The organism is Flavobacterium sp. PL11, from assembly GCF_035985025.1.
Classification (GTDB): domain Bacteria; phylum Bacteroidota; class Bacteroidia; order Flavobacteriales; family Flavobacteriaceae; genus Flavobacterium.
In genome coordinates this window covers 1-57,671 of record NZ_JAXCIA010000015.1, presented here as the reverse complement: position 1 = coordinate 57,671, position 57,671 = coordinate 1, and the positions used below count along the sequence as shown (strand labels likewise).

The window sequence follows — 57,671 nt, the reverse complement described above, 5'->3', positions numbered from 1 at the left end:
GATCTAAATACACATGGCTTCCTGGAGTCATAATTACTTGGTGATTTTCTTTAGCAGCAGCAATACCTCCTGCTTCACCTCTCCAACTCATTACTACAGCATTTGGCGCAAGCCCACCTTCAAGGATTTCATCCCACCCTATTAATGTTCTACCGTTTTTATTGATGTATTTTTCCATACGCTGAATAAAATAGCTTTGTAGTTCATGCTCATCTTTTAACCCTTTTTCTTTGATCAATTGCTGACAAAATGCACTTCTCTTCCAAGCATCCTTAGGAGATTCATCGCCACCTACGTGAATATATTTTGAAGGAAATAAAGCCATTACCTCATCCAGAACATCTTCTAAAAAATTAAAAGTGTACTCTGTTGGTGCATATACATCCGTAAAAACACCCCAAGTTTCTTGTACTAATTTAACTTTTCCACTTGCTAAATCTTTCTTGCTTTGTTCAGAAATCATATTGGCAGGAATTTCTGTTGGTTCGTCAGGGAAACAACTAAGCATTGGATAAGCTGCAATGGCAGCGCTACTATGACCTGGCATTTCGATTTCAGGTATTACGGTGATAAAACGATCAGAAGCATATTTTACAATTTCTTTCACATCTTCTTGTGTGTAAAAACCACCTTCTGGCGTATTATCACTTCCAGTCCCAGGATATCTGCCTACAATAGATCCATTTCTTTTAGATCCTATTTCAGTAAGTCTTGGATATTTTTTAATTTCAATTCTCCATCCTTGATCTTCAGTTAAATGCCAATGAAAATAATTCAACTTGTGTAAAGCCAAATAATCGATATATTTTTTTACAAATTCTACTGAAAAAAAGTGACGTGCTACATCAAGCATCGCTCCTCTATATACAAATCTTGGCTCATCTTTAACCGTAACTGCAGCAATTTTCAGTGATTTGCTTTTCTCAACTGGTAGTAATTGTATTAAAGTTTGCATCCCGTAAAAAGTACCAATATCAGAATTCCCCTCAATCATCACTCCATTAGCATCACTTTTAAGACTATATCCTTCAGCTTTTAAACCTGTAATATTTTTTAAGCTGTTGAATTTGATATAATTTTTTGAAGCTTTTTTTACAATCGGCAGTTTAAATCCATAATAGCTCATTAAATACTCATTTAAAAAAGAAGCGCTAGCGTTATCCATTTTATTTGAAACCACTAAACTTGTTTGTGCACTTATTACAAAATTTCCTGTATTGGTAATTACCTCCACGGGCTGAGGAATAATTTTCACCTCTTGCGCAACAGTCAACACACTACATAGTAGCAGTGAAAACACAAATGATTTTATCATATTTTTATTTTTTAATTATTATTAATTCTGTTTTTTTTTTAAGATTTAATTTAAACAGTGCTAACTGTTATTTCTACTTGCAGTAATGTATAAATTACGATAAAAATTAAGTTCGAATATATGGTTAATTGCTCTTACTTCGCGACAGTACCTACCAGTTTATAAATGAGAGTTTCAAAATTTAAATTTTAATAGTATTTATAATTGAAAGCTGGTCTATTTATCTGGTTTCGAGAGATATTATTATCAAGTTAGTTGTTTTGTTTTTGTATAAAAAAACGCATTTCCTAAATAAAGAGAAAATCTAAATTACAAGAAATGCGTTTTAAAAACTTTAGTGAAATATTACTTCGCTGAAACTATAACTTTTCCTGTTTCCAGTCCATTACTTTTAGCAACTACTGTAAACTTGCCAGTTTGTCCTTTTTTAGCTTTTACAATTACTAGTGCCATTCCGTTGAAAGCATTTCTTTGATGACTTTGAAATGGCGTAAAACTGGTAGCATCACCGTTATCTGTAGCTACAATTTCACCAGCTCCTTCAATTGAAAACTCAATCAATGGATGCGTGCGAGGAACAGTTAAACCTTCATTATCAACCACTTTTACAGTTATAAAAGCAAAATCAACATCATCTGCAGCAATAGTATTTCTATCTACTGAAAGATCTAATTTAGATGCTTCTGCAGTTGTTTTTACGCTGTCAGTAGCCCATTTTTTTCCGTTTTTATAACTAATCACTTTAAGTTCACCGGGAACATATTTTACATCATCCCAAATCAAACGGAAATCTACGCCTTCTTTTTTGGTTTTTTTACCTAAACTTTTTCCATTCAAAAACAATTCTGCCGTATCACCAGAAGTGTACACATGAACTGGCGTGATAGAATCTAATCTTTCTTTCCAGTTCCAATGTGGCAGAATATGCGCCATAGGTAAATCTGGTTTCCATCGTGATTGATAGCTATAAAAACGATCTTTTGGGAAACCCGCTAGATCAATAATTCCAAAATAACTACTTCTTGATGGTGGATTTTTCTTTCTGATTTCTTCTAACTTTTTCTCTAATTCAGCTACTTTTGAAGGGTCTGATCTAAAGTTTAACAAGTTTGTATCATCCGAGTTATAGGGAGTAGGTTCACCTAAATAATCAAAACCAGTCCATACATATTCCCCTAACATTTTTGGGAATTTTGCCATGGTTCTAAATTGTTCATCTGGAGTACAGCCCCAACCGGGATGCGCGGTATCATAAGAGGAAATTTGCCAGTTTTGGTAATCATTTCTAAAGAAATATTCCCCACGTGAACTCACCGTTGACGCGGTTTCACTTGCTATTGTTGGCATATTTGCATATCGAGGATCAGCTTCCCATTTAGCTTGTTGACTATAAAAATAATTTACTCCCATTAAATCTAATGAAACTGGCGCGCCAACTTCGCGACTTGCGTCTGGATCATTATACCCATTAGAAACTGGTCGTGTAGGATCTAATCTTTTTACAATATCAGCTAAATGTTTTGTCAATTCAACATTACGTTGCTCTGGCACTTCATTACCTATCGACCAAATAAAAACAGAGGGATGATTGCGATCACGATGAATTAGCGCTTTCAAATCTTTTTCATGCCATTCGTCAAAAATTTTATTGTAATCATTTTTCTTTTTACCTACTTTCCAGTTGTCAAAAGCTTCATCCCACACTAAAAATCCCATTTGATCAGCTAATTCCAGTAATTCTGGAGCAGGCGGATTGTGTGAAGTTCGCAAAGAGTTCACTCCCATTTCCTTTTGGATTTTTAACTGTCTACGTAAGGCGCTCGTATTTATAGCTGCTCCTAAAGCTCCTAAATCATGGTGATTACATGTTCCATTAATTACTACCTTTTTACCATTCAAAAGAAAGCCCTTATCTACTGAAAATTCTATGGTTCGAATTCCGAACGGAGTATTATAACGATCTACTATTTTACCATCGATAGTGATAGTTGTTTGTGCTAAATAGCGATTTGGAGCCTCAATATCCCAAAGTTTAGGATTTACAACAGCCGTTTGAGTTTCAGTAATTGCACTAGAATTTGCGTTTACATCCACTGTCACCGCTTTTGTGGCAGTCACTTTCTTTGCTGGCTTATTATTTTTATCCAATTCAAAAAAACTAGTTTGCACTACAGCACTAACTTTTTTATCCGATTGGTTATCAACGGTCACCGCTAGTTTAACCGTAGCTTTTTTAGTAGTCACTGCAGGAGTAGTAACATACGTTCCCCAATGACCTACGTGAACAGGATTTGTTTTCACTAACCATACATGACGGTAAATTCCGGCTCCAGGATACCAACGGGAATCCCAATTCTCTGTATCAAGACGCACTGCAATTACATTATCCTGTCCCGGTTTGAGATAAGGCGTAATATCCATTCTAAACGAACTATAACCATAAGGCCATGTTCCCACGTACTGTCCGTTTAACCATATTTTGGCATTAGCCATCGCTCCATCAAAATCGACAAAAACTTGTTTCCCTTTATCGGAAGCAGGTACGGTAAAATGCTTGCGATACCATCCTATTCCTCTCCAGGGAAGTTTTCCTGTTTCACCCGTAATATCACTACGAAAAGGTCCAGCAATTGCCCAGTCATGTGGCAAATTCAATTTTTGCCATGAGGCATCTTTTTGATCTACGCTTTCTAAGTTTTTAGGTTCATCAACTCTTGTTCCATCAGGTTGTAACCCGTATCGAGAATAAAGCCATCCTTGATCAAAAGATTGCGTATCCACCGCTCCCATTCTTTGAATAGTGGCACTAGTCTGCGCTACTGAAACTTGAGCAGTGATTAAAAATATTCCTATAATCAGTCGCAGTAGTACTTTAAATCGTTGTTTGTTTTTCATAGTTAGAATTATAATTAATTGATAATATTGTTATTGTAAACCACCTTGACCGGTGTATAATTTAATAGGCTTGTCTAATTTAACTTTTAAAACGGTAACATATTTATCTAATGCTGCTTCTGGTAAATCGATATAAACCAATCCCGGAACTGGACTCCATGAAATTTTTCCCACTACTTTATGTGATATATTTACAGCAGTTCCTAAAGTCGTTATGCTTTCGATTTTATTATCTAAACCTTTGAGCAGTAATGGCCCTGTTGCTTTACCAAAAACAAATAAGTAAAGTGTTGTATTATCTTTTGATAAAGTGGTAGGTCCATAGAAATGACCTTGCTCTACTCCTGCAACTGTATTAAAAATCCCTTCTCCATTTCTTTTATTCCAAGCCCCAAGTTCTTTTAGTACTGCGACTTGCTGTTCAGGAATAGTTCCATCTTCTTTAGGTCCAATGTCTAAAAGTAGATTACCACCATTAGAAACGGCATCTACAAAAATGGTGATGACCTCATACGGTGTTTTCCAGTTTTGATCCTTAGGTTGGTAACCCCAATTATCGTTAATAGTCATACACAATTCCCACCATTTAAAAGTGGGTCTTTTAACTGGAAAGTTTTGCTCTGGTGTGTCATAATCTCCATATCCTTGCAATCTTCCATTTATAATGGTGTTCGGATTCTTTGCTAACATGATTTGGCGCACTTTCTGTGATTCCCATTCTTCAGCAGAGTGTTCCCAGTCTCCATCAAACCACCATAAATCAGGATTAAATTTCTCGCTGATTTCTTTTATTTGCCCTTGGAAAAAATTTCTAAACTTGTTCCATCTTCCATAATCATTAGCAATTTTGTAGCGTGCACTATCTTTTAAAAACCCTGGATAATCTTGATTAGTCCAGTCAATCAAGGAAAAATAAGCACCTGTTTTTATATTGCGTTTGCGCAGTTCTTCAAAAAAAGGTTTTATCATATCTCTCTTAGCTAGAGTAGCCTTAACGATACTTAGATTATTCATTTTAGTATCATACATCGCTACACCATCGTGATGTTTAGTAGTAATTACTGAATACCTTGCGCCACTTTCTTGGATTAAATCAGCCCAAGTGGAAGGATCATAATTCTTTAAAGTAAATCCTTTTACTTGCTTCATATAATCAGCATGAGCGATTTCCTTATTATGAAAACTCCATGATTCTCCTATTCCATTAACCGCATAAATACCAGTATGAATAAAAATTCCTAGTTTAGCATCAGCAAACCATTGCATTTTCTCCTTTATGGTATTAGGATCAATTTTTGACTGTGCACTGGCACACCATAATGCTCCACTAAAAAGAGCCGTTACTAGTATTTTTTTCATATTTCCTTCAATATTTATGATTAACGAATTTACTAAAACGATTTTGCAATACAAATAAAAACAATTAAATCGAGTAATAAAATCGTAATCAAGCTTTTATTACTTCCATTTCGCTATGCCTAAAAATATTGCGCTGATTTTATTAAACGGCACTATATCAATAATCTCGGAAAGCATACTAAACTATATACCTTCCAAGATTTATCTAATCTTTTTTTCACTAAAGCAAAAATGATTATAATTTATTATAAACTTCTGTCTAAATGCGTATATCCTCCATCCACATAAATTAGTTGTCCAGTAGTATGACTTGATTTTTCAGAAAGTAGAAACACCACCATATTAGCAATTTCTTCAGCTGTGGTCATTCTATTTCCTAATGGAATTTTATCTGTGATTTGTTTTAATTTTTCTTCTGGACTATCAAATGTTTTTATCCATGTTTCATACAAAGGTGTATAACACTCTGCTACAATTACTGCATTGACACGAATATTGTACTTTAATAATTCAAGTGCCCATTCTCTGGTCAAAGCATTACGAGCACCATTAGACGCTGCGTAAGCTGAAGTACCTCCTTGACCGGTATCAGCTGTTTTCGAACCTATGTTTACAATACTGCCTTTTGATTTTTTTAATTCAGGCAAAGCATGATGCGCCATTAAATAATAATGTACTACGTTTTTATGCAAAGATTCTATAAAAGCTTGATAGTTTCCGCTCTCTAAACCCACGCCGTCATTGACACCTGCATTATTAATCAGTCCATCAATTCGTCCAAACTCAGCAACTATTCGCTTTATAGCCTTTTCGCAATCTTCAGGCTTTGTTAATTCAGCCACCACGGATTTTGCTTTCCCCCCCGCGGCTTCAATTTCTTTGATCGCTATTTGATTATCACTATCTTTTCGTCCAATGATTACTGGAATCGCCCCTTCCAAAGCTAAGACCTTGCAAATTCCAAGTCCAATTCCTTTGGCTCCACCCGTTACAATTATAATTTTATTTTCTAAATTTAAATTCATTTTTTTTACTTTATAAGTGATAGCATTTCACTGCATTGCCTCCCCAAATTTTATTTTGATCCTCTTTTGAAAAAGTTGAAAAATAATTTTCAACAATGCTACAACATTGCTTATACGACGCTGCTAATAAACAAACTGGCCAATCACTTCCAAACATTAGTCGGTCTATTCCAACATTATCTACGAGCACATCTAAGCAATACTTAAAATCTTCTGCTTTCCAATTGCTCCAATGGGCTTCAGTCACCATGCCAGAAACCTTGCAATATACATTTTTAAATGTCGCTAATTCCTTAATTCCCTTTTCCCATTCTGATACATTAGCACTTTGAAAATTTGGCTTTGCCAAATGATCAATTACAAAAGATTGTTGAGGAAAACGTGCTACAAACTTAGCTGCGTAAGACAAATGCTTTGGTAAAATCAATAAATCATAAGTGAAATTATATTTTTCTAATAGAGCAATTCCTTGACAAAAATCGTCTCCAAGCAAGAAATCATCCTCCGCTTCGCCCTGAACGATATGGCGAAAACCTTTTAGTTTATCAAATTTAGAAAAATAGTGTAACCGCTCTTCAATATTTACAGCTTTAAAATCGACCCAACCCACTACTGCTTTTATAAAATCATTATTAGCAGCAAGTTGAATTAAAAAATGAGTTTCCTCCTCACTTTGATCCGCCTGCACGGCAATACATCCATCAATATTATTTTCTTGTAATATAGGAAATAAGTCAGCAGGCATAAAATCCTGCTGAATTACTTTCATATCCTCACTAATCCACGCCTCTTTTATGGGATGATATTTCCAAAAATGCTGATGGCTGTCTATTTTCATTTCAGTTCAAATATTTTTTCCATAAGTATCCACTTTTCTCCTGGTTTTGCAAAAGGCAAGGCTTTTTGAAATTTCCACATTAGTTGTTCCCACTCTTGAACTTTAGGATTAGTAGCGTCCATTTTTGATTTTTGATCAAATGAAAATGTTTCGTCGGCCTCTATAATCATACACATTCTATTGCCCACACAGTAAATATCCAAGACTTCAATTCCTGAATCCTTAATGCTTTTTGTAATCTCTAGCCAAATATTTTGATGATACTCTTTATATTCAGCTATCAACTGCTCATTTTCTACTAAATCTAGTGCCAAACAATATTTTTGTGCTGCCATAATTTATTTGCTATAAGCGATTGCCACTTGTTTACTTGATCCTAAACCGTCCATTCCTAACTCAATTATATCACCTGCTTTGATATAAATTGGATTGGGCTTAATTCCTAATCCTACGCCTGGAGGTGTTCCTGTACTTACAATATCGCCCGGAAGCAAAGTCATAAATTGACTTAAATAATGCAATAAGAATGGAATTTTAAAAACTAAATTCGAGGTATTACTATTTTGGAATTTCTTACCATTAACCGTTAACCACATTGGAATATTATTTACATCAGCAATTTCATCTTGAGTGGCCAAGAAGGGTCCAAGTGGTGCAAAGGTGTCACAACCTTTTCCTTTGGCCCATTGACCACCCATTTCAATTTGGTATGCTCGTTCACTATAATCGTTTAACAAAGCATAACCGGCTACATAATCTAAAGCATCAGCTTCATCAACGTAACTTGCTTTTTTCCCCACTACAAAAGCTAGTTCTACTTCCCAATCTGTTTTTTCGCTATTTTTTGGAATAATTAAATCGTCATTTGGACCACATAATGAAGTAGTGGATTTAAAAAACAAAATAGGTTCCGTAGGAATTGGCGCATTCGTTTCTCTGCAGTGATCTACATAATTTAAACCAATACATATTATTTTAGAGGGTCTCGCTACCGGTGAGCCTAACCTAACGTCTAGAGCGACCTCTGGTAAATGCGGATCAGAAGCTAAAGTATTTTTCAGTTTTTCTAACCCGTCACTTTCGAAGAAAGATTCATCATAATCAGACACAATGGAGGACACATCATATCGCGTATTATCTATTATAATTCCTGGTTTTTCTTTTCCTGCTGCTCCAAATCGTATAAGTTTCATAATTTTTATTTAATTGTTATTTCAATAATTGTATCTATTGGATCTAAAATAATTCCTTGTAGATAGACATAAGTTCCTTCTGCCTTAATTTTATATTTTAATGCTGTTTTAGTATTGAGCAAATTGCATTTTACTATTTTAGTTTTCATCTCAGGAATCAAGATATAAGAACTGTCTTTTGGCTTTTTTATAATATGTGCATATACTGTTTTTTGCTTCGCCGTAACGGTTCCCCATTCCTGCGGTTTTATAATTCCGCCTCTAGTGCCATAAATACTTTCACCATTTATTTTCATCCAATCCCCTATTTCTTTTAAGGTTGCCACAAATTCTGGTTGAATCGTTCCATCAGGCATTGGTCCTACATTCAGCAAGAAATTAGCATTGAGACCAGCGGCATTCACCATATAATGAATTAAATCTTTGGTCAATTTGTATTTCGTATCTGTAATTTTAAAACCCCATGATTCATTCATAGTTTCACAAGTTTCCAAGGGCAATTGAGAAATAGACTGCCCTCCAAAACCAGTAGAATTTCCTCCCGGTAAATCTTTTTCGAAGGCTTGAAAATCTTCTCCCGGAATAGGCAACAAATGATGATTATTCGAAATCAAACAATGGGGCTGCAACGAATGAATTAAGGTATAAATCTCATCATAATGCCAATCTACTTTTGATTTTAAAGTTTTATCGGTGTCGTTATCCAATTGATCCCAATGACCGTCAAACCAAATTCCGTCAATTTTGCCATACTGGGTCAACAACTCTGTTAACTGTGCTTTCATAAAACGGATGTAACTTTCCCAATCGCTTTTTTCAGTTCTCCCTGTTCCTTTCCCAGTTTTTCCGGTTTCATATTGGTAATCGCTACGATACCAATCTAACAGCGAATAATATAAAAACAGTTTGATCCCTTCCTTGTGACATTCATCAGCTAACTGCTTTAAAACATCTTTGCCATAAGGCGTATTGGTAATTTTCCAATCAGATTGTTTGGTGTCCCAATTGCTAAAACTATCGTGGTGCCGAGTGATGAAAGTGATATATTTCATTCCTCCAGCTTTGGCCGTAGCCACCCATTTTTTAGCATCAAAGTTTTGCGGGTTGAATATATTAATCAGTCTTCCGTATTCCTTTACTCCAATATTTTTATTATTCATTACCCATTCGCCGTCACCCAGAACGCTAGAAGCACCCCAATGAATAAACATTCCCAGTTTCATATCCTGAAACTCCGTTCTTGCCGCTAAATTTTCAGCTGTAGGCGTATAGGTTTGAGCTTGCACAGCTACTATTGAGATACATGTAAATAATAGATATTGGATTACTTTTTTCATATTTTATTTTTTATCAGTAGTATCTAAATACAACCCTATTTCTGCCAGCGCTGGTTGTAATCGAGCAGCAACTATTCGCAATCTTACTTTAGAGGCTGTAATTGTAGGAAACTCTAACAAGCGTTTGAAACCGATCGTGGTTCCTTCTGTTGCTTTTTTCCACTGTCCATTTTCCCAATATTCTAGAATAAACTGTTCTACTCTTTGTCCCTTTCGAATATTTTCCTGAAGCAATAATACATTAAATGTTTTTGCTCCTTTTAAGTCCAATTCAACAGCATCATCATTTCCTTTCATTGAAAATGTATGATCTGTAGCGTCGTTTCCGTCTAATAAATATTTAATTTTTTTTACTTTTCCAGTGGCCTTTGCATTTTTCATCAAGTTTACTTTGAAAATTTCATCTAGCTTTCCTCTCCATTCCTTTAGAGCATTTACATCGTAATCAGTAAACAAACCTCTTTTGTCTGGTGGTATATTTAATAAAAGCACTCCGTTTCTTCCCACTGAATGAAAATAAATCTCTTTCAAGTAGGCAGGAGTTTTTACTTTTTTATCTTCTGCTTCATGGTAAAACCATCCTGGACGAATCGACACATCCGTTTCTGCGGGATACCATTTTAGAGCATCTCCATCTTTCAACTGACTGCGACTTCCTAAAACACTCCCTCGCATGTCCCCTGCTGGCGGTGAATCAGCCGTTGTTTGAGAACCATTATCTGTTTTATTCTTTTTTCCTACCGGCACTACACTCCATTCTTGCTCACGTCCGTGTCCCGTTTCTGTACCTACCCAGCGCACATCAGGACCTGAGACTGCGATTACCGCTTGAGGTTGTAATTTTCGAATTAATGCGTACCATCTTTCAAAATCATATACTTGCTTTTTACCGTTAGGACCTTCGCCATTGGCTCCGTCAAACCAAACCTCATCTACTTGTCCATATTGCGTCAATAATTCAGTTAGTTGAGCGACCATAACGTCATTATACGCATCAGTACCATAACTCGGGTGATTTCTGTCCCAAGGCGAAACATAAACGCCAAAACCTACGCCCAATTCTTTACAAGCATCAGCAACTTCTTTTACTACATCGCCTTTCCCATCTTTCCAAGGGCTTTTTTTCAAAGAGTATTCCGTTGTTTTTGTTGGCCATAAGCAAAAACCATCATGGTGTTTAGCGGTAATGATCACTTGCTTAATACCTGCATCTTTACACGATTTTACCCATTGTCTAGCATCTAAAGCGGTTGGGTTAAATAACTTTGGGTCGTCCTTACCTTCTCCCCATTCTCTACCTGTAAAAGTGTTCATTCCAAAATGGATAAACCCTGTTAATTCTAACTGTTGCCAGCGCAATTGCTCGGGAGTTGGGACAATGTTGGCCGCAATTTCAACCAATTCATTTTCTGACATGGATGGATTGATTACCACAAAGTTTTTTTGTTGGCCATAACTCGCGAATGCAATTGACGAAAAAGCTAAGCCTAGTGCTATATGTTTTAAGCGCGTTTTATTATTACTATTACTCATATTTTATATTTTTAAATTTATAATTTATTTTTATTGTTGCAATTTACTTTTCCTTATTTACTCTACAATATAAACCATTGTGCTTCTCGCTCCATGTGCTCCAATTACTAATGATTGCTCAATATCTGCCGTTTTTGATGGTCCTGCGATAAAAGCACCGAAACCCTCACTGTCCATAGCAATTTTGTCATAAGCATTGTGCATTGTTGCCACTATATCTTTTTTATCGATTACTAAAACTAAATGCTGACAGATAAAAGGTAAGACTCTGTTTTTCATTTGGCTTTCATATACCCATATTGCGCCATTTTCAGCAACGGCAACTGTTCCTCTAATATAAGCTCTTTCTACTTTTTCTAATTCGAATGCTGATCCGGAAATAGCAGGTTCATTTTCAGGAGATGCGCCAGTAATGGTATCAATAATAAAAGTGTTAGTATCTTTATCGGCTCTAATTTTTTCCTTTAAAAGATCTAAATTCGGAATCAATTCAATTTTTCCTCCTATACTTTCTAATACCGTTTTAAACTGTAAAAAATAATCTTTATATTCAATAACAGCAGAACGTTCAATAACAGGCAGTGGAACCAAAGTAGGCTGATTAGCAGCTATTGCATTCAATATATTTTCTCTTGAACTCATCCTATTCTTTTATTTTTATTTTTCCGTTTTTCATATACCATTCTCTAAAGGATTCCTTTGGTGGTTCGGGCATTTCTCTTTGCTTGTACCAAGGATTTAATTTGTTGTTAGTCACAGCTGGAAACACTTTCATCATTCGTCTTCCCATTTTTCCTGCAAAACGATACACACTTGGTTTAGAAAACAGATAAGCCATCGTTTTCATACCAATCGTTTTGGTGGTATCAGCATAACCTTCGGCTACAATAACTTGTCTCCATTTGTACAATTGCTCGTGGATATTGATTTTTACTGGACAAACATTAGTGCAACTGCCACATAAGGTAGATGCAAAAGGCAAATCAGCATTAGCTTTCATGTCTAAATTTGGACTTAAAATAGAACCAATAGGCCCTGCAATAGCGGTGTGATAACTATGCCCACCACTTCTACGATATACAGGACAGGTGTTAAAACAAGCCGCACAACGAATGCATTTTAGCGAATCTCTAAAGTCAGGACGCCCTAATTGCTTACTTCGACCATTATCGACAATTACAATGTGCATTTCCTTTCCCGCTCTTGGTTTGTGAAAATGACTCGAATACGTAGTTACGGGTTGACCCGTAGCACTTCTTGCTAATAATCGTAAAAAAACGGCTAGATGTTCTGCTTTTGGAATAATTTTCTCAAATCCCATACACGCAATATGTACATCAGCAGTATGCGCTCCCATATCTGCATTTCCTTCATTGGTGCAAACCACAAAACCTCCTGTTTCTGCTAAAGCAAAATTGACTCCTGTAATGGCAAGTTCTGATTGAACAAACTTATCACGTAAATGCAGTCTAGCAGCTTCAGTTAAATATTGTGGGTCGTTATTTCCCTTTTCTGTTTGTAAATGCTCATGGAAAGTTTCACTTACATCTTCTCTTTTTAAGTGAATGGCTGGCAATACAATATGACTTGGCGCCTCTTTTCTAAACTGAACAATACGTTCACCTAGATCCGTATCCACCACTTCTACTCCTTGTTCTTGTAGGTATTCATTCAAATGACATTCCTCAGTAAGCATACTTTTACTCTTCACAATCTTTTTAATCTTGTGTTTTTGAATAATACTATGAATAATTTTATTGTGCTCTAATGCATCAGCAGCCCAATGAACAATGATGCCATTTGCTTTAGCTTTCTCTTCAAATTCAGTTAAGTAATTAGAAAGATTAGAAAGTGTATGATTTTTTATTTGCGAAGCCCATTCTCTCAAATCTTCCCATTCAGGCAAGCCATGAGCTGCTTTATCCCTTTTCTCACGAACAAACCACAAAGTTTCGTCATGCCAATCAGTTCTAGGCTCGTCAGCATTAAATTTTTCCGCTAATTCAGCATGTGTTGTTTTCATCTTTTTATAATGAGCTATTCAATATCTCAGCAATATGAATGGTTTTTACAGTACTTCCTTGTCTTTTTAAAATCCCTTCTAAGTGCATTAAGCAGCTAGTATCCCCTGCGGTAATATATTCTACATCATTTTGATCATGTTCTGCAATTCTATCTTTCCCCATTTTGACACTAACAGCTTCTTCAAACACACAAAAAGTACCGCCAAAACCACAACATTCATCACTGCGTTTAGGTTTGCTTAATTGAATGTCAGCAACCATATTCAATAATTGTTCAGGTTTAGAAAATGAAGGCAACATTCTTTCTGACATAGACGAAAGATGTAAACCTCTCTGTCCGTGACAGCTATTGTGTATTCCTACTTTATAAGGAAAACGAGCCTGTAGCTTTTCTATTTTTAAAATATCAGTTAGGAATTCTGTAAGTTCATAAACAGTATTTCTAATATGCGCTGCTTTTTCGGGATGTACCGCATCTTGCAAGTGCTCTTTTATATGTAAAATGCAACTTCCTGAGGGAGCGACTATATAATCGAAACCATCAAAATTTTTAACAAAATTAATATCGCAACCTTTGCTTGATGAAGCAAAACCGCTATTAGCCATCGGCTGACCACAGCAGGTTTGTTCTAATGGGAAACTCACCTCACAACCTAATTTTTCTAATAGTTGCAAAGTAGCAATACCCACTTGCGGATAAAACTGATCGATATAACACGGTATGAATAAGGCAACTCTCATTAATTATTTAATTTTATAAATCCTCCATCAATAGGGTAATCACAACCTGATATAAATCCGGCTTCATCGCTGCATAAAAACAGTGCTAAAGCGGCAACCTCATCTGGTTTACCCATACGGCCAATGGGCTGAGACTTAGATAATTTTTCAAAAATGGCTGCTTCTTGTCCAGGATAAGTTTTTGAAATAAAACCGTCTACAAATGGTGTATGTACTCTTGCTGGAGAAATAGAATTACAACGTATATTTTCACTAAGATAATCCTTAGCAACTGACAAAGTCATAGCCATAACCGCTCCTTTTGCAGTCGAATAAGCAAATCGATCTGGTATCCCAACCCAAGCCGCAATAGACGCCATATTTACAATCACACCACCATTACTTTTACGGAATTGCGGAATTGCAGCGAATAAGCAGTTGTACACTCCTTTTACGTTGACATTCATAATGCGATCAAAATCAGCTTCGGGTGTTGTATCTACTTTTCCAATATGAGCAATTCCGGCATTGTTGACTAGGATATTGATAGCTCCAATTTTTTCGAATGTAGCTACTGCTGCTTCATGACTGGCAACGTTGCAAGCGTGCGCAAAAACTTGCCCGCCTTCGGCAGTAATTTCTTCCACTGCTATTTTAGAACTTTCCTCTGTTAATTCTAGAATATGAACTGTTGCCCCTTGCTTCGCAAATAAAGCCGAAATCGCTTTCCCTATTCCGCTACCGCCTCCGGTTACAACCGCTATTTTATTTTGTAATGAAAACATAATATGTGTTTTTTAATTTTTAATTAGAACAATGATATAATTTTAAACCATATAAGAAATTTAAGAACATTTAAGTTTTAGAATGAACTTAATTAGGCAAATAGCATTTAGCTTTAATTTTGCCATTACTGAATTTAAATTACTAATTCTTTAGTATAAAAAACTATAAAGAAACTCCTCTCTTCCAAGGAATAAAATCATCTTGATTTAGTTGTACTGCTTTTGGAATAATTTCTCCACTAGCTGCTTTAATACAATATTCCAGAATATCTTCTCCCATCTCCTCAATAGATTTTTCTCCGCTGATCACTGGACCACAATCTATATCAATAATATCGCTCATTTTTTTAGCTAATACTGAATTTGTAGCCACCTTAATTACGGGACAAACAGGATTTCCTGTTGGTGTTCCTAAACCTGTGGTAAACAGTATTAATGTCGCTCCCGCCGCTGCTTTACCCGTTGTGGCTTCGACATCGTTTCCAGGCGTACACACTAAGCTTAATCCAGGTTTTGTAACGGGTTCTGTATAATCTAAAACATCTACAACTGGTGCAGTACCGCCTTTTTTAGCCGCACCTGCGCTTTTGATGGCATCGGTAATTAAACCATCTTTTATGTTTCCTGGTGAAGGATTCATGTGAAAACCAGACCCCACTTTATGGGCTAATGCATCGTAAGACTGCATTAAATAAATAAATTTATCAGCTGATTCTTTGGTGGTACAACGATCTATTAAATTCTGCTCTACGCCACATAATTCTGGAAATTCTGCTAATAGGACCTTACCTCCTAATGCAATCAGTAAATCAGAGGTATAACCTACGGCTGGATTAGCAGAAACTCCGCTAAAACCATCACTTCCGCCACATTTTACTCCTAAAACTAAATCGCTTAATGGTGCTGGAGATCTTTCTAATTTATTTATTTCTATCAATCCAGCAAAAGTTTGCTTGATTGCATCTGCTATTAGTTGCTCCTCACTAACGGTTTGTTGCTGTTCAAAAACCAGTAGTGGTTTGTCAAATAAAGGATTTTGCGCTTTAACATCGTTTACAAAATCTTGTACTTGTAAATGCTGACAACCCAAGCTCAAAAGTGTAATTCCAGCTACGTTAGGATGATTAGCATAAGCCGCTAATAAGGCACTCAAAGTAGCTGAATCTTGTCGCGTGCCACCGCATCCACCTTGATGATTTAGGAATTTTATACCATCTACATTTTTAAAAACGCGATCAACATGGTTTGTTGGTGACAACTCTAAATCAATCGATTCAATGGCTTCACCATCTTGATACGCTTTTAGTAATTGATGTGTATATTGCGTGTACTTATCACTGACAGAATAACCCAATTCATTTTGTAAGGCTTCTTTTATTACATCTAAATTTCTATTTTCACAGAAAACCGTTGGAACAAAAAGCCAATAATTAGCGGTTCCTACTCGACCATCTTTTCTTTTAAAGCCGTTAAAAGTTCTGTTTTTGTATTTGGAAACATCCGGTGCATTCCACGAATAATCTATATCGCGATAGCCATAAGGTTCAGCAGCATGTTTTAAATTTTCGATAGTCATTAAGCTTCCTTTAGCAATATCACACTGCACTTTCCCAACTAAAACACCATACATAGTTACTTCATCACCTAACTTTAAATCAGTCGTGTAAAATTTATGTTTAGCCTTAGTCGTATTTTGAAGTATGTACGTTTCTCCTTCAAAAAAAACCAATTCATTTTGAGGTAAATCAGTTAAAGCCACCAGAACATTATCTTTTGGGTGCATTTTAATTACCAATCGTTTCGTTTCGTTATTTAACATAGTATATAAATAAATTTAAGCTTTATTAGCTTTATGTCCGTTGAATGCAAATAATAATATTACTGAAAAGCATACTAATGGAACTAGATAACCCATTTGAATACTTCCTGTAGCATCAGAAATAACTCCTAATACTGGTGGAAGTAAAGCACCACCTACAATAGACATTACAATTAATGAAGATCCTATTTTAGTATTATTTCCCAATCCGTCAATTCCCATAGAAAAGATCGTAGGAAACATAATACTCATAAAAAAAGCAATGGCAATTAAGGTATAAACTACTATTATTCCCGTTCCTGTTATGGCTAAAATGGTCAACAAAATATTAATTATGGTATAGATTATTAATAATTTTCGAGGATGAATGTACTGCATTAAGAATGTGCCAGCAAAACGGCCTAACATAAAAGCAAGTCCAAAAAATCCTAAATATTTAGCAGCAGTTCCTTCCTCTAAACTTGCAGTTGTAGTTGCCATTTTAATAAAAAAACTTCCCACACAAACCTGAGCACCCACGTAGAAAAATTGAGCTACAATTCCCCATCTCAATTTCATAGATTGCAACGCACCTGAAAAACTTGATTCATTAGCACCATCATTATCTTCCTCTTTAATATCAGGCATTCTTGTAAAATAAACCAAAATAGCAACTATAAAAATAATTATTCCTAAAATTAAATACGGCATTTTGACACTTGCTGCTTCTGAAGCTAAATAAGTATTTAGTTCAATTGCTGGCATACTTGCCATTTCAGCTTCCGTATAATTTTTACCTGATAAGATCATAGGACCCACAAATGTAGGAGCTATAAAAGCAGCTAAGCCATTAAAAGATTGTGCAAAATTTAATCTTTTTGTAGCTGTTTCTGGCGGTCCTAATACGGTAACATAAGGATTAGCAGCAGTTTCTAGGAATGTTAATCCACAGGCAATTACAAATAATGCTCCAAGAAAATATACATATTGCAAAGAATTAGCAGCGGGTACGAAAAGGATAGATCCAATTCCAAATAAAACTAATCCAATCAAGATTCCTGATTTATAACCGTATTTTCGAGCTATATATCCTGCTGGCAATGCCATAGCAAAATAAGCAATAAAAACTGCTGAGTCTACTAACGAAGATTCGAAGTCTGTTAAGTTAAAGGCTTTTCTTAAATGCGGAATCAGTATAGGATCTAAATTGTGTACAAATCCCCAAAAGAAAAATAAACTAGTCACTAAAATAAATGGAAATAACCACTTTTTCGAATCATCACCGTCTCCTTTATTATTTAGACCATTAGCGCCTCCTTTTTCTTTTTTATCAAAAGAAAATTCACTTTCTTGCAACTCATCAGAAATAGCTTTGTTATATTGCCCCGAATCCGAATTTAATGCCATTTACATTTTTTATTAAATTTATACTTATTTACAAGTGGAAAGTTATATATACTGCCACATATTTAATACTCAAATATTATCTTTGTTTAATTACTAATTATCATTAATTGAGAAATGAAAATCGAAAAAACTAAAATAACATCTTATCTAAACAGTTCTATTTCTGTTATTTCCAGAGAAGAGTCTTTTTTTCAATCTCCTTTTCATTCCCATCCAGAATTAGAACTAGTTTACATTAAGGAAAGTTATGGCAAACGAATTATTGGTAATTCGGTGGCCTCTTTTGAATCGGGAGATATGGTGTTTTTAGGTTCTGATATCCCGCATGTATGGTTAAACGATGAAATATATTATCAACAAACCAATAATCTAAAAGCAAAAGCAATTGTTATTTACTTTAATAAAGAACTCTTTGGCCCAGCTTTTTACGAATTAAAAGAAGCTCATAAAATCAATGCTCTTTTTAATAATGGTATTAGAGGTTTATCTATTGATGGCAAAACAAATAAAAAAATAGCCAAAAAATTAGAGAAACTAGTTGATAAGAAAAATTTCGAAATTATTATAGGCCTTTTTGAGATACTGTCCATTCTATCTGAAAGCACTGATCTTACATTTGTTAATAATGAAGCATATTCACCCATAAAAGACCAGAATACAAACGATCGTTTATCAGCTGTTTTTATCTATTTAAAAGAAAATTATAAACAAGATATTTCCCTTATTGAAATAGCTAAAATTGCCAATCTTACTCCAACTTCTTTTTGCAGAGTGTTTAAATTAAAAGCTAAAAAAAGTTTTGTAGAATATCTGAATGAAGTCCGTATTGCCAACGCTTGCAAATTCCTTATGGAAACTGATATGGGCATCTCTGAAATCGCCTACGAATGCGGATTTAAAACCGCTTCCAATTTTAATAGAATTTTTAAAAAATCAACGGCAACAACTCCTAAAGAGTATAAGAAAAATGCTGAAAATTAAAACTCTATTCCATTACTAGTGTTTATTAAAATATAAGTCATAATTAAATGGCTAAATAAAGCAGGGTGTATTTAAAAAATCCTCATCTGATAAATTCTTTAGCTCATTCAATTGCTATTTACTAACATAAGTGATTAGAAGAAAATAATGTCGCTATTTTTTACCATATAAGCCATATAAGTTTTCAATGTAATCTCTTAAAAGTTTTGAATTTTATAAGATTAAAGGATGGTTGATTGTTGTTAAATCAAGAACATATAAGTAAATAAACTACAATAGCTAACTACGACAATAATTTATTCTCATAACTGAATAGTAAATGAGCTATGGAAATATTGTGGAAATGAACTAATCTAAAAATCAGGTTTTTAATTTTTTCTTTTTAGCGGCAGGAAATAGCACGTTGTTTAAGATTAAACGATAACCAGGTGAATTAGCATGTAAGTCTAAAACCGTAGGTGGATCGCCAACTTGATGCTGAAAATCTTCGGGATCATGACCACCATAAAAAGTAAACATCCCTTTACCCTTTTGACCGTGAATATAGCGCGCCTCACCATTTAACTCACAACTTCCTAAGGTTAAAACATTCGATTTTATAAGTGCAGCATCAAATGCTGTAGTTTGGCCCATAAATCCTTTTACAAGCTGGGTGTGATTTTGACAAAGCATGCTAGGCACAGGATCCCATTTAGCAGAAAATTCCATTAGTGTAAAATAATCTTTTTCAAATGGAATTCTTCTTTTGTTAGTCATATCAATATCAGAAAACTCATAAACCTCAGGTCTTCTCTCTAAAGTAAAATCTTTAAAAGCAAAGGAATTGCTGTAGTTTATCTTGGATTGGTAATTTGCATCACTAGCATCGCCATCAAACATAGCTTCGCAAATGTCTAAACCATCAGCTGACAATGCAATATCAAAACTATCTGTTGCAGAGCACATGGCAAACATAAAGCCGCCACCAATTACAAAATCTCTAATTTTTTTAGCCACCGCTCCTTTTTCTATAGACACTTTTTCAAATCCTAATTTTGCTGCTAATTTTTCAGATTCCTTTTTTTGATCAATATACCAAGGCACATTTTTATAAGTAGCATAGAACTTGCCATATTGACCTGTAAAATCCTCATGGTGCAAGTGCAACCAGTCATAAAGTAGCAATTGATCTGTTAACACTTCCTCGTCATAAATGGCAGTAAATGGAATCTCCGCATAAGTCAACACTAATGTCACTGCATCATCCCAGGGTTGTTTCCCTTTGGGAGTGTAAACAGCTATTTTAGGTGCTTTTTCTAAAAGAACCGATTCCATATTTTGAGAAGGACTTGCTATTTCATTTAGAATAGTGATTTGTTCACTTTCAGAAATCACTTCAAAACTAACGCCTCTAATTTGGCATTCTTTACGAATTTCCGGAGCATCAGGCAGTAAAAAAGAACCGCCACGATAATTGAGCAACCAGCTCGCTTTGTAATTTTTATCAATGCACCAATAGGTAATTCCGTACGCTTTTAAATGGTTTTGCTGTGTAGAATCATCCATTGGAATTAAAAGAAAAGAGGCTCTTATAGAAAATGAAAGAAGCAAGATAACAATCCAAAGTGATCTTTTAATCAGCATAACATATATTTTAACTTCAAAGATAAATGTTTTATCTGGGACTTATAGCATAAAAAAAGTCTACTAAAAAAGCAGACTTTAAACTTATTATTTAAAAAGGTACATCGCTGTCATCATCAGGATCATTAAAATTGCTGCCAAAAGCTTCATTCGCTGATGGTAAATTCTTTGTAACAAATGGATTGTCATCCTGATTCATACTTGATGGCAAATCATCATAACTGCCGCTATGGTCCTCTAAATTGTCAAACTTTCCTAGATGTCCTATAAATTTTAATCGCACGTTTTCAATGCTACCATTACGGTGCTTGGCTATCATAATTTCGGCCTGACCAGCTGTAGGTGATGCTTCATCATCATCCCACTCATCTATTTTGTAATATTCTGGTCTGTATAAAAAAGAGACAATATCAGCATCTTGCTCAATTGCCCCTGATTCCCGTAAATCAGAAAGTAGCGGTCTTTTACTAGATCCACGAGTTTCCACTGCACGCGATAATTGGGAAAGTGCTATTACTGGAACATTCAATTCTTTGGCTAATGCCTTTAAGTTTCGAGAAATACTAGAAATTTCTTGTTCTCTATTTCCACCGCCTTTTCCATTTCCTCCGGCGGTCATCAATTGCAAATAATCTACAATAATGATACGGATTCCGTGTTGTGAAACTAAACGTCTGGATTTTGCTCTTAAATCAAAAATTGATAATGACGGTGTGTCATCAATAAATAATGGTGCCTTTTCTAAATTTTTAACCTTTGTACTTAATTGTTCCCATTCGTGTTTTTCCAATTTTCCTGTACGCAGTTTCTCTGAAGACAAACCTGTTTCAGATGAAATTAAACGTGTGATTAATTGCACCGAAGCCATCTCCAGCGAAAACAATGCCACAGGCATTCCATAATCTATAGCCATATTTCGAGCCATAGAAAGTACAAAAGCTGTTTTTCCCATTGCTGGTCGCGCCGCAATAATAATTAAATCGCTAGGTTGCCATCCTGATGTAATCTTATCCAGTTTATCAAAACCTGTTGCCACTCCACTTAATCCTTCTTGCCCTGCAATTTCTTCTATCCTTTTCTTAGCTTGTAACACTAAACTTTGAGCGGTCTCTGAGCTTCGTTTTATATTTCCTTGCGTTACTTCATATAATTTAGATTCGGCTCTATCCAATAAATCAAAAACATCAGTGGTTTCATCATAAGAGTCTTCAATAATTTCAGTCGAAATCCGAATCAAACTGCGCTGAATAAATTTCTGTAGAATGATCCGAGAGTGAAACTCGATATGTGCTGATGATGATATCTTTTGCGTCAGCTGAATCAAATAGAAATCACCCCCAGCGAGTTCTAATTTGGCATTTTTCTTAAGCTGAGCTGAAACCGTTAATAAGTCAATAGGTTGAGTTTCTGTAAAAAGCTGAACGATGGCTTCAAATATATGTTTGTGCGCTTCTTTATAAAAAGCGTCTGGTTGCAAAATATCAATTACATCATCAACTCCCTTTTTGTCAATCATCATAGCGCCTAGCACAGCCTCCTCTAATTCAAGTACTTGTGGCTGTAGCTTTCCTTTTTCAAGGCTTATAATAGTAGTTTTATCAATCTTAAGCGGACTAATATTTCTAAAGTTTTCCATAGAGCGAAAGTAATAAAAATTAAAAAAATATAGCGAATGAGTTGTTACAAATAATTGTTTATAATTCGTTACTTTTTGTTTATAACACAAAAAAATCCGTCTTATTAATTAACAAGACGGATTACATTTAAGTTTAAAAGAACTACTCTCTATACTCACCCATTTCTAAGTATTTCTCCATTCTTTTTGCAATCAGTTTTTCTGTTGATAAGTCTTTTAATTCATTATAACCTTTCATGATATATTGCTCTACTGTTTTGAAAGCAGTTTGTCTATCGTAATGTGCTCCACCTAATGGTTCTGGGATAATATCATCAACTAATTTTTGTTTTTTCATATCAGCAGAAGTCAACTTCAAGGCCGCAGCAGCTTGTTCTTTGTATTCCCAACTTTTCCAAAGTATAGAAGAACAAGATTCAGGAGATATTACAGAGTACCAAGTGTTTTCCATCATATATACTTTATCACCTACACCTATTCCTAATGCTCCACCAGAGGCACCTTCACCTACGATAACGGTGATAATTGGCACTTTTAAACGAACCATCTCAAAAATATTTCTAGCAATAGCTTCACCCTGCCCGCGTTCTTCTGCTTCTAATCCTGGATAGGCTCCGGGAGTATCAATAAGCGTCAGTACAGGAATTCCAAATTTTTCGGCCATTTTCATCAAGCGCAATGCTTTTCTATACCCTTCAGGATTTGCCATTCCGAAATTACGAAATTGACGCGTTTTAGTATTAAATCCTTTTTGTTGACCTACAATCATAAACGACTGTCCGTCAATTTTACCTAAACCGCCTATCATCGCTTTGTCATCTTTAAATCCTCTGTCGCCAAAAAGCTCTAAAAATGTATCACCGCACAAAGCACGCACATGATCCATTGTATAGGGACGGCTAGGATGTCTTGATAATTGCACGCGTTGCCAAGCAGTCAAGTTTTTATATATAGTCCTTTTAGTCTCTTCCAGTTTTTTGTTGATTTGCTTACAAGTATTGGTGACATCAACATCTGATTCTTTTCCAATAATAAGACATTTATCTAACTGCTCTTCTAATTCTTTTATCGGAAGCTCAAAATCTAAATATTCCATAGGATTTTTGCGTTTTTGTTTAATTTCGAACGGCAAATATAAAATTTTATATCGTTCCTTATGGCTATTTTTCTATTTATCTGTAAAATGTTAGTGGATCAAAGTGGGATTTTCTTTGGCAAATTTTTTCTTTTGATACTGCTTTATAATACCATTTACTATCACAGTAATAACTATTATCAAAGCTCCAATATAAAATTCGAAACTCATTTTTTCTTTTCCACCTAGAATAAAATAAGCTAGAATAATTCCGTACACAGGTTCTAAATTAGTGGTTAACATAACAGTATATGGCGTCAGTTTTTGCATCACTTTTACCGAAGCTGTAAAGGCATAAGCAGTGCAAACAGAAGCCAAAATAAGAATTAACATCCAATTGTTAATTGATAAAACAAAGAAGTCTAAGGTGAATTTACCTTGGAACAAAAAATAGAGTGATATGAAAAATGCACCTGCTAAAAATTCGTAAAATGAAATAACCGAGGGATCATGATCTGCAATTAATTTACCATTCATCAATGTAAACAAAACCCCTAAAATTATTGCTGCTAAAGCATATAACATCCCATCTAGATAATTGATTTCTACTTTTAATATCAACGCTAAACCTGCAATAATAATCAATCCAAGAAACACTTCATACCACAACACTTTACGACCAAAAAAAAGCGGTTCTAAAATGGAGGCAAAAAAAGCACCCAACGAAAATATAGACAAGGTAATTGAAACATTAGATACATGTATGGCTTTAAAGAAAAAGATCCAGTGCAAGGCAATCAGTAATCCAACAAAAATAAGTTTTAGAAAGGATCTTAATGGAATCTTAAATGACTTTTTTTTATTAAAAACAAGAAAAAAACCAAGGAAAATAGCTGCAAATAACATTCTATACCACACTAGAGCGTCGGCTGAAATGGTGATCAAAGCACCAAGAATAGCTGTAAATCCCCAGATAAAAACTATTAAATGAAGGTTTAAGTAACTTTTTAAATTATCGTTTTGCATTTCGTAATAAATAAATGGCTAAAATTCCAAAGGCAATATTAGGCAACCACACGGCTACCATAGGAGGAATACTAGATTTCTCTGCTAATACTCCAAAGATTTTGTCAAAAAACACAAAGGCAAAAGCAAGTGCTATACCAATAGCTAGATTGGTTCCCATTCCGCCTCTGCGTTTCATTGATGAAACAGCGACAGCAATAATGGTTAATATAAATGCGGAAACAGGTACGCTATATTTTTTATATAAAACCACTAAATAAACATTAATATTAGATGAGCCTCGTTCTTGTTCTTTTTTAATAAAAGAGTTTAGTTTCCCTAAAGTCAGCGTCTCCGCAATATAGACCACTGGAGTTAAATCTTCTAGATCAAAACTAAACTTGGCTTTTTTTTCAGGAGCTTTTTCAATTTTATCATTCAGTGGCCCCACCGTCCTTTTCGAATAATCGTACAGCGTATAATCCTTTTCTTTTGGATTCCATTTTATTCTACTTGCCGTGATCTTATGAACTAATTTTTGATCTTTAAATTTTTCTAATGAAAAATTAAAAGCAGTTTTTGATTCTGTGTTGAAACTATTAACATAAATAAATTCACTGGCACTAATTTGTCGAAATACATCAGTATTATCTCCTCGCATGGCCTCTCTTCCACCGCCCTTTAAATAGGTATATCTAAAATTATTATAGCCTTCACTAGCCGCTGGAACAACAAAAAATCCCATTAAAAGCACAAACACAGAAACTATGGACGCTCCTATAAGATAAGGTCTTAAAAAACGTGTGAACGAAATACCCGAACTCAAAATTGCAATAATCTCAGTATCATTAGCTAGTTTAGAGGTAAACCAAATCACTGATAAAAATAAAAATATCGGAAAAAGAGAGCTGGCAAAATAGATTGTAAAATTATAATAGTAAAAAGCGATCTCTAAAAGAGGCACTTTATTCTCAAGTAATTTATTTATTTTTTCCGCTACGTCAACAACAATCCCAATAGGAATAAACAATAGCAACATCACTGCAAAAGTGGCTAAATATCTTTTTAGGATGTATTTATCAATTATTGTTAGCATAATAAAGTTTAATCGGTGATTTGTTTAAGCGATTAATCGATCAAGAAATTAAACATTTTTTTTATAATCTTTGATTCATGTTTTTAACCATCATTTCTTTCCAAGGCTTGAAATCGCCAGCTAAGATATGTTTTCTGGCTTCACGAACCAGCCACATATAAAAACCAAGATTATGTATTGTCGCTATTTGCTTACCTAAATATTCATTAGCAGCAAAAAGATGACGTAAATACGCTTTAGTATATTCAGTATCTACAAATGTGATTGCCATTTCATCTATGGGAGAGAAATCAGCTTCCCATTTTTTATTTTTGATATTGATAGTTCCGTTAGCTGTAAAAAGCATTCCGTTTCTCGCGTTACGAGTTGGCATCACACAATCAAACATATCTACACCTAAAGCAATATTTTCAAGAATATTAATAGGAGTTCCAACGCCCATTAAGTAACGTGGTTTGTCTTTTGGTAAGATTTCACAGACCACTTCTGTCATCGCATACATTTCCTCAGCTGGTTCACCTACTGAAAGTCCGCCAATAGCATTTCCCACTTGGTTGCTGTTTGCAATATATTCTGCTGATTGTCTCCGTAAATCTTTGTAAGTACTTCCTTGAACGATAGGAAAAAAAGCTTGATCGTAACCATATTTAACTGGTAAATTATCTAAATGACTGATACAACGATTAAGCCAGCGATGGGTCATGTGCATCGATCGTTGCGCATACCTATAATCACAAGGATAAGGAGTACACTCATCAAATGCCATAATAATATCAGCACCAATTGTACGTTGAATTTCCATTACATTTTCTGGAGTAAAAAAGTGGTACGATCCATCAATATGCGATTTGAATTTTACGCCTTCTTCTTTAATTTTTCTATTTGCCGAAAGCGAATACACTTGGTAACCGCCTGAATCAGTCAAAATATTGCGATCCCAGTTCATGAATTTATGTAATCCGCCTGCTTTTTCTAAAATTTCAGTTTGCGGACGTAAGTATAAATGATAGGTATTTCCCAATATAATATCAGGATTTATATCCTCTCTAAGTTCTCGTTGATGCACTCCTTTTACTGAGGCTACCGTTCCTACGGGCATAAAAATTGGAGTTTCAATAACGCCGTGATCGGTGGTAATAGTTCCCGCTCTAGCTTTAGACAACGGGTCTGTTTTCAATAAATCAAATTTCATCTGTCTCTCTTAATAATTCTTTATAGTATAATGTTGTCGCGCCATAAATACTTTTAGTCGCGACCATTCGGGTGCGCAAAGATAACTTAATTAGACAATTTGAAAATTAGATAAGAGAAAATTTAACTGGGAATTCAATGTTTGCAATTTATAGTCCATAAAGCATCCGTTTTTATCAGAAAACACATTATGAATTTGCTAAATTATACGTAAATCTGAAGGTATTTATTTTACGTTTAATAATTAGAATTTATGTAACCAGATAATTATTAATGGACCACCTTGACTAAAATAACTTTCCAAAACAATTAAAATTAAATAGAAAAACAATAAACTAAAAATCCCCTTTCCATTGAAATTAAATTATATTTGGTACTATTATTTTGATGAAAAACAGATGATAGAAATCTTTTCAACTAACATTTAAGCCTAGTATATTACTTTATATCCCTCAAATGAAATTATTTAGCACCATTATCTTAACACTTTTTACATTTTTAGCTACTAGCCAAAACTATAAATCCTTAGTAGAATTTAATAGAAATGATAGTATTGTTGCTGGTCAAGCGGTTATTTATGGTAGTTTCATACAAAGATTGGGATTTAGTAGTGGCGGATTTGCTCAAGATGTTAGAATCATCAATATGGAAACGAATGAGATTAGTGCGTTTAGAGTAAAACCAGCTTATAAATCGGCAAAAGAAAATACCTTTTGCTACAGCATTACACCAGGAACGTACGCTATTTACAATTATTGGTGGACTCAAAGCAAATGGTATGGCGCAAAATTTTTCACTGAACCGATTTTCAAAAACATTGATTCAAGAGAAAATTTAGATGTAAAAATCAAATCAGGTCAACTCAAACAAGAGGATTTGACTCCTTTTGTTTTTACAATTAATCCGAATTCATTAAATTATTTAGGAACTTGGCATTTTGATACTGGAGTAGTAAAATTTTCAAACGACAAATTGATATTAGATAATAAGTTGAAAGATAAATATAAGTTTATTGAATTCTCTAAGGCTACTACGCTTTTACCAAATTAAAGAAGTCATCTTAACACTTAGTTATAAAAATAAAAAAACTTTTTTTTTACAAAACATTAAAAGAATCTTCAGAAATTATCATTTTCTTTTTCTTTCAAAGCTTTCAAATCAATACATTATTTATAGCTGATTAGTTAAAAAATTTAATGGAATATCTATTACATCTTGCAAAATAATTCTATGTTTGTCATTATAAAGACTTTAAAAATAAACCAATGATTAAAAAACTCTTGTCATCTACTACCTTGTCTATAAATTCCACTGATCTTACAGCTTTAATTTTAAGACTTTCATTTGGCTTATTAATGTTGACTCATGGATTTCCAAAAATGCTTAAATTAATAAATGGAAATCTGGAATTTGCTGATCCTTTAGGTATTGGAATTGTAGCTTCATTGACATTGACCGTTTTTTCAGAGGTTGTTTGTTCGATCTTAATCATACTAGGATTATGGACAAGATTTGCACTTATACCACTAATTATTACAATGCTTGTTGCTGTATTTATTGTTCATGCCAATGACGATTTAGGAACTAAAGAAATGGGATTACTTTATTTATTTGCGTATCTCAGTTTGTTCTTTTTAGGTAGCGGTAAATATTCGCTAGATAGATTATTAGACAGAACCAAATAATCACCAAAAAAGAAGTATTATTCCTTTTTTGAATTTAGATTTATAAACGCTGTAATCTCTTTAAATCGGTCGCTCCACGGAAAAAAATATTGCAATACCATAGGAACATGTTTTTTATTTAGACGTATTGGCGTAACATTAGGCTGAAAAGGTTCAAGTGCTTTCACAAATCTAGTGTTGGCTACTTTTATTGAATTATACGTTTTATCGCCCACATAAATTAAAAATGGCGGTGTATCGTTATTAATAAAATAAATAGGTGAAGCTTCTTTCCACAGTTTTGGATCTTTCGTCCAAGTTGTTAAATAGTTACTACTAGAAGTTGGAGGATTTCCTTCCAAATAATTTTTCATATCCAGTCCTGCTGCATCGTTTAATATAATTCCAGCAATACTTTTTGTATCGATACCATATTTAGGATTCATGACCGCTAATGCACCAAGATGTCCTCCTGCAGAATGCCCTGTGATAAAAACTTGATTTGGATTTCCGTTGTACTGACTCGCGTTCATAATAGACCATTTAATTACAGCTGCGATTTGTTTTGTCATAGCGTCATAATTTGCATTAGGACTTAGCGTATAATCAGGGATGATTGTTAGAATACCTTTTTTTGCGAAATTTCTACCTAGTAAATCATACGTTCCTTTCCTACCACTATTCCAGTTGCCTCCATGGACAAAAATTAAAACTGGAAATGGTTTTGCCGAGACTTTGCGAGGAACAAAGACATTTAATTTTGGCTCAGTAAAGCTATTTTTATCGCTGGATTCAAGGTATGAAATGTTAGTGCTTTTTTTCGAACTGCAACTCACTAAAACAAAAATGCTCAAGGTAACTATTAAAAGTAGAGAAAAACGCATATTTTTTTTTACGAATATACCATTAAATAAAAAAATTGTCGAGCCGCGTATAATAAAAAATAATTTTCGCTATCGCAAACCTGACGCTAAAAGTTACCTATCAAATTTTGCTACAACTTTTTCTAAAACTTTAAAAAAAAAGCTTTCTTTTCAGAAAGCTCTTTTGGTTTGATCTTAAAAATTTAGTTAAAAATGAGCCGTGATATATTCAATCAAAGCTTCGTCACTCATTTTATCAGTGGTACTTTCCTTCATTTCAACATTTTTATATTGTGCGGTCTCCTGCAAATATTTCATAAATTGCTCTTGAGCCGTACCTGTTCCTGTAATGTGTAGCTGATCTACATTTTGCATGTGAGCCGTAATGTTCTTAAATAACTTTTGAAGTGAATCTCGTTCCGCATTGTTCGCTGCGTTTTCACTACTGTTTGATCCTTGACCATCCATTTTTTCGTGACCTATTATCACAAAATCACCTGATTGTAGATTTTCTCTTCCCACGATAGTTGCGTGGTGAGTGTCCATCCAAACTCCGAATTGCTTTTTACCTTTTTCTGACATGATTACTCTTTTAAATGATTAGATTTATGATGTTTAAAATTATACACGATTTACAATTAACTATTGAAAACAAAACAATGTCGCTTGATCAATTACTATTTAAAATTAGCAGCAAAAAATTATGATCTCACTTTTTCTTCGCTAAACTTTTACTACTTCTATCAAAAAACTAAAATATCAAATCAATAAGCACAACATTATGTAATTATGCCTATCTACCTCATTATTAAGTTATGGAAAGGTAATCTTTTATTACTAATAACTTTCTTCAAAATAAGTTAGTTTAGAGCTCCGGAATGAAAATGGGAATTAAAGAGTAAATTGGGAGACACTTTTTAAAAAGTAATTAAACTCAAAATTCTCTACACATTGAATTTAAAAATAACAATCCTTTAAAAATTTGCGCGGCATTGCGAACAGAAATGTACTCTTAAAATATAAATTCATAAACGGCTAGTAAAAAAATTACTTATGTAACAAAAGTTACTTAACTACCCTTTTTGATAGACTACTTTTGTACAGTTAAAATGAAATATTTACAAAGAACACCATTCGACACTAATTTTTAAAATATAAAAAGCATGAAAATAGAAGATATAATCAAAGAAAAAGAATGTACAATTGTAGATGTGCGTTCTTATGAAGAATTTATGGGCGGTCATGTTGCGAACTCCATTAATATTCCACTTGGCGAAATTCAAGAAAGAATGGAGGAGTTAGAGAATTTGAAACAACCATTGATTTTGTGTTGTGCATCTGGAAACAGAAGTGGACAAGCGCAACATGATCTCTCACAAAAAGGAATTGATTGCTACAATGGCGGATCTTGGTTAGATGTCAATTTTTATCAATCACAAAAAATTTAAATGCTATGTTCGATACAATTAAAAAATTATTAGGCTTTGGGCCAAGTGTCAATTATGCTGATCTAATAAAAGAAGGTGCCGTTATTGTAGACGTTCGCAGCAAAGGAGAATATTCAAGCGGACATATTAATGGTTCTATAAATATTCCAGTGGATACACTAAGTAGTAATTTAGGTAAACTAAAAGACAAAAATAAAACAATAATTACCTGCTGTGCCTCAGGAATGCGGAGCGCTTCAGCTAAAAGCATGTTAAAATCAAATGGATATACGTCAGTTTACAATGGCGGCGGTTGGAGCAGTTTAAAAAGCAAGATTCAGCAATAAGTAGGATTATTTAAAAGTTATAACACAACTACATTTTAGTAATTACTTTATTTATAAAAATTAAAAAGCCCACATGATGCGGGCTTTTTAATTAATTATATTGATGATAATTAAAATTATTATTTCATCATTGGATAATCAATATATCCTTCCTCCGTTGCTGTGTAAAATGTAGATGGATCAGGAGCATTAAGTTCAGCGTCATTTTCAAAACGAGCTACTAAATCTGGATTAGCAATAAATGGCACTCCGTAAGCAACAAGATCTGCATATCCTTCTTCAATAACTTTAATACCTGTTTCTTTTGTAAAACTTTTATTAATAATCAATGTACCATTATATAATGGTCTAAAATGTTTCGCAACTTCTGCTACCGCGTACGGTACGTCATCAACTGGAACATAAGGCTCTGTCAAATGAATATAAGCCAAGCCATAATCATTCAAGCGTTTTACAATATATTCATGTGTAGGGATGGTATCGATATCTAGCATCATACCTTGCGCATTATGCAAGCTAGGATTTAGGCGGACTCCTACTTTAGAATAGTCAATCACACCTTTGAACGCATCTAGTATATCAAACAATATTCTAGCCTTATTTTCCATAGAACCACCATATTCATCTGAGCGATGATTAGAATACCCATTAAAAAACTGTTGTAATAAATATCCATTTGCAGCATGCAGTTCTATACCATCAAAACCTGCGATCAAAGCATTTTTAGCTCCGTTAACAAAGTCTAATACAGTTTGTTTTATATCTTCAATTGTCATTTCTTTTGGCACAACCGTGTCTACAAAACCATCATTTGTATAGGCTTTTGCTAAGGGATTTAAGGCTGAAGGTGCGTGGGGCAGCTCTCCATTATGTAAATCTGGATGTGATAATCGGCCAGTGTGCCAGAGTTGAGCAAATATTTTCCCACCTTTATCATGAACCGCTTTTGTTACTAATTTCCATCCTTCAGTTTGTGCTTCACTATAAATTCCCGGTACATTTATAAAACCTACTGCTTTAGTACTTACAAATGTTCCCTCGCTTATGATTAAACCCGCAGTAACTCTTTGCTCGTAATATTTAGCTGTGAGTGCCGTAGCAACATTCCCCTCGTTATTAGAACGGCTGCGTGTCATAGGCGCCATAACAATTCTATTTTCAAGTTCTATTTTTCCTAAAGTATAGGGTTGCATTAATATTAATTTACTCATTGATTTTAAATTAAATTATTATAAATTATTGATTATTATTTGTCAAGTGAAATGGGGTGATAAAGCTACCCCATACTTGGTATCTTGATGATCGTGATCCTTTAATAAAATGTCCATATGCTCCATTTCCAACTCTGGTATAAATAGAACTTTCGAGAAAGGAAACAAAGCCAACTTCGCTTCAGGATCTATATCCTTTTGATAGTCATTTTTTTGATCCAGTAAAACAATGACCACTTTACCGGTAGCCACCATCTTAATTTGTCTTACTAAGTCCTTATTTCTCAAATACGCATTTGAAATAACGATAACATCAGCTTCCCAGCAAGCATTGATAGCGCAACTCATTACCTCTACTTTTTTATTATAGTTTTGCAAGTGATTTTTAAAAAAAACATGATCTAACATCTTTACATTATAGTCAAAAAGCAATACAACATCATTTTGATTAGTAATAGATAGTAGAGAAACAATTCCAGATTTTGAAAGTCCTATTGCTGCAAATGTTTTTATAAATGACATTACCTGGTATTTAAAGCACAAAGTTAAGGCTAGCGTAATATCATTTTCATTGATGTATAGCAAGAAATTCTATTGATTTAAGTCAATAGAAAATTAGATTCGGGTGCTAATTTGTTTTCGAACTCTACTTACCGTTTCTGGCTTTAAACCTAAGTACGAAGCAATCATGTGCTGAGGAACACGTTTTATAATTCCAGGATAAGCTAAACCTAATTTAATGTATTTTTCTTCGGCAGTTTCTGTTAAGGTTGAATTTATTCTTGCTTGATTAGCAATATAAGCGTTTTGCAATAGTAAGCGTTGGTATCTTTCAAACATTGGAATTTTATCCATCAAAGCTTCTCTCGCTTCCATAGTTAATAATAGGAGTTCGCAATCCTCAAGTGCTTCAATAGTATAAATAGAATTGCTATTCGTCAAGAAACTAAACAAATCAGTAATCCACCAGCCTTCAATGGCAAATTGAACAACATGCTCATTTCCTTTTTCATCAGTAAAAAAAGAGCGCAAAATGCCTTTTTCAACAAATGCATTATAAATACAAATAGCCCCTTCTTGCAATAAAGTTTGTTTTTTACGCAACTTTTTAGGAATAAAAAAGCTTTTATAAACCTCCTTATCGTCCTCATTTAGAGTTACTTTTTCCTGAATACTTTTGAATAATTGTTCAAACATATTCGCAAGATAGTAAATACTCTATGGTTGACGAAAAATAGTATGGTTGAAAAAAAATTAAAATCTTTGATAACTATTAATAAATCAAAAAATGGAAATATCCATAAATCAAAATATCTGATTATCTTTGCCAAGTCTAATTTTAACACACAAATGAAACCGAACACACAACAATTAAACGATTTAACTATCCAAGTACGAAGAGATATTCTTCGAATGGTACACGCAGTAAACTCCGGTCATCCTGGTGGTTCTCTAGGTTGCACAGAATTTCTTGTCGCATTATACCAAAACATAATGGATCGCAAAGAGGGTTTTGACATGGACGGAATGGGAGAAGATATTTTCTTTCTTTCAAACGGACATATTTCGCCTGTATTTTATAGCGTTTTAGCAAGAAGCGGCTATTTTCCAGTGGCAGAATTAGCGACTTTTCGTTTGATAAATTCAAGATTACAAGGACATCCTACTACTCACGATGGTTTGCCTGGAGTGCGAATTGCATCTGGTTCGCTAGGACAAGGTTTATCTGTAGCAATAGGTGCTGCACAAGCTAAAAAATTAAACGGTGATTCTCATCTTATTTATACGCTTCACGGTGATGGTGAATTACAAGAAGGTCAAAACTGGGAAGCAATTATGTACGCATCAGCAAAAAAAGTAGATAATCTAATTGCTACCATAGATTTAAACGGAAAACAAATTGATGGAACTACTGATGAAGTTTTAGCCATGGGAAGTATCAGGGCTAAATTTGAAGCTTTTGACTGGGACGTTTTAGATATTGAAAAAGGAAATGATCTTGAAGCTATTATTGCTGGTTTGAATGAGGCAAAATCAAGAACTGGAAAAGGAAAACCAGTTTGTATATTATTGCACACAGAGATGGGCAACGGAGTCGATTTTATGATGAACACGCATGCTTGGCACGGTAAAGCACCTAATGACACGCAACTAGAAATTGGTTTGGCTCAAAACTATAATGCTGGAGGCAATTCAGACTATTAGAAAGTGTTCAGTTGTCATCTCGAGCGCAGTCGAGAGACAGAAACTAGTGTTCAGTTGAATACTGCTAAAATTTAAATTAAAAAATGAAAAAATATACAAATACAGGAAGTAAAGATACGCGCTCAGGTTTTGGAGCGGGAATGACAGAATTAGGTCAAAAAAATGAAAATGTAGTAGCACTTTGTGCCGATTTGATAGGATCATTAAAATTTGATGATTTTAAGAAAAACCATCCAGAGCGTTTTTTCCAAATTGGAATCGCTGAGGCCAATATGATTGGAATCGCAGCTGGATTGACTATAGGCGGGAAAATTCCTTTTACAGGTACTTTCGCTAATTTTTCTACTGGAAGAGTTTACGATCAAATCAGACAATCAGTAGCCTATTCAGAGAAAAACGTAAAAATTTGTGCTTCACACGCAGGATTAACATTGGGAGAAGACGGTGCAACACACCAAATCCTTGAAGATATAGGACTCATGAAAATGCTACCTGGAATGACAGTAATCAATACCTGTGATTACAACCAAACTAAAGCAGCGACATTAGCTATTGCTGATCATCATGGTCCAGTTTATTTGCGTTTTGGTCGTCCAGTGGTGCCTAATTTTATGCCAGCTGATGAGCATTTTGAAATAGGTAAAGCTATTGTTTTAACTGAAGGTTCTGATGTTACTATTGTAGCTACAGGTCATTTGGTTTGGGAGGCTTTAATAGCTGCTGAAGCTTTAGAAGCGCAAGGAATTTCGGCTGAAGTCATTAATATTCACACTATAAAGCCATTAGACGAAGAAGCAATTTTAAATTCATTGGCTAAAACCAAATGTATTGTCACTGCTGAGGAGCACAACATTTTGGGTGGTCTTGGCGAAAGCATCTCTAGAGTTTTAGCGCTAAACAGTCCGCTACCTCAAGAGATTGTAGCGGTAAATGATAGTTTTGGAGAATCAGGTACACCAGAACAATTGATGGATAAATACAAGCTAAACAATCAAGCGATTGTTGCAGCAGTAGAAAGAGTGATGAAAAGAAAATAATCTTTTCGCTTTGAAGCAAAAAAAATTCCATTCACCGCGGCGAATGGAATTTTTTTTATTTACTAAGCATCTTAATTACATTTTACTAAATGTCTTTTTATTCTTGCTGGATTAGTAGTATCTCCATCGCATGAAGGAATAGAAGCAAACGGAATTATCTTTCCAGCAGCATCTGTAATTTCTTTCTTGGTACTTACGCCGTCTCCATCATCATCAGTGTCTAAGAAGTTAGGAATTCCATCACCATCGGTATCATCTGGATTAGCAACTCCCGCCGGCAATTCCTCTTTAGTCCAAACATACCCATCTCCATCTAAATCTTCTTGAAAAGACAATACGCCATCAGGTATTTGAGCAATAGATTGATTTACAAATTGAAATTCATGATCTAAACGTTGCATTGCGTACAATTTAAAACTAAATATCAACGGTGAATAAGCTGGTATATTACCATTCCCAGAGCTATAATAAGCTAAACCCGAAGGAATAAACATAACCCCTGCGCCAAAACCAGTATAAGAAATAGTACCATCAACGTTAGAAGTACTACTACCAGTTTTAAATTGTGGGAAAATTTCTTTCCATCCCCTAATATAACTAAATAAATTTGCTCTTTGTGGCTGATTTATCCATTCTTCAAATTTTGTCGTAGTCTGTGCTTTGACTGATTCTACTGTAGTAGTTGCCAGATATTCTCCTATGTAGGTAGTATATACTTCATCAACATTTGTTGGTGAATCCCCAACTCCCTCTCTTAATACTAAATAGTACAATTTATAGGTTATATCATGAAGTTTAACATCACGACTTAGTAATTTAGGAAATGATGTATTGTTTAGATAGGAATAAATAGCGGGTTGATTTCCTCCTACTGGTATCTTAGATATTTTTGTATCTGCATCTGCTGAAACATCTTCGATATAATAAGTTTTTAAGTATTGCTCAATATCAATTAAATCAGTTGCATATTGGGTTGCATATTCTCTAGGTGGGGTAATTGGTGCTGCGGGATCATCTTTTGAACAAGAAAATAAAGTAACAGTTGTAATTAATAGAATAAAATAATTCTTAAATTTGTTCATTATAGCTAAATTTTTTAAGGGCGCAAGATACAATATTGATTGATTTTTGTAAACTATTTAACTTTGATTTTTGAAAATATATGAGAATAGATAAATATTTATGGTGTGTCCGATATTACAAAACCAGAAACATGGTCACTGAGGCCTGCAAAAAAAACCACGTAACGGTAAATGGCCTTGTAGCTAAACCATCTAAGGAAGTTTTCCCTACGGACAAAATCACTTTCAGAAAAGACCAAATCACTCAAACTATTACCGTTTTAGACATCCCCGAGAATCGTGTTGGCGCAAAGCTTGTCGATATTTATAGACGAAATGATACTCCTGAAGAAGCCTACCAACACTTAGAACTTTTAAAATTATCAAAAGAACATTATCGAAAAAACGGAACGGGTCGACCTACAAAGAAAGATCGTAGAGACATTGACGAATTTGGAAATGAAATCATTACTGAGGAAGAAGATTAATTTAATTATCCTCTAATCCATTAAAAGCTGCTAGCTAAACCGATTAAAACCTTTTATAATTTTTACAACATAAAGAAAATGAGCAAAAATATCATACTAACGCATCAGGAAATAGAACATAAAATAAGAAGAATTGCCTACCAAATTTATGAAACTTTTGTCGATGAAGAGGAAATTGTAATCGCGGGAATTGCCACCAACGGCTATATATTTGCACAGAAGTTAGCAATAGCCTTAGAAGGAATTTCTCCAATAAAAGTATCGCTTTGCAAAGTTCAAATAAATAAACAAAATCCACAAGTGCCCATTCATACTTCCATAACTAAAGAAGAATACGCTAATAAAGGTTTGATTTTAGTTGATGACGTGTTGAATTCAGGAACAACCCTAATTTATGCGGTTAGACATTTTATTGATGTTCCTCTTAAAAAATTCAAAACAGCAGTATTAGTAGATAGAAATCATAAAAAATATCCTGTAAAAGCTGACTTTAAAGGAATCTCACTTTCAACATCACTACTAGAACATGTTCAAGTTGTTTTTGATGATACAAAAAATAGTTATGCTTATTTAAGCTAATATAGAAACAATATCTTTCACAACGGCGTCAATCGATTTGTCATCCACCACTACTTTATATTGTGCCTGATTGTAATAAAAGCTTCTTTCAAATAAATGGGTGGCAATAAATCCCTTCATTTCTAACTCGTTTTTATCAGCAATAAGCGGTCTTTTACTTTTATTGACAGATAATCTATTAAATAATGTTTGAATGGATGCTTTTAAATATATGGACACCACACCGTCGCCGTTGAGTAATTCATGATTGTTGGCATAACAAGGCGTTCCACCACCTAAACCTATTATTAATTTTTGAGGAGAATTTACTAATTCAACAAAAACCTGATGTTCTAGTTTTCTAAAATAGATTTCACCATGCGTATCAAAAATTGCATTTATAGATAAATTTGCCTTTTCTTCGATCTTTTCGTCAAGATCTACAAAAGGGATTTCAAGACTTTCAGCTAATTTTTTTGCAATTGTAGACTTGCCGCAACCCATATAACCTAATAAAATAATTTTTTTCATCTTAATAAAACCTTACAAATTAAGGTGTTGAGTATTTATATTTAAAAAAGGCAAATTTATAATAAAAATGCTTGCAAAAAACCAAAATAAGTTCTTATATTTGCACCCGCATTCAAGGAAAGAAAATGACTCGATAGCTCAGTTGGTAGAGCACATCACTTTTAATGATGGGGTCCTGGGTTCGAGCCCCAGTCGGGTCACAATTTTTCTAATTTAACTTCTGGGCGAGAAGTTTATCCCGATGCAGCGAAGCAATATCGGGAAGCCCCAGACGGGTCACAATTTTTCTAATTTAACTTCTGGGCGAGAAGTTTATCCCGATGCAGCGAAGCAATATCGGGAAGCCATAGTCGGGTCACAATTTAAGTGATCAACACATAATTTTCTTGAAAGCAATGACTCGATAGCTCAGTTGGTAGAGCACATCACTTTTAATGATGGGGTCCTGGGTTCGAGCCCCAGTCGGGTCACAAAAGGTCGAGTAATTTATTACTTGGCCTTTTATTTTTTTTAGGCCACGTGGAGAAACGGTAGACTTGCCAGCTTGAGGGGCTGGTGCTCGCAAGGGCGTGTGGGTTCAAATCCCACCGTGGTCACAACTAAATAAAATCCCGAAATTAAAAAGTAAAGCGTGCTTTGCCTTTTTAATTTCGGGATTTTATTTTTAATCCGGAGCTCCGTTGCGAAGGACGCAGTTAATAAGACCTAATTTAATTTTGAAAAAGTATTGACTAAACAAACTAATTTAAAAACTACTAAAATTAGACCATTTGATGCCAATAATATTTTTACTGTATAGGTTTAGAATACATCAATGAGTGGAATAACATGATTCTAAAGTTTTTAATAGATTGCTCATTAAACATTAAAATCACTTCATTAACTCCTGCAATGGCTTGAATTGTTGCATATCCATATTTGCTTTTCGCATTACACTAATCATATTAACAAGATTAGTGGGACTCATCTCTTTTCCTAAAATTCGGATGACTGCAAATCCATTTTCTTTTTTATTGGCATAGACTATAAACTCTTCAATATTTTCATCAGTGCCTACAAAACTTATCGAAGCACCCTGTGTGCCTGAACTAAATTTCATCAATTGCTGATATTGTTTATCTTCTAAAAGCAATTCTAATTTAGCACGTTCGGTTTCAAATTGAGCTTTATTAGTTTCCGTTGCTTTAAAAGTTAGTATATTGATTTTTTCAAATGATTCTATTGCAGCGGATTGTGCAACTGACAATTTGGTTTTATCAACCTTTAAAATCTCTGTGGATAAATCCAGAACAGTAAAGTTCTTGTTTTCTGTGTTTTCAACGAAATACTTTTGTAAACTGGGTTTAGAGTTGCAACTCACTATAAACAAACATAGAAACAAAGCACTTTTAAAAATTACTCTCATCTTATTTTCTTGCTTTTGTTGCTTTTTTTAACTCTTCTCCACCAGGAATTTTCATTTTATCTGTAAGAATCGAAATTTCATTTAAATCAAAATTACCAGTTAAAGACATTAAAACAGTTTCTGTGTTTGTCGCTCCCTCAATAAACATCAATAATTCTTTGATTTGCGACTCGGAAGATCCTGATTTTACAAGAATTTTCATGTTTCTGTCATTCTCATTTACCCGCATTAATTCTTCTAATGATGCTGATTTAATATACTTTTCTGCTGCTACTCTCATTTCTCCTTCAACGCGAGTACTTTTTGTAGTAAAGACTTTAAGATTATCTAATTTTTTAATTAAGTTTAAATACTGTTGCGTTTCTTTATCTGAAGCATCAACCTTGACCTTACTCATTAAGTCAAACATTTTTTTATTAACAATTATAGACGTTACGTCATCCTGACCATCAAATTTATCAAACGCAGACTGCGCAAATACAGGTATAGATAAAGCAAGGAGGTAAACAATAACAAGATATTTTTTCATCGGGATTTAGTTTAAAATTTTATTGGATAAATATATTCATAATAGTAGCTGTTTTCAAATATAATGCCACCTTATTTACATTGACAAAACTAAAAAGTACTATTTTTGTATTCGTATTTTATACTTATAACTTTAACATGAAAAAAACACTTTTGATTACCTTATTACTTTTTATTTTAATATTCACAGTACAAAGCTGTCAAGATAATGATGATATTGCACCACCTGCAAGTTTAGAAATTCAGGATTTTGTGTGGAAAGGTTTAAATCAGTATTACTTATGGCAGGCTGATGTTCCAAACCTTGCTGATAATCGTTTTGCAAATCAAACTGCGTTAAATACTTTTTTAGCAGGCTATCCAGATCCTGAAAGTCTTTTCGATGCCTTAAGAGTGGATGAATCTATTGATAGATTTAGCTGGATTGTAGATGATTATTTAGAACTTGAAGGACAATTACAAGGCACAACTAAAAATAATGGTGTCGAATTTGGATTTAGCCTCAAACCAAACAGCAAAACTGATGTAATTGGTTATGTGCGCTACATAATTGCAAATTCTGATGCTTCTACTAAAAACATTAAGCGAGGAGATTTCTTTACAGGTGTAAATGGCACGCCGTTAACGAAAAATAATTACCAATCATTACTGTTTGGTTCTAATGAAAGTTATACTTTAAATATGGCTGATGTAAATGGAAATATAATAACAAATAATGGTAAAACGGTTGCCTTGACAAAAACAGTGCTAACTGAAAATCCTATTTTGGTTAATAAAGTAATTACTTCTGGTTCACGAAATATTGGTTATTTAATGTATAATGCGTTTTATGCAGATTTTGATAGTAAATTAAATGAAGCTTTTGGAACACTAAAATCACAACAAATTACGGACTTAGTTTTAGATTTAAGATATAACCGTGGTGGTTCAGTACAAAGTGCTGCACGATTGGCCAGTATGATTACTGGGCAGTTTACTGGAAAAGTTTTTGCAAAACAGCAGTGGAATAAAAAAATCAATGATTATTTCGAAAAAGAAAATCCAGCTACTTTGTTTAATTATTTTACAGATAAAATTGATGCAGCCCCAATCAATAGTTTAAAACTAAATAAAGTTTATATTTTAACCAGTGACAATTCAGCTTCAGCAAGCGAATTACTGATTAATGGATTAAAGCCTCATATTACAGTTGTTCAAATTGGTGATGTCACCGTTGGAAAAAATGTAGGATCAGTCACGGTATATGACTCACCCGATTTTGGTGATGAAAAAAGAAATCCAAATCATAGATATGCGATGCAACCTATTGTATTAAAAATTGTTAATTCAGATGGTTTTGGAGATTATTTTAATGGCTTACAACCTAATTTTTTGATTAAAGAAACTGTCAGCAACCTTGGCGTTCTTGGTGATAGTTCTGAGCCATTATTAAGAGTGGCTTTATCAAAAATTACAGGAACAGGACGAGTTATGAAACAAGTTGCTACTGATGATTTTAAAACATTTAAAGATTCAAAATCATTTAGAAGATTTAAAAACGAAATGTATCTTGAGAAAGCTCCAGAAGGACTTTACAAAGCATTGGAGTAAAAATTTTAAATTTATATTTTCCTAATACAGAGATCATAATTCTTTATCAATCGCACATAAAAAAGCCTTATTTTTCACTTAGAAAAACAAGGCTTTTTTAATGTCTAAAATAGATACTTTAGCTTTTTAATGCTTTTATCTTGTCTAATTACTTATTAGAATAAAAACTATTTGGTCCCAACCCTACAGATACTGTTTTTAATTCAGTACCAGTAATGGTATATATCTTTACAATTCCCGCCGCAGTAAATGCATTAGCATCTGCTGAGTAAATCTTGCCGTCAATAACATTAAAGCCATAAAAAGTAGAAAAACTATTGTCCGCAACAGAAAATAGTGGTGTTTCACTGAAAGCAGTTGCATTCAAACCCACTGCATATACTCCAGTTCCCTTAGTAAAATATATTTTGTCGCCTTCAATATCCATATTTAGTGCTTTAGTCAAAGTAGTAGATTCTATTGAAGTTGCTGTATCTGTAGTGGTATTGATTTTGAATAATTTACTTTTAGCAGAATTTCCACACAATACATAAACAGCTCCATTTTTCTCTTCTATTGAATTTACTCCATTTTCAACAGTAATTACACTCATAGCATTATTACTTTTTGGGTTGACCACCGTCACCGCATTTCCACTACCAAAAGCACCATTCATCACATATAATTTTCCGTTTGCAGTAATTATTTTCTCTGTAGTTTTACCAATAGAAATTGTTTCTAAATAAGAAAAAGTCTTAGCGTCATATACAGTTAGTGATTTTGAACTAGAATTAGTAACATAAAGTTTACCATTTAAGACAACACTATAACGTGGTTTTTTAAGATTTTCAGTAATTGTAGCAATACTTTTAAAGGTGTATCTATTAACCACTTCAACCACATTAGAATTATTTATAACAATAAATGCTTTGTCTCCTACAAAGCTCATTGATTGCGCTACATCTCCTAATTTTTTATCCCCATTTTCTATCCCAAAAATATTATTCACTACCATGTAATCATTTGAAATATAGGAAACAGCTGCATTTGGTGTGCCAAAATTTCCTTCATTTAAAACAAGAACACCATTATCATAAGCGCCTAGAGCGATATTATTGTCAATAGAATCATCATTAGTGCAAGAAGTCAGTAGTATCGTACTTGCAAAAATTCCTAGAAAAACATTTTTTAATTTCATTTTTTAATAATTAAGGGTTAAGTAAAGAGTTAAATTCCTGCCCGGCATAAAGCGGCTGGGTAAGGATTCATATTTTTCATTATAAAGATTCGCTATTTTAGCGCCGACTTTAAAAATATTTTTTTTGCTAAAATTATAATCCAAACCTACGTTAGACAGGTTATAGTCACTCAAAATGTTTTTTGGATCATTGTCAGATGTAGTAAATACTTCACCAACAAACAGAAATTGATAGTAAGAAGTTATTCGCTTGTAGGAATAAGAACAAGATCCAGTTAATTTATGATAAGGAACATAAAAAAGCTGTTTATTATTTTTGTCGTCTAATGACACCGTGTAAGAATAAGTGCTGTTGATATGGAAATTATGAGCGCCAAAATTCTTTTTCCAGCTTAATAAACATTCCAGTCCATAAATAGAAACTTTATCCGTGTTTATAGGCGACCAATTACCATTATTAGTAGGCAACCAGCGAATCATATCGTCTATTTTTGAAGTAAAAACAGTTGCTGTTATACTAAAATCTGTATATACAAATTGATTCCCCATTTCTGCTTGATAGGAATTTTCAGGTTTTAGATCTAGATTTCCACTTTCTTGCCAGTATAAATCATTGAAAGTGGGTGTTCTATAATTGCGCGAAATATTAAATTTTAACTTATAAAAATCAGAAAAATCGATGAGTGAGCCTATTGAAAATAAAAGCGGACTTTTATAAACATTTGAAATCTCTTGTCGTGCACTAATATCATATTTCCAACTATCACTAATATTCTGTTTTAACAGAATACTTAATCCCGCTATTTCCCTATTTTCACTATCAATTCCTGAGCTTGCTCCCTTACTATTAGTATAATCAAGTATTGCATTTAAGCTACTATTAGACGCTAATTCATAAACAAAATCATATTTGGCGATTAAACTTCTTACGCCACCAGAACTTGTATTATCGTTTTCAATATCCTCGTAATAATTATAATGCTCTGTGATATAGGCCAGTTTTATATTAGAAACTGTTTTTTCTAATGTATTAGTCCATGCTAGTAAATTTCTTGAATTGAAATCTTGGTATTTTGTTCTTACCGCATAAGGCGAGGTTATAGAAAAATGCCGCTCACCATCATAGAATTCACTGTAGAACTTTAATGTGTTTCTTGAATCAATTTTAAATCCAGTGGCGGTACTAAAATTATAGTTATAATATTGACCATTCGTATTTTTGCCTTCTTCACCTATAAATCTAAAATCATTATCAGAGCTATTTCTGGTAAAACTAGCATTACTACTCCACCTATTTGATCCAAACTTCACCCCATAAACAGCGCTTAGCGTATTAAAATCGCCATAATAAACTTCAAAGTTATTATTGAAATCTTTTTTAAATTTCAAATCATTGTTTAGATGAATCGTCCCTCCTATTGCACCACTTCCATAAACAACGCTTCCGCCTCCTGCTTTTACATCAATGGAGTTATACCCTCTTGTAGAAATTGTGTTAAAATCAGTTTGACCTAATAATTGTGAATTAATGTTTATTCCGTTCCAAACAACTGCTGTTTGCTGGGCAGTGGTTCCTCTAAAAGAAGGTGAAGAAACCATTCCCAAACCATTTTCTTTGAAATAAATAGCCGTATTATAATTTAAAAGCGAAGACAAAGAAGATTGATTTTTACTGATAATTGAATCGGTTATTTTAAGCACAGATTGTGTGCTAGAAAAATTTTTAAGCTGATTATCAGATACAATAACTTCGTTTAGAGGTATTGCTGATTTGTTTTGTGCCAAAAGAAATTGACCAAATAATAAAATTGGAAGTAAAAGATGTTTTTTAGTTGTCATAATTTCTGAACTCTTTTCCCGAAAGTTCGATATTAGTTTCAAAAAAAGGCAGGTCTCCTGGCTTGCGTCTTGTTGTTTACCTTCCCATTCGCCATGGCAAACAGTGGTGTTGTAGATAACAACAAGCTTATTAGCTTACAGTTGCGGGAACAGCTTAGGTTTTTAACCTAATTCCCTTTTAATGTACTTTGTCAAAAAACAAAATACAACCTCAATTCGCCGGCAAATATATAACAATAGAACGATTATAATCAAATTCATTGCTATTATTAGAAAATTATAAAGATAATTAATTATAAATAATTGATTATCATGATTTTATATCACTCATTTTTTTTATCTTCTTTTTTAGTCAATTTGTAAACTAACCAACTAAATCCTACAATAAGATGCAATAAAATAATTCCAGCAACTATATAGAGAAAAGTATTTGAATTGTCTCTCATGATTTATTTTTAGATAAAATTACTCTTAATTTACCGAATACTGAGTGCTAAATATCACACAAGCACTTTTTATTAAAACAAAAACATACTTTTGTAAAAATTTAGCTTTATGAAATTTGTCAAAAATGCAATTCTCTTTTCTATACTTTTTATATTATTTATCCAATGTAAAAATGAAATTAAAACTGAAACTAAGTCAGAAATAAAAAATGAAATTTTATACGCAAAAGGTTTAGAAATATATAAACACCAAGGTTTTTCTATTGTAAAAGTAACTCAACCTTGGCCAAGTGCGACAACCGATTTTACATATATACTGAAAGAAAAAAATACAATTATTCCAGACAGTTTAAAGCAATTTACTATAATCCCAATCCCTTTACAATCAGTAGTAGTAACCTCAACTACGCATATTCCAGCACTTGAAATGTTAGGTGTTGAAAACACGCTTCTTGGCTTTCCTAACACCAATTATATTTCGTCTGAAAAGACAAGAAAATTGATCGATTCTGGGAAAATTAGAGAAGTAGGAACAAATGAAACCTTAAACACCGAAGTTCTTATTGATATGTCACCTGATTTAATTGTTAGTTTTGGTTTAACCAACAGTAATCCCACTATTGATAATCTACAAAAAAGTGGCTTGAAAGTGATTTATAACGGCGATTGGACAGAGCAATCTCCACTTGGAAAAGCCGAGTGGATCAAATTCTTTGGCGCATTATATGTCTTAGATACCAAAGCCAATTCTATTTTTAAAGAAATTGAAACGGAATATATTAACACTTTGGCTTTAGCCAAAAAAGCGAAATCAAAACCCACCGTTTTATGTGGCGCCATGTATCAAGAACAATGGTATATTCCGCAAGGTGATAGCTGGGCTGCCTTATTTTTAAAAGATGCACAATCTAATTATCTTTGGAAAAAAAGTAAAGGCAGCGGAAGTTTATCTTTACCTTTTGAAACTGTTTTTAATACCGCTCAAAATGCAGAGTATTGGATTGCACCAGGCGATTTTTCAAGCTTAAAAGAAATGAATGATAGTAACCCACATTATAAGGAATTTAATGCTTTCCAAAACAAAAAAATATATTCTTATAGCGTGAATAAAGGCGCAAAAGGAGGAATTGTTTATTTTGAACTATCACCCACTCGTCCCGATTTAGTGTTGAAAGATTTGATGAAAATTTTTCATCCAGAATTGATCCCAAATCACCAATTATTTTTCTTTAAGAAATTAGAATAAATTGAAATACTTAACTAGAAATACTGTTATTTTTCTATTCCTTGCCATTGGAGTGGTTTTGTTTTTCCTAATAAATATTAGTTTAGGGTCAGTTTCCATACCCTTTAAAGACGTTATCAATAGCTTAATTAATGGCACTGCAAGCAAAGAAACATGGCATTATATCATCATTAATTACCGTTTGCCAAAAGCTATTGCGGCAATTCTTGTGGGAATGGGTTTGTCTATAAGTGGTTTATTAATGCAAACTTTGTTTAGAAATCCATTAGCAGGACCTTATGTTTTAGGGCTGAGTTCAGGCGCCAGTTTAGGTGTTGCAATTGTTATTTTGGGTGCTGCCTTTTTACCTACAGTTCTTGCCTCTTTTTTAATTTCCTCTTATGGTATTGTACTGGCTTCGAGTATAGGTAGCTTTACCGTTTTACTAGCGGTTTTAGCCGTTTCGCATCGCTTGCGCGATACCATGGCGATTTTAATTGTGGGGCTTATGTTTGGCAGTTTAACGAGTGCTATCGTGGGAACATTAACTTATTTTAGCACCGCAGAGCAATTACAAAAATTCACTTTTTGGTCTTTAGGAAACCTTGGAAATTTATCATGGACTTCCATATTTATTTTATTTTGCTGCGTGTTTATTGGCTTATTATTTAGTCTTATCAGTATCAAACCTTTAAACTCCTTACTCTTAGGAGAAAATTATGCAAAAAGTTTGGGATTAAATTATAAAAAATCAAGAGTAATTATTATTTTCGCTACTAGCATTTTGGCGGGAAGCATCACCGCTTTTGCCGGACCAATAGCTTTTATAGGGCTTGCAGTTCCACATATAGCCAAATTAGTTTTTCAAACTAGTAATCACAGCATACTGTTTTGGAGTACGATTCTGTTTGGAGCATTAATTATGTTAATCTGTGACAGCATTTCGCAAATGCCAGCAAGTGATACCATGATTCCTATAAATGCTGTCACTTCGATATTTGGCGCACCAATCGTGATTTGGTTGTTGATTAGAAAACGTAAAATGATGAACTAATGGAAAACGAAATCATCTTGCAGGCTTCGAATATGAGTATTGGATACGCTCATAAAAAGGAAAATATACTTGTTGCTTCAAACATTGACGTGTCTCTAAAAAAAGGGAAGCTAATTGCTTTGATAGGTGCTAATGGAATAGGAAAATCTACGCTACTAAGAACAATTACCGGGATTCAAAAAACAATTTCAGGCGTTGTTTTACTCAATGGATCAGATATTCACCAAATAGATTCACTTACGCTGGCGCAAAACCTGAGCGTAGTTTTAACAGAAAAATTACCGCCCAGCAACTTGACTGTTTTCGAATTAATTGCATTAGGAAGACAACCTTACACCAACTGGATTGGAAAATTAACCGAAAATGATTTAAATAAGGTCAATGAAGCAATGGAGCTCACTCAAATAAGTCATTTAGCTGATAAAAAACATTATGAAATTAGTGATGGTCAGTTACAAAAAGTACTAATCGCAAGAGCTTTAGCGCAAGATACGCCATTAATAATTTTAGACGAGCCTACCACGCATCTCGATTTATTACATAAAGTGGCTTTGTTTAAACTTTTGAAAAAACTTACTCAAGAGACTGGAAAGTGCATTCTATTTTCTACCCATGACATTGATATGGCGATACAATTAAGTGATGAAATGATTATTATGACTCCTGAAACTGTCTTACAAGACGAACCTTGTAACTTTATTTCTAAAGGTATTTTTGCCACCTTATTCAACGATGAACACATTGTTTTTGATCAGGAAAAAGGTAAGTTTTTGATCGTCTAATAACTGTTTTTTAATGAGATTTGGCGTTTTGCTTCTCCAATAACAAACGCTACAGAATTAGCTATATTAAAACTTCTAATTAATTTTGACATCGGTATGGTAAGATGATTTTCAAATTGGGCTAAAACTTCTGGACTTAAACCTTTACTTTCTTTTCCAAAAACCAACCAGTCACCGTCCTTAAATTCAGTTTGGAGATAGGATTTATCAGCATGCGAACTCATCAAGAAAACGCGAGATAAATCAGGAATTTGCGCTTTCCATTCGGCTATATTTTGATATTCAGTTACATCGAGATGAGGCCAGTAATCGAGACCCGAGCGTTTTAAATTTTTGTCATTGATTACAAATCCAAAAGGATGTACAAGATGTAATTTGCTTTCGGTACCCACGCACAAACGCCCAATATTTCCAGTGTTGTTAGGTATTTCAGGTTCTATTAATACGATGTTTAACATTTAGATTTTTGATTTTTGATTAAGGATTTTTGATTGCAGATTTAATATTTAATTGAATTTTTTGATTTTTGAAATTGTTATTCCAATTGCTATTGCTATTGAAATTAACTTCTGTTATTCAAAACTCTCGACAGCCACAACTTCTCCTGCCTGTAAATCATTGAGATGTATGTTTCCTACTCGCACGCGTACTAAGCGCAAAGTGGGGAAACCAACGGCAGCGGTCATTTTGCGTATTTGTCTAAACTTTCCTTCACTGACCGTAATTGAAGCCCATGTAGTGGGACCGTGTCGTTCGTCTCTAATTTTTTTTCCTCTCGCTCCAAAAGCAGGAATTGCAGTAATTAATTTTGCCGTACAAGGTTTGGTCATGTATTTGGTGCCATTAAATCCTATTTCAACTCCTTTTTGCAATTGATCTATTGCGTCTTGAGTAATGATGCCATCAACTTGCACATAATATTCCTTCTCCACTTTTTTACTTCTGATAATTTCGCTGATCATTCCGTCAGTAGTGAGCAACAAAAGTCCTTCTGAATCTTCATCTAAACGACCAATTGCCATCGTGCCTTTTGGAAAATCATACAATTCGCCCAGCAGTTTCTTTTTCCTTTTTAGTTCATAAATAAACTGACTTAAATACCCGTAAGGTTTGTGAATGATGAAGTGCGAATGAGACATTTTATGCATTTATTTGTGCGCGTAAAGGTAGTTTTGTTTTTAATATTTTGGCAATAGATAGACATCACTTTTATAGTATAAATTTAAAAGTGATGTTAAATAATTTCAAAAGCTCGTATTAAATTCGTAATATTATAATCAGTTCGACTTGTATAAATTTAATTTAAAGGCTATGGAAAATGATGATTTAGGTTCTAAAAAAATGAATAATAAACAAAACACAAATGAAGGATTCAGCGGTGAAAATATACCAAATGATTATAATACAGCTGATTCTATTATGAAAGAAGAAATAGTAACAGATGCTAAAGGCAATGACACCATTGTGCAGCGTGCCCGCAATGCTGACGGAAGTGAGGCTTCAATCCCCGAGCAAGAAGAGCGAACCTGGAATGAAAATGAGAGTTTGAGTAGAGGTGTTGCCACTGAAGAAGCTGCAATGAAAACAGTTGAAAACGAAGATCTAAATTCTGATATTACTGCTCATAGATACCCAGCATCGCATCCCGATAATCAGGAGGATAGAGGAAATATTAAATTAGACGAATAGTAATTAAAGTGAAAATTTTAAAAAGCCAGTGAGATTAGAATCTTACTGGCTTTTTTTTATGAATTTATTTTTTGAGAAAATGTAGGGTATTTTACGGTTTCCCGTAAAAAAGCGACCTGTAAAATGTTTTACTTTATCTAATAATCAGATAATTTTACAAAAACCAAATCCTAAAAATTATGATAAAAAAAACTATTCTCATCGAAAACAAATCCTCTATTACTGCTAAGAATCTTCAGTTAGTTGTAAAATCCGAGCTAAAAGAAAGTACAATCCCAATAGAAGATATAGGTTTTTTAGTATTAGATAATCCTGAAATTTACTTGAGTATTCCCGCAATGAATTTGATGGTAGAAAATAATACAGCCGTAATAATTTGCGGTAATAACCATCTTCCTAACGGAATGTTTCTCAACTTAAACAGCCATCATATTCAACAAGAAATTTTCAAAAATCAAATTGAAGCTTCCATTCCTTTAAAAAAACAATTGTGGCAACAGACAATTGTTGAAAAAATTAGCAATCAAGGACAATTACTTGCAAAACTAACTGTCAATAAAAATTCATTTGCTTTTCTAGCAAGTAAAGTTTTAAGTGGCGACACTACTAATATGGAAGGTGTAGCGGCACAGCAATACTGGAAATTTTTTCCAATGCCAAATCTTGAAAAAGATGGGATTAAGCGAGAGCGTTTTGGAGATTATCCAAACAATTTTTTAAATTATGGTTATGCTATTTTAAGAGCTGCAACGGCGCGATCACTATCGGGAAGCGGCTTGCTAAATACTTTAGGGATTCATCACAAAAGTAAATACAATGCTTTTGCACTTGCTGATGACATCATGGAGCCATTTCGCCCTATTGTTGACGAGAAAGTTTTTGAAATTATGCAACGATTTCCAGAACAGGAGCTCAATACAGCAATAAAAGCAGAATTACTACAGATACTAACTCAAACTGTATATTTCAAAGAGGAGAAAAGTCCATTGATGGTGGGGTTACAAAAAACGGCAAGTTCACTCCAGCAGTGTTATACAGGAAATCGCAAAAAAATAAAATATCCAAAATTATGGAGCTTAACGGATACCGAATAATATGGTTGTTTGTATTTTTTGATTTGCCAACCGAGACCAAAAAAGATCGTAAAAATGCATCTTGATATAGAACTAATTTATTAAAAGATGGTTTTTCGATGATGCAATACTCAGTTTATGTACGGCATTGCGCAAGTAGTGAAAGTGCTGATGTTCACGAAAAAAGAATTCATAGACTCTTACCTCATTCAGGAAAAGTGAGTGTTTTAAGAATTACCGATAAGCAGTTTGGAAATATTTTGAATTTTTGGGGTAAAGCCGAAGTCCCAAAAGCGCCACAACCTACACAATTAGAATTGTTTTAGTCTTTAGAATAAAATTTGTCTTTCCACCAATTTTTAGGATTATTGCTTATATAATTAAAAATGTTGATATAAGATTTTTCATCTCTAATTATGTTATCATGAAAAGAACGATGCCATTCAAAATCTTGAAAAACAGCTTCGTGAATTAATTTTGAAGAAGTTGTTTTTAGTGCACCCATCAAACTCGAAACCGATTTTATCTTTTCGCCATTGGCATTTTGATTATTAATTTCTAGAATAAAATGAAAATGATTGGGCATTACCTGATAATTATGAATTTTGACATACGAATATTGGCGCTCTAACCATTCAATTCTTTCTTTTACAATGGAACCATATTGATTTAATTCCATGATAAACATAAACTTCTCGAAATCATGATTTTCGAAATGATTTTCGAAATGATTTTCGGAATGATTTTCGGAATGATTTTCTGAATGATTTTCGGAATGATTTTCGGAATGATTTTCTGAATGATTTTCTGAATGATTTTCGGAATGATTTTCGGAATGATTTTCGGAATGATTTTCGGAATGATTTTCGGAATGATTTTCGGAATCACGTACGGACAGGTCGCGACCTGTCCCTACGCAAACAACCCGACCCAAACAACACAAATTATTTTTTACACAATTTGTGATAAAATATAAATTATTTTTTGAATAATCATATCCCTTTAACCTATTTGGCTTTCTTTTTCTCATGCCATTTATAATTATTGTCTTGTATAGTAGAAAATTGTAAAACATTTTTTTATTTCATGGGGTCGCAATTGAGATTATGTACAAATATGCCGCGACTTACATGTACAAACAAAAAAATGCTCCAATCATGGATTATCAAACCAAAAAAGGAGCATTTTTTTATACGATATTTGCATTTAATATGATGGTAATCAGAAGGTAACAAGCCAACTAATATCGTGTTTTCTAATCTTTAATCAAACCACAACTACGGTATTCAGGGTATATCTAACAACATTAATATCGTGTTTTCTAATCTTTAATCAAACCACAACTAATTTACTGCTGAATAATTCGTTGCGGTTAATATCGTGTTTTCTAATCTTTAATCAAACCACAACTCCTCTATATCATCAACTAATAAACGACTTAATATCGTGTTTTCTAATCTTTAATCAAACCACAACTCATAAGTGAAATTCGTTTCGGCTTCGTAAAATATCGTGTTTTCTAATCTTTAATCAAACCACAACTTGATGAAGACACCATGTTCATCTCCGTACAATATCGTGTTTTCTAATCTTTAATCAAACCACAACTTTCATGTTGCATTTGTGTAATGACTATCAAATATCGTGTTTTCTAATCTTTAATCAAACCACAACTCTCTTTATATTTTAAAACTTCTAAAAAAAAATATCGTGTTTTCTAATCTTTAATCAAACCACAACATATGGAATGAAAACTACAAAATCGACAAAAATATCGTGTTTTCTAATCTTTAATCAAACCACAACTTTTTAGCTTGTATTTTGTCGTTTGCCTCTAATATCGTGTTTTCTAATCTTTAATCAAACCACAACGCAAGCGCATTCGGAGACATAGCTAGTTTGAATATCGTGTTTTCTAATCTTTAATCAAACCACAACTACTATAGTTTTTTCTTGAACAAAGCTGTTAATATCGTGTTTTCTAATCTTTAATCAAACCACAACTAATTTCTCGATCCATAGTTTTTCTCTTTCAATATCGTGTTTTCTAATCTTTAATCAAACCACAACTTGTTCTCGCCTGTTGTGTTAATTATATCAATATCGTGTTTTCTAATCTTTAATCAAACCACAACTGAATAAAGTCACTATAGTTAGTTAAAAAAAATATCGTGTTTTCTAATCTTTAATCAAACCACAACTGTATTACCTCACTTAATCCTTGATGTCTCAATATCGTGTTTTCTAATCTTTAATCAAACCACAACTGTAGCGTTGGTATAAATAATACACCCGTTAATATCGTGTTTTCTAATCTTTAATCAAACCACAACAGTTTTCCCCTTCTCCTGCATATACTTCCAAATATCGTGTTTTCTAATCTTTAATCAAACCACAACTAAGTATATCCGTTTTTACTTTTTAGTTTAAATATCGTGTTTTCTAATCTTTAATCAAACCACAACAACTGGGGTAGGATCGTTAATTGGAAAGTCAATATCGTGTTTTCTAATCTTTAATCAAACCACAACTGAAAGTTTCTGCATCCCTGCTGGGCGGATGCTGTAATTTTCAGTTGTGGTTTGGCTGTTTAAGATGTTACAAAACGTTATGTCAAAGAACTTTTTCAATTACAAATGTTGCAGAAGAAGGTCTGGATTGGAGCGATTAAACCAAAAATTCAAAATTTCGACGGTCCCCTCATTTTCGTTGAATTGAAATATTACTGTCACATTTTTATTTACTTTAAATTTTCGTTTGCAAGTGTTATGAAATTTTGGAAAACTTTCAGGAAAATTCTCAAGGTGTTTTATATTTGACAAAAAATCCTCTTCAAATTTCAAGGCTGTAACTTCGCTGTAATTATCAGCCAAAAAATATAAAATTTCAAGATATTCTTCTCTTGCTATTAATGAATAAGTAAGTTTCATTTTCTAGAAGCTAATAATTCTTTTGCATTAAAAACAAAATCTTCGTGCTTGATGAACTGCCCGTTTTTGAACTGCTCTTCAGCTATTGCGATTTTTCTTGAAATCATCTCAAACTCATATTGTTCTGGCTCAATGATTTCTAAAATTGTTAATGCCTCGTCAATAGTGAATTTATTATCTCTAATTTTTCGGTACAAAGTAGGTAAAGCAATATTAGACTTTTCACTTATGTATTCCGTTTTAAATGGAGAATTAATAATCATTTTATCAAAATTTGACATTATTTTCTTTGTTTCAATCAATTCTGTTATCATAATTAGGTATTTTTAGTTGCGTAAATTTAAACAAAAAATTCCATAAAACAAGATTTAACTTGATGTTACTTTCAATACTTGCTTTTAAAAACTTCAAATTACATTCTCATATTAATTCCTATTTTTTTTAATTTAAGTGGAAAGTCCTTCTTTTGTTTTGGCGTTAAAGATATTTTTTGCTGCCTAGGCAATTTTAGCTTAAATACGCTTCATTTACTCTACTGTTATTTTTGAATAATCCATCAAAAAATTATTTGAAAACAATTCTACCTGATGTTGATAATTTAAAATCATAACCTTGGACAAACATATCTAATTTACTCACTTGTAATCTAATTTGTTCGAATGGATTTTCAAAATCAATGTTATATATTTCTTTTAACTCACTTGCTTGTCTAGCTTCAGAATGAGTTCGAAATGTAAGTCTTCCTTGTGCATCAAATGTAGATAATTTATACAATCGAACTTTTAAATCTTTGATAGGTAAATCTTTTAATTCGTTTGGACTTTCTTTATAAAAAAGAACCATCAGTCCTTTCCGTAAAATATATTTTAGAGGCAAACCTGTTTTATCGTGTGGACTAGTAACTATGTCGTATTTATCTTTGAAATCGCTATTGCTTAATTTAAAGTATTGTCCTGCATCCAAAAGATTAATAGTTTCATACGCTCTTTTTAATTTCCCTTTTTTATCAAGTCCTTCATAAACGGCCAATCCGTAATTCTCATAATTTTGTCCATACACTTTTTGCTTATGTTCATGACGTGATTTAGATAATAAACTATGCTCCTTTATTTTCAAAGGATTTTTTACTGAATTGGCATAAATTCTAACTTTGTTAATAGGAACTTGCTTTTCTTTGTTCATCCAAACTTTTTCATTCTCAGCAATTTTGTTTTTTTGCTGAGCGTTTGAAGAAAGCAGCAAAATTTTATTTACAACCGCTTCTTTTACTTTTTCTTTTACGGTTTGATCAACAATATTTTCAATATCACTAGCTTTCAGGCTTTCTAAATCTTTACGAATTACATACCGTATTTCCTCTGTATTTAAAGAATTTTTAATCGCCCCATAAATACTATCTTGATGCAATGAACCACGGATTGTATCTCCTTGTTGCAATCTTGGTGTTTTTTTTCCGTCTTTATCTAATTTGTAAATAATCTTTCCCTGTGCATCTTTTTTAGGAATGGCTTTTCCGTTTGAATCTCTTTCAATTTCTGCAACGTATTGCTTTTTCCCTCTAATTCTCACAATTTTTTTAGATTGTTTTTTTACATTATCTGGTGTGTAATGTGATACTAAAATTTCTTCTTCTATCTTTTTCAAATCTTCTTTGAAAGTTTTCCATGGTTTTGAATCCGATAAAATTTTTCTTGCTTCCGTTATTTGTTCTTTATCTTCCAAAGTCCAAGCATGAGCTAAAGTGTCATATTTATCTTTGGTCATACAAGCAATTGTAATTGCATCAATAGTATGATGCGTGTGTTTGCTCCTGTCTTTCTCTACAAAATACTTTTTACCATCTTTTTGATAACTTTCTTGAATACCCCAAATTTTTCTAAACTCGGCAACCATTCCGCCTTTTACACTTTCTACTCTTTTAAAATAGGATTTCAAATAGGCTTGAGCGTATCTTGTAATTATTCCTGTGTCTGGAATTTGACTATTTTTGAATCCTACTTTAGGTTCTGTCCAAATAAAACGATCATATTTTCCTTGTAAATAATCACGCTTCAACGTCAAATAGTGTCTTCTTCTTATTTTTTTATCTTTGGCCTCTTTAGTGGCTGCCGATTTTATTGATCGAGTAATCATTTCAATTTCTCTACTATAATTTTCGGCTTCTTTTTTCCAATGCACAATTCTTGGTAAAATTTCTAAATGATTTTCCAGTTCAAAAGGCATTTTTTGTTTTTTAATATCTCTATTGAATTTTTGAGTACAAAGCGTTTTATTCATTTGAGAATTATCCTGTGAAATACTTCTAGGAACTGTATGTTCTATATCGTATTTTGGATTGGCTCCAATAATATCACAAATACTAATACTATTTCCGTTTTCATAAATCTCTTTTCTATCTTGTTCTATCCAAAGTTGATAGCGCAATAAATCATCAACTGTCGGTTCAATTTCTTTACCACATTCTGCTTTATAGAGTTTCTTTATTTCTTCTCCGTATTTTTCACGCTCTTTCTTGTTTTCATTCTGATAATCCTGAATTCCTTTTCGCTTATTAGCATCGTTCAATTCACGAGCCATTTCAATATGAATTCGAGTATTAGAATCAACTTGCCCTTCTACAATTAATGTATTTAATACTTTTCGCAATTGATGCAAAGCACGCATCGCCATTGGATTTTTAATAGACGATGTTAAAGGGCTTCCTAAAATTAGTTCTCCTGTTTCCTTTCCGTTTTCACCCCTCGCTTTTTGTTTTTTGAAAACATCAATATCTGATGGATGGTATAATTTTTTTAACTGTTTTGGATTACTACAAAAAACCTCACCATCTTCATTCTCCCCTTTTAAAAATTCTAAAACTTTTTCGTCTAAACGTTTTACTTTTATAAATTCATACGCTTTGAGTTGTTCCATAAAAACAGGAAATAACTCGTTTAAAATCACTTCTTGTTTTTCCGCATTTTCAATGTGTTGAAATTTAAAAAAAGAAAATAGTTTTTTATCTAAATCCTTTATATAAGTCACTTCCGCTTCCTTAGAATAATATGCTCCGTCAACTTTACATTCTTTGATTAATCCGTTTACAATTTCTAAAAGTCCATTTTCATAGGTGTTATTAGCAATAATTCCCGCAATTTTATCTTGAATATATTTTTGCTGTTCTGCATCATTCCAAATAGATTCATCAACAATACTTTCTATGTTTGCCATAAATATAGCGTGCGAATACAACAATCCTTCTTTTACATAAGGAAGAATCTTGTTTATTGCATTCAAACTTAAACTTCCAAAATCTTTTTTCAATTTGATTTTACTGAAAGCTTTGGAATTTTTATAGTCCAAACCTAATTTGTCTTTTGCATATTCATTCAAATAATTATCGGAAGTTGCTACTGAAAGTAAATGCCATAAATCTTTATAATCAACTGTTTTAGTAACTTCTTCTTTTTTAGCATTTAAAGTTTTGTATGTGAATCCTTTTGTTTTCCAATCTTCTCCAATGACATTTTTTAAAGTAGCTGAAACAGGACATCCAGAAACTGTATCGGTTGGTTTGTAATTAAACCAATAATGCAAACTATCTCTTTTAGACGATTTATAGAAACCAAAAGTATCCACCCGAGCAACTACATCTTGTTTAGTTCAATAAGATTAATGATAGGAGCGTAATTTTACAATGATTTAGATTCCGCTAGTTGCTTGTAA

54 protein-coding genes, 3 tRNA genes, 1 pseudogene, 1 CRISPR repeat array and 1 riboswitch (1 of these 60 running past the window's edge) are annotated in these 57,671 nt (G+C 33.4%); of the genes and pseudogenes, 19 read left to right on the top strand and 39 right to left on the bottom strand.

Features of this window, described 5'->3' with window-relative positions:
• The 15 genes from RCH18_RS09670 to fucP all read right to left on the bottom strand — a co-directional run.
• Positions 1-1,315: the 5' portion of a beta-N-acetylhexosaminidase gene (locus tag RCH18_RS09670; RefSeq protein ID WP_326936551.1), read on the bottom strand. The gene continues 320 nt to the left of window position 1, outside the view; only the first 1,315 of its 1,635 coding nucleotides appear in the window; it begins with the start codon at positions 1,313-1,315; its stop codon lies off the left edge, out of view.
• 345 nt (positions 1,316-1,660) lie between these two features.
• On the bottom strand, positions 1,661-4,210 hold the full coding sequence (gene galB, locus RCH18_RS09665; RefSeq protein WP_326936550.1) for a beta-galactosidase GalB: 2,550 nt from the start codon (positions 4,208-4,210) through the stop codon (positions 1,661-1,663).
• 30 nt (positions 4,211-4,240) lie between these two features.
• A complete protein-coding gene (locus tag RCH18_RS09660) occupies positions 4,241-5,569 on the bottom strand; it encodes an alpha-L-fucosidase (protein WP_326936549.1) in 1,329 nt (442 codons plus the stop codon).
• A gap of 245 nt (positions 5,570-5,814) precedes the next feature.
• Entirely contained in the window at positions 5,815-6,594 is a 780-nt protein-coding gene (locus tag RCH18_RS09655; protein ID WP_326936548.1) for an SDR family oxidoreductase, read from the bottom strand.
• Positions 6,595-6,604: 10 nt separating this feature from the next.
• Positions 6,605-7,432, bottom strand: coding sequence for an amidohydrolase family protein (locus RCH18_RS09650; RefSeq protein ID WP_326936547.1), 828 nt, complete (start codon positions 7,430-7,432; stop codon positions 6,605-6,607).
• Entirely contained in the window at positions 7,429-7,767 is a 339-nt protein-coding gene (locus tag RCH18_RS09645) for an L-rhamnose mutarotase (protein ID WP_326936546.1), read from the bottom strand. The genes RCH18_RS09650 and RCH18_RS09645 overlap by 4 nt, the downstream gene beginning before the upstream one ends.
• A gap of 3 nt (positions 7,768-7,770) precedes the next feature.
• Complete coding sequence (locus tag RCH18_RS09640) at positions 7,771-8,625, bottom strand: fumarylacetoacetate hydrolase family protein (RefSeq protein ID WP_326936545.1); 855 nt, start codon at positions 8,623-8,625, stop codon at positions 7,771-7,773.
• A 5-nt stretch (positions 8,626-8,630) separates the two neighbouring features.
• A complete protein-coding gene (locus RCH18_RS09635) occupies positions 8,631-9,962 on the bottom strand; it encodes an alpha-L-fucosidase (RefSeq protein ID WP_326936544.1) in 1,332 nt (443 codons plus the stop codon).
• A gap of 3 nt (positions 9,963-9,965) precedes the next feature.
• Positions 9,966-11,495 (bottom strand): alpha-L-fucosidase, encoded by a 1,530-nt coding sequence (locus RCH18_RS09630; protein WP_326936543.1) that lies wholly within the window; start codon positions 11,493-11,495, stop codon positions 9,966-9,968.
• 57 nt (positions 11,496-11,552) lie between these two features.
• Positions 11,553-12,137, bottom strand: coding sequence for a LutC/YkgG family protein (locus tag RCH18_RS09625; protein WP_326936542.1), 585 nt, complete (start codon positions 12,135-12,137; stop codon positions 11,553-11,555).
• A 1-nt stretch (position 12,138) separates the two neighbouring features.
• A complete protein-coding gene (locus tag RCH18_RS09620) occupies positions 12,139-13,518 on the bottom strand; it encodes a lactate utilization protein B (RefSeq protein WP_326936541.1) in 1,380 nt (459 codons plus the stop codon).
• A gap of 4 nt (positions 13,519-13,522) precedes the next feature.
• Positions 13,523-14,260 carry a (Fe-S)-binding protein gene (locus RCH18_RS09615; RefSeq protein ID WP_326936540.1) on the bottom strand — a complete coding sequence of 246 codons (738 nt, stop codon included), beginning with the start codon at positions 14,258-14,260 and terminating at the stop codon, positions 13,523-13,525.
• A complete protein-coding gene (locus tag RCH18_RS09610; RefSeq protein ID WP_326936539.1) occupies positions 14,260-15,024 on the bottom strand; it encodes an SDR family NAD(P)-dependent oxidoreductase in 765 nt (254 codons plus the stop codon). Before RCH18_RS09610 ends, RCH18_RS09615 begins: the two co-directional genes overlap by 1 nt.
• A gap of 163 nt (positions 15,025-15,187) precedes the next feature.
• Positions 15,188-16,843: a UxaA family hydrolase gene (locus tag RCH18_RS09605; protein WP_326936538.1), complete on the bottom strand. Its 1,656-nt coding sequence runs from the start codon at positions 16,841-16,843 to the stop codon at positions 15,188-15,190.
• A 15-nt stretch (positions 16,844-16,858) separates the two neighbouring features.
• Positions 16,859-18,229 (bottom strand): L-fucose:H+ symporter permease, encoded by a 1,371-nt coding sequence (gene fucP / locus RCH18_RS09600; protein WP_326936537.1) that lies wholly within the window; start codon positions 18,227-18,229, stop codon positions 16,859-16,861.
• A gap of 114 nt (positions 18,230-18,343) precedes the next feature.
• On the opposite strand from fucP, the gene RCH18_RS09595 reads away from it, so the two are divergent.
• On the top strand, positions 18,344-19,210 hold the full coding sequence (locus RCH18_RS09595) for an AraC family transcriptional regulator (protein WP_326936536.1): 867 nt from the start codon (positions 18,344-18,346) through the stop codon (positions 19,208-19,210).
• 360 nt (positions 19,211-19,570) lie between these two features.
• Here RCH18_RS09595 and RCH18_RS09590 read toward each other — a convergent pair whose 3' ends face one another.
• The 6 genes from RCH18_RS09590 to tgt form a co-directional block, all read right to left on the bottom strand.
• Complete coding sequence (locus RCH18_RS09590; protein WP_326936535.1) at positions 19,571-20,833, bottom strand: asparagine synthetase B; 1,263 nt, start codon at positions 20,831-20,833, stop codon at positions 19,571-19,573.
• Between the two features lie 91 nt (positions 20,834-20,924).
• Positions 20,925-22,469: a replicative DNA helicase gene (dnaB, locus tag RCH18_RS09585; RefSeq protein WP_326936534.1), complete on the bottom strand. Its 1,545-nt coding sequence runs from the start codon at positions 22,467-22,469 to the stop codon at positions 20,925-20,927.
• A 142-nt stretch (positions 22,470-22,611) separates the two neighbouring features.
• On the bottom strand, positions 22,612-23,565 hold the full coding sequence (locus RCH18_RS09580; RefSeq protein ID WP_326936533.1) for an acetyl-CoA carboxylase carboxyltransferase subunit alpha: 954 nt from the start codon (positions 23,563-23,565) through the stop codon (positions 22,612-22,614).
• A gap of 90 nt (positions 23,566-23,655) precedes the next feature.
• Positions 23,656-24,570 carry a DMT family transporter gene (locus tag RCH18_RS09575; RefSeq protein WP_326936532.1) on the bottom strand — a complete coding sequence of 305 codons (915 nt, stop codon included), beginning with the start codon at positions 24,568-24,570 and terminating at the stop codon, positions 23,656-23,658.
• On the bottom strand, positions 24,557-25,645 hold the full coding sequence (locus RCH18_RS09570) for an LptF/LptG family permease (RefSeq protein ID WP_326936531.1): 1,089 nt from the start codon (positions 25,643-25,645) through the stop codon (positions 24,557-24,559). Before RCH18_RS09570 ends, RCH18_RS09575 begins: the two co-directional genes overlap by 14 nt.
• 61 nt (positions 25,646-25,706) lie before the next feature.
• Entirely contained in the window at positions 25,707-26,837 is a 1,131-nt protein-coding gene (gene tgt / locus RCH18_RS09565; RefSeq protein WP_326936530.1) for a tRNA guanosine(34) transglycosylase Tgt, read from the bottom strand.
• A 455-nt stretch (positions 26,838-27,292) separates the two neighbouring features.
• Between tgt and RCH18_RS09560 the strand changes: the two genes are divergently transcribed.
• Both RCH18_RS09560 and RCH18_RS09555 read left to right on the top strand, forming a co-directional pair.
• Positions 27,293-27,886: a hypothetical protein gene (locus tag RCH18_RS09560; protein ID WP_326936529.1), complete on the top strand. Its 594-nt coding sequence runs from the start codon at positions 27,293-27,295 to the stop codon at positions 27,884-27,886.
• Between the two features lie 215 nt (positions 27,887-28,101).
• Positions 28,102-28,521 (top strand): DoxX family protein, encoded by a 420-nt coding sequence (locus tag RCH18_RS09555; protein WP_326936528.1) that lies wholly within the window; start codon positions 28,102-28,104, stop codon positions 28,519-28,521.
• A gap of 17 nt (positions 28,522-28,538) precedes the next feature.
• Here the strand turns inward: RCH18_RS09555 and RCH18_RS09550 are convergent, their stop codons facing one another.
• Positions 28,539-29,384, bottom strand: a complete 846-nt coding sequence (locus tag RCH18_RS09550) for an alpha/beta hydrolase (RefSeq protein WP_326936527.1) — start codon at positions 29,382-29,384, stop codon at positions 28,539-28,541.
• Between the two features lie 186 nt (positions 29,385-29,570).
• On the bottom strand, positions 29,571-29,945 hold the full coding sequence (locus RCH18_RS09545; protein WP_326936526.1) for a hypothetical protein: 375 nt from the start codon (positions 29,943-29,945) through the stop codon (positions 29,571-29,573).
• A 581-nt stretch (positions 29,946-30,526) separates the two neighbouring features.
• On the opposite strand from RCH18_RS09545, the gene RCH18_RS09540 reads away from it, so the two are divergent.
• Together RCH18_RS09540 and RCH18_RS09535 are read left to right on the top strand one after the other, a co-directional pair.
• Entirely contained in the window at positions 30,527-30,811 is a 285-nt protein-coding gene (locus RCH18_RS09540) for a rhodanese-like domain-containing protein (protein ID WP_326936525.1), read from the top strand.
• Positions 30,812-30,816: 5 nt separating this feature from the next.
• Positions 30,817-31,137: a rhodanese-like domain-containing protein gene (locus RCH18_RS09535; RefSeq protein WP_326936524.1), complete on the top strand. Its 321-nt coding sequence runs from the start codon at positions 30,817-30,819 to the stop codon at positions 31,135-31,137.
• 119 nt (positions 31,138-31,256) lie between these two features.
• Here the strand turns inward: RCH18_RS09535 and RCH18_RS09530 are convergent, their stop codons facing one another.
• From RCH18_RS09530 to RCH18_RS09520, 3 genes are all read right to left on the bottom strand, one after another.
• Positions 31,257-32,348 carry an alkene reductase gene (locus tag RCH18_RS09530; RefSeq protein ID WP_326936523.1) on the bottom strand — a complete coding sequence of 364 codons (1,092 nt, stop codon included), beginning with the start codon at positions 32,346-32,348 and terminating at the stop codon, positions 31,257-31,259.
• Between the two features lie 42 nt (positions 32,349-32,390).
• Positions 32,391-32,870, bottom strand: coding sequence for a hypothetical protein (locus RCH18_RS09525; protein WP_326936522.1), 480 nt, complete (start codon positions 32,868-32,870; stop codon positions 32,391-32,393).
• A gap of 93 nt (positions 32,871-32,963) precedes the next feature.
• On the bottom strand, positions 32,964-33,545 hold the full coding sequence (locus RCH18_RS09520; RefSeq protein WP_326936521.1) for a Crp/Fnr family transcriptional regulator: 582 nt from the start codon (positions 33,543-33,545) through the stop codon (positions 32,964-32,966).
• 153 nt (positions 33,546-33,698) lie between these two features.
• Here RCH18_RS09520 and RCH18_RS09515 point away from each other — a divergent pair, with 153 nt between their 5' ends.
• Together RCH18_RS09515 and RCH18_RS09510 are read left to right on the top strand one after the other, a co-directional pair.
• Complete coding sequence (locus RCH18_RS09515; protein ID WP_326936520.1) at positions 33,699-34,553, top strand: transketolase; 855 nt, start codon at positions 33,699-33,701, stop codon at positions 34,551-34,553.
• Between the two features lie 83 nt (positions 34,554-34,636).
• Positions 34,637-35,590, top strand: coding sequence for a transketolase family protein (locus RCH18_RS09510; RefSeq protein ID WP_326936519.1), 954 nt, complete (start codon positions 34,637-34,639; stop codon positions 35,588-35,590).
• Between the two features lie 71 nt (positions 35,591-35,661).
• Here RCH18_RS09510 and RCH18_RS09505 read toward each other — a convergent pair whose 3' ends face one another.
• On the bottom strand, positions 35,662-36,672 hold the full coding sequence (locus RCH18_RS09505; RefSeq protein WP_326936518.1) for an FKBP-type peptidyl-prolyl cis-trans isomerase: 1,011 nt from the start codon (positions 36,670-36,672) through the stop codon (positions 35,662-35,664).
• A gap of 80 nt (positions 36,673-36,752) precedes the next feature.
• Between RCH18_RS09505 and RCH18_RS09500 the strand changes: the two genes are divergently transcribed.
• Both RCH18_RS09500 and RCH18_RS09495 read left to right on the top strand, forming a co-directional pair.
• Positions 36,753-37,139: an RNA-binding S4 domain-containing protein gene (locus RCH18_RS09500; protein ID WP_326936517.1), complete on the top strand. Its 387-nt coding sequence runs from the start codon at positions 36,753-36,755 to the stop codon at positions 37,137-37,139.
• Between the two features lie 78 nt (positions 37,140-37,217).
• Positions 37,218-37,718, top strand: a complete 501-nt coding sequence (locus tag RCH18_RS09495; RefSeq protein ID WP_326936516.1) for a phosphoribosyltransferase domain-containing protein — start codon at positions 37,218-37,220, stop codon at positions 37,716-37,718.
• Here RCH18_RS09495 and RCH18_RS09490 read toward each other — a convergent pair.
• A complete protein-coding gene (locus RCH18_RS09490) occupies positions 37,710-38,228 on the bottom strand; it encodes a shikimate kinase (RefSeq protein ID WP_326936515.1) in 519 nt (172 codons plus the stop codon). The two genes, RCH18_RS09495 and RCH18_RS09490, sit on opposite strands and share 9 nt — an antisense overlap.
• Positions 38,229-38,355: 127 nt before the next feature.
• Between RCH18_RS09490 and RCH18_RS09485 the strand changes: the two genes are divergently transcribed.
• From RCH18_RS09485 to RCH18_RS09475, 3 genes are all read left to right on the top strand, one after another.
• Positions 38,356-38,428: transfer RNA gene (locus tag RCH18_RS09485), tRNA-Lys, on the top strand.
• Positions 38,429-38,625: 197 nt separating this feature from the next.
• A tRNA-Lys gene (locus tag RCH18_RS09480) sits at positions 38,626-38,698 on the top strand.
• A 43-nt stretch (positions 38,699-38,741) separates the two neighbouring features.
• A tRNA-Leu gene (locus tag RCH18_RS09475) sits at positions 38,742-38,824 on the top strand.
• A gap of 275 nt (positions 38,825-39,099) precedes the next feature.
• Here RCH18_RS09475 and RCH18_RS09470 read toward each other — a convergent pair.
• Entirely contained in the window at positions 39,100-39,633 is a 534-nt protein-coding gene (locus RCH18_RS09470; protein ID WP_326936514.1) for a DUF4252 domain-containing protein, read from the bottom strand.
• Between the two features lies 1 nt (position 39,634).
• Positions 39,635-40,162, bottom strand: a complete 528-nt coding sequence (locus RCH18_RS09465; RefSeq protein WP_326936513.1) for a DUF4252 domain-containing protein — start codon at positions 40,160-40,162, stop codon at positions 39,635-39,637.
• Positions 40,163-40,299: 137 nt separating this feature from the next.
• Between RCH18_RS09465 and RCH18_RS09460 the strand changes: the two genes are divergently transcribed.
• Positions 40,300-41,751 (top strand): S41 family peptidase, encoded by a 1,452-nt coding sequence (locus RCH18_RS09460; RefSeq protein WP_326936512.1) that lies wholly within the window; start codon positions 40,300-40,302, stop codon positions 41,749-41,751.
• A gap of 148 nt (positions 41,752-41,899) precedes the next feature.
• On the opposite strand, the gene RCH18_RS09455 is transcribed toward RCH18_RS09460, so the two are convergent.
• The 3 genes from RCH18_RS09455 to RCH18_RS09445 form a co-directional block, all read right to left on the bottom strand.
• A complete protein-coding gene (locus RCH18_RS09455) occupies positions 41,900-42,928 on the bottom strand; it encodes a YncE family protein (protein WP_326936511.1) in 1,029 nt (342 codons plus the stop codon).
• A gap of 3 nt (positions 42,929-42,931) precedes the next feature.
• Positions 42,932-44,767, bottom strand: coding sequence for a TonB-dependent receptor plug domain-containing protein (locus RCH18_RS09450; protein ID WP_326936510.1), 1,836 nt, complete (start codon positions 44,765-44,767; stop codon positions 42,932-42,934).
• 30 nt (positions 44,768-44,797) lie between these two features.
• A riboswitch (cobalamin riboswitch) is annotated at positions 44,798-44,996 on the bottom strand.
• Positions 44,997-45,090: 94 nt separating this feature from the next.
• Positions 45,091-45,213 carry a hypothetical protein gene (locus RCH18_RS09445; protein WP_326936509.1) on the bottom strand — a complete coding sequence of 41 codons (123 nt, stop codon included), beginning with the start codon at positions 45,211-45,213 and terminating at the stop codon, positions 45,091-45,093.
• Positions 45,214-45,322: 109 nt separating this feature from the next.
• Here RCH18_RS09445 and RCH18_RS09440 point away from each other — a divergent pair, with 109 nt between their 5' ends.
• Genes RCH18_RS09440 through RCH18_RS09430 form a run of 3 tightly spaced genes read left to right on the top strand, consistent with a single transcriptional unit; the run spans position 45,323 to position 48,274 of the window.
• Positions 45,323-46,459, top strand: a complete 1,137-nt coding sequence (locus tag RCH18_RS09440) for an ABC transporter substrate-binding protein (RefSeq protein ID WP_326936508.1) — start codon at positions 45,323-45,325, stop codon at positions 46,457-46,459.
• 1 nt (position 46,460) lies between these two features.
• The gene (locus RCH18_RS09435) at positions 46,461-47,492 is read left to right on the top strand and encodes an iron ABC transporter permease (protein WP_326936507.1); all 1,032 of its coding nucleotides are present in this window, start codon (positions 46,461-46,463) and stop codon (positions 47,490-47,492) included.
• A complete protein-coding gene (locus RCH18_RS09430; protein ID WP_326936506.1) occupies positions 47,492-48,274 on the top strand; it encodes an ABC transporter ATP-binding protein in 783 nt (260 codons plus the stop codon). The genes RCH18_RS09435 and RCH18_RS09430 overlap by 1 nt, the downstream gene beginning before the upstream one ends.
• Here RCH18_RS09430 and RCH18_RS09425 read toward each other — a convergent pair.
• A complete protein-coding gene (locus RCH18_RS09425; RefSeq protein WP_326936505.1) occupies positions 48,271-48,732 on the bottom strand; it encodes a tRNA (cytidine(34)-2'-O)-methyltransferase in 462 nt (153 codons plus the stop codon). The two genes, RCH18_RS09430 and RCH18_RS09425, sit on opposite strands and share 4 nt — an antisense overlap.
• 114 nt (positions 48,733-48,846) lie before the next feature.
• Positions 48,847-49,413 (bottom strand): pseudouridine synthase, encoded by a 567-nt coding sequence (locus RCH18_RS09420; protein ID WP_326936504.1) that lies wholly within the window; start codon positions 49,411-49,413, stop codon positions 48,847-48,849.
• A gap of 172 nt (positions 49,414-49,585) precedes the next feature.
• Between RCH18_RS09420 and RCH18_RS09415 the strand changes: the two genes are divergently transcribed.
• From RCH18_RS09415 to cas2, 3 genes and pseudogenes are all read left to right on the top strand, one after another.
• A complete protein-coding gene (locus RCH18_RS09415; RefSeq protein WP_326936503.1) occupies positions 49,586-49,963 on the top strand; it encodes a hypothetical protein in 378 nt (125 codons plus the stop codon).
• A 179-nt stretch (positions 49,964-50,142) separates the two neighbouring features.
• Entirely contained in the window at positions 50,143-51,057 is a 915-nt protein-coding gene (gene cas1 / locus RCH18_RS09410; protein WP_326936502.1) for a type II CRISPR-associated endonuclease Cas1, read from the top strand.
• Positions 51,033-51,362, top strand: a pseudogene (cas2, locus tag RCH18_RS09405) (CRISPR-associated endonuclease Cas2). The gene cas1 and the pseudogene cas2 overlap by 25 nt, the downstream one beginning before the upstream one ends.
• On the opposite strand, the gene RCH18_RS09400 reads toward cas2, so the two are convergent.
• The 4 genes from RCH18_RS09400 to cas9 all read right to left on the bottom strand — a co-directional run bounded on the left by RCH18_RS09400 (position 51,359) and on the right by cas9 (position 57,542).
• A complete protein-coding gene (locus tag RCH18_RS09400; RefSeq protein WP_326936501.1) occupies positions 51,359-52,066 on the bottom strand; it encodes a transposase in 708 nt (235 codons plus the stop codon). The pseudogene cas2 and the gene RCH18_RS09400 overlap by 4 nt on opposite strands.
• A 212-nt stretch (positions 52,067-52,278) precedes the next feature.
• A CRISPR array of direct repeats spans positions 52,279-53,567; the repeat unit is 36 nt; unit sequence AATATCGTGTTTTCTAATCTTTAATCAAACCACAAC.
• 99 nt (positions 53,568-53,666) lie between these two features.
• Positions 53,667-53,966, bottom strand: coding sequence for a hypothetical protein (locus RCH18_RS09395; RefSeq protein WP_326936500.1), 300 nt, complete (start codon positions 53,964-53,966; stop codon positions 53,667-53,669).
• Positions 53,963-54,280 (bottom strand): hypothetical protein, encoded by a 318-nt coding sequence (locus tag RCH18_RS09390; RefSeq protein ID WP_326936499.1) that lies wholly within the window; start codon positions 54,278-54,280, stop codon positions 53,963-53,965. Before RCH18_RS09390 ends, RCH18_RS09395 begins: the two co-directional genes overlap by 4 nt.
• 250 nt (positions 54,281-54,530) lie before the next feature.
• Positions 54,531-57,542, bottom strand: a complete 3,012-nt coding sequence (gene cas9, locus RCH18_RS09385; protein WP_326936498.1) for a type II CRISPR RNA-guided endonuclease Cas9 — start codon at positions 57,540-57,542, stop codon at positions 54,531-54,533.
• Positions 57,543-57,671 lie beyond the last annotated feature (129 nt).

Excerpts from the sequence above, each read along its gene's own strand:
- RCH18_RS09470 (WP_326936514.1), bottom strand. The coding sequence starts at position 39,633 with ATGAGAGTAATTTTTAAAAGTGCTTTGTTTCTATGTTTGTTTATAGTG.
- RCH18_RS09580 (WP_326936533.1), bottom strand. The coding sequence starts at position 23,565 with ATGGAATATTTAGATTTTGAGCTTCCGATAAAAGAATTAGAAGAGCAG.
- RCH18_RS09465 (WP_326936513.1), bottom strand. The coding sequence starts at position 40,162 with ATGAAAAAATATCTTGTTATTGTTTACCTCCTTGCTTTATCTATACCT.
- RCH18_RS09505 (WP_326936518.1), bottom strand. The coding sequence starts at position 36,672 with ATGAACAAATTTAAGAATTATTTTATTCTATTAATTACAACTGTTACT.
- RCH18_RS09430 (WP_326936506.1), top strand. The coding sequence starts at position 47,492 with ATGGAAAACGAAATCATCTTGCAGGCTTCGAATATGAGTATTGGATAC.
- RCH18_RS09400 (WP_326936501.1), bottom strand. The coding sequence starts at position 52,066 with ATGAGAAAAAGAAAGCCAAATAGGTTAAAGGGATATGATTATTCAAAA.
- RCH18_RS09440 (WP_326936508.1), top strand. The coding sequence starts at position 45,323 with ATGAAATTTGTCAAAAATGCAATTCTCTTTTCTATACTTTTTATATTA.
- RCH18_RS09570 (WP_326936531.1), bottom strand. The coding sequence starts at position 25,645 with ATGCTAACAATAATTGATAAATACATCCTAAAAAGATATTTAGCCACT.
- tgt (WP_326936530.1), bottom strand. The coding sequence starts at position 26,837 with ATGAAATTTGATTTATTGAAAACAGACCCGTTGTCTAAAGCTAGAGCG.
- RCH18_RS09415 (WP_326936503.1), top strand. The coding sequence starts at position 49,586 with ATGGAAAATGATGATTTAGGTTCTAAAAAAATGAATAATAAACAAAAC.
- RCH18_RS09610 (WP_326936539.1), bottom strand. The coding sequence starts at position 15,024 with ATGTTTTCATTACAAAATAAAATAGCGGTTGTAACCGGAGGCGGTAGC.
- RCH18_RS09455 (WP_326936511.1), bottom strand. The coding sequence starts at position 42,928 with ATGAAATTAAAAAATGTTTTTCTAGGAATTTTTGCAAGTACGATACTA.
- cas1 (WP_326936502.1), top strand. The coding sequence starts at position 50,143 with ATGATAAAAAAAACTATTCTCATCGAAAACAAATCCTCTATTACTGCT.
- RCH18_RS09615 (WP_326936540.1), bottom strand. The coding sequence starts at position 14,260 with ATGAGAGTTGCCTTATTCATACCGTGTTATATCGATCAGTTTTATCCG.
- RCH18_RS09595 (WP_326936536.1), top strand. The coding sequence starts at position 18,344 with ATGAAAATCGAAAAAACTAAAATAACATCTTATCTAAACAGTTCTATT.
- RCH18_RS09515 (WP_326936520.1), top strand. The coding sequence starts at position 33,699 with ATGAAACCGAACACACAACAATTAAACGATTTAACTATCCAAGTACGA.
- dnaB (WP_326936534.1), bottom strand. The coding sequence starts at position 22,469 with ATGGAAAACTTTAGAAATATTAGTCCGCTTAAGATTGATAAAACTACT.
- RCH18_RS09650 (WP_326936547.1), bottom strand. The coding sequence starts at position 7,432 with ATGAAAATAGACAGCCATCAGCATTTTTGGAAATATCATCCCATAAAA.
- RCH18_RS09635 (WP_326936544.1), bottom strand. The coding sequence starts at position 9,962 with ATGAAAAAAGTAATCCAATATCTATTATTTACATGTATCTCAATAGTA.
- RCH18_RS09530 (WP_326936523.1), bottom strand. The coding sequence starts at position 32,348 with ATGAGTAAATTAATATTAATGCAACCCTATACTTTAGGAAAAATAGAA.
- RCH18_RS09460 (WP_326936512.1), top strand. The coding sequence starts at position 40,300 with ATGAAAAAAACACTTTTGATTACCTTATTACTTTTTATTTTAATATTC.
- RCH18_RS09520 (WP_326936521.1), bottom strand. The coding sequence starts at position 33,545 with ATGTTTGAACAATTATTCAAAAGTATTCAGGAAAAAGTAACTCTAAAT.
- RCH18_RS09590 (WP_326936535.1), bottom strand. The coding sequence starts at position 20,833 with ATGCTGATTAAAAGATCACTTTGGATTGTTATCTTGCTTCTTTCATTT.
- RCH18_RS09500 (WP_326936517.1), top strand. The coding sequence starts at position 36,753 with ATGAGAATAGATAAATATTTATGGTGTGTCCGATATTACAAAACCAGA.
- RCH18_RS09495 (WP_326936516.1), top strand. The coding sequence starts at position 37,218 with ATGAGCAAAAATATCATACTAACGCATCAGGAAATAGAACATAAAATA.
- RCH18_RS09445 (WP_326936509.1), bottom strand. The coding sequence starts at position 45,213 with ATGAGAGACAATTCAAATACTTTTCTCTATATAGTTGCTGGAATTATT.
- RCH18_RS09605 (WP_326936538.1), bottom strand. The coding sequence starts at position 16,843 with ATGTTAAATAACGAAACGAAACGATTGGTAATTAAAATGCACCCAAAA.
- RCH18_RS09550 (WP_326936527.1), bottom strand. The coding sequence starts at position 29,384 with ATGCGTTTTTCTCTACTTTTAATAGTTACCTTGAGCATTTTTGTTTTA.
- RCH18_RS09640 (WP_326936545.1), bottom strand. The coding sequence starts at position 8,625 with ATGAAACTTATACGATTTGGAGCAGCAGGAAAAGAAAAACCAGGAATT.
- RCH18_RS09655 (WP_326936548.1), bottom strand. The coding sequence starts at position 6,594 with ATGAATTTAAATTTAGAAAATAAAATTATAATTGTAACGGGTGGAGCC.
- RCH18_RS09390 (WP_326936499.1), bottom strand. The coding sequence starts at position 54,280 with ATGATAACAGAATTGATTGAAACAAAGAAAATAATGTCAAATTTTGAT.
- RCH18_RS09420 (WP_326936504.1), bottom strand. The coding sequence starts at position 49,413 with ATGTCTCATTCGCACTTCATCATTCACAAACCTTACGGGTATTTAAGT.
- RCH18_RS09555 (WP_326936528.1), top strand. The coding sequence starts at position 28,102 with ATGATTAAAAAACTCTTGTCATCTACTACCTTGTCTATAAATTCCACT.
- RCH18_RS09545 (WP_326936526.1), bottom strand. The coding sequence starts at position 29,945 with ATGTCAGAAAAAGGTAAAAAGCAATTCGGAGTTTGGATGGACACTCAC.
- RCH18_RS09490 (WP_326936515.1), bottom strand. The coding sequence starts at position 38,228 with ATGAAAAAAATTATTTTATTAGGTTATATGGGTTGCGGCAAGTCTACA.
- RCH18_RS09450 (WP_326936510.1), bottom strand. The coding sequence starts at position 44,767 with ATGACAACTAAAAAACATCTTTTACTTCCAATTTTATTATTTGGTCAA.
- RCH18_RS09535 (WP_326936524.1), top strand. The coding sequence starts at position 30,817 with ATGTTCGATACAATTAAAAAATTATTAGGCTTTGGGCCAAGTGTCAAT.
- RCH18_RS09630 (WP_326936543.1), bottom strand. The coding sequence starts at position 11,495 with ATGAGTAATAGTAATAATAAAACGCGCTTAAAACATATAGCACTAGGC.
- RCH18_RS09560 (WP_326936529.1), top strand. The coding sequence starts at position 27,293 with ATGAAATTATTTAGCACCATTATCTTAACACTTTTTACATTTTTAGCT.
- RCH18_RS09510 (WP_326936519.1), top strand. The coding sequence starts at position 34,637 with ATGAAAAAATATACAAATACAGGAAGTAAAGATACGCGCTCAGGTTTT.
- RCH18_RS09625 (WP_326936542.1), bottom strand. The coding sequence starts at position 12,137 with ATGAGTTCAAGAGAAAATATATTGAATGCAATAGCTGCTAATCAGCCT.
- RCH18_RS09425 (WP_326936505.1), bottom strand. The coding sequence starts at position 48,732 with ATGTTAAACATCGTATTAATAGAACCTGAAATACCTAACAACACTGGA.
- RCH18_RS09395 (WP_326936500.1), bottom strand. The coding sequence starts at position 53,966 with ATGAAACTTACTTATTCATTAATAGCAAGAGAAGAATATCTTGAAATT.
- RCH18_RS09620 (WP_326936541.1), bottom strand. The coding sequence starts at position 13,518 with ATGAAAACAACACATGCTGAATTAGCGGAAAAATTTAATGCTGACGAG.
- galB (WP_326936550.1), bottom strand. The coding sequence starts at position 4,210 with ATGAAAAACAAACAACGATTTAAAGTACTACTGCGACTGATTATAGGA.
- RCH18_RS09660 (WP_326936549.1), bottom strand. The coding sequence starts at position 5,569 with ATGAAAAAAATACTAGTAACGGCTCTTTTTAGTGGAGCATTATGGTGT.
- RCH18_RS09645 (WP_326936546.1), bottom strand. The coding sequence starts at position 7,767 with ATGGCAGCACAAAAATATTGTTTGGCACTAGATTTAGTAGAAAATGAG.
- RCH18_RS09575 (WP_326936532.1), bottom strand. The coding sequence starts at position 24,570 with ATGCAAAACGATAATTTAAAAAGTTACTTAAACCTTCATTTAATAGTT.
- fucP (WP_326936537.1), bottom strand. The coding sequence starts at position 18,229 with ATGGCATTAAATTCGGATTCGGGGCAATATAACAAAGCTATTTCTGAT.
- RCH18_RS09540 (WP_326936525.1), top strand. The coding sequence starts at position 30,527 with ATGAAAATAGAAGATATAATCAAAGAAAAAGAATGTACAATTGTAGAT.
- RCH18_RS09525 (WP_326936522.1), bottom strand. The coding sequence starts at position 32,870 with ATGTCATTTATAAAAACATTTGCAGCAATAGGACTTTCAAAATCTGGA.